Below are 57,086 nucleotides of genomic sequence, written 5' to 3' on the forward strand. Positions count from 1 at the left end.
CTTAAGCTGGTAACCCAGGAAGTTGAGTGTGAAATATACTCAATCAACAAGGCGATTGACGCGACGAGTCTGGAAACAATCGAAAACGCCGACAGCGTAAAAACAAATGATGTCGCAGAGGTCGTTATCCGGACAAAGAAGCAAATCTGTATAGATGAATTTAAAAATAATCAGCATACAGGACGATTCGTTATCATTGATGGTTATGATGTCTGCGGCGGCGGAATCGTTTCGGGATTGGCGAACGAAATACAAGTTCATACTACGCTCGTAAAAAATGACCGTTTAATGGTAGTAACCTGCTTTGATGAGTATTATTTTGTTCTATCTGAAGGCACTATCCAAAAGGTACTTGGCAGGCCGCATACGTTTGGCGTGGGTGACGCTGTTCCTACGGCTGGCAAGACCTATGAATATCCGGACAATATTGATGTCTTGGATCTTCCAACCCAGCTTGTCGCAACGATAAGGAAGTCAAGACTTGAGAATATCATTCGGCTTCGTGAATATGGCTATGACTCTGTTCCTCTTATTGATTCCAGAGGCTCCTTAATACGGCTTAACTCTAAGGAAGACCTCAGCAAGCTGGCAGACGATCTTGACAGAGTAAGTGCTGCTGAAAACACCTTAGCTGCTTTTGCGAATAAGTGGCTTGAATTTGCCAAGTTTAGGAGGATCAGATTTTTGCAGGACAACCAAAGTTCTGCTGTTGAGTATCAGATTTGATTTTTTGCGGGGATCTTAATAAAGCGGTTCTGTATAATTAATAAGTACAAGAGAGCTGATTGGAACGACCAAAGGCCAAAAGTATTTATACTTTTGGCCTCTTATTTTTCCTTAATGCCATACAAAAAACAAAAGGGGGAGAACATTGTGCAGGGCAACTTGGAACCGGTAACCATTCGTGGGCGGCTTTGCAACCTAATAAAGTTCATACGAAAGGAACTAAAGGACCTGTATAAATGCTACATTGAATATGTTAAATCGGTGGAGTGGTAGCTGGCGCATATCATACAAAACTTAGGACAGCTGAAAGATACAATGGCTAACCCTAAGAATATTTGAATAGACCAAGGAGAAGGAGATATGATTACTAGTTTTTTCTTGTTTGCAATAGGCTTTTCTGTTGGCGCCTTTGGTACCCTCGTAGGGGTTGGCGGTGGCATTATTCTTGTCCCCTTTTTCATACTTATACTTCATTGGTCGCCGCAACTTGCGGTTGGTACCTCCTTGGCAATTGTTCTTCTTAATGGTATATCAGGCTCAATTGCTTATATCAGGCAGAAAAAGGTTTATTACGACGCAGTGATTCGATTCAGTTTAGCCTCAATCCCAGGCGCGTTAGCCGGTGGTTATCTTGCACAATATTTTACCCATGCGAGTTTCCGTATTGCCTTTGGCATTCTCTTGATGATTATTGCTGCAGTGATGTTTTTTCGTCGGTCGCCAAAAGGTGCGGAGAAAGAGTTTGACAAAGAGAAGTTTACGTATAACCGAACGGCGGGGATTCTTCTAAGCGTGTTAGTGGGATTTGTGTCCAGTGTTTTTGGCGTTGGCGGCGGAATTATCCAGGTCCCGGCTATGGTTTACCTGCTCGGCTTTCCCACCTCAATTTCCACCGCAACCTCGCAGGTTGTTTTAGCTATTTCCAGCTTTTTTGGCGTGATTTCTCATTATGTGGCAGGGAATATTCTAATACAGCCTTCGCTTATCATTGGTACGGGAGCGGTGCTGGGAGCTCAGTTGGGAGCCCGGTTATCAGGGAAAGTAAAATCACGGGTGATTTTGCTTTTATTAGCTGTCGCCTTGTTTGGTTTAGGAATTCGACTGGTATTAACCGCTAACAGCTAGAATACCGGGGTTTTCCATTTTCACAGGGATTGCAGAAAAGATTTATATGGCATGAATATTGGATTTAGCAGGATGTTTAGTTTATTCCTAGAATATCTTATTGTCGTGGTTGATCAGAAATGCTGAAGACCAGGGAATGTATGAGTACATCCCTGGTCTTTTAATTATCTTGATCGTTACGCCTGCAAACATAGTGAGAGGAGTGGATCTAAATGGGTAATAAGGAAAATATTAGATTTCAAACTAAGTGTGTTCATTCAGGTAATGGCATTGATAAAGAAACAGGAGCCATAAGGCGTCCTATCACCATGGCCAATAGTTATCGGCTGCCTGAAGATGCATCAACTCTCGATTGGAGTGATCCTGATCAGTTAGTATACACTAGAAATACATCAGCAAATCAGATATATCTTCAGGAAAAATTAGCTGCTCTTGAAGGCGGGGAAGACTGCGTAGTGCTAGGCAGCGGTGTTTCCGCACTGGCAGGTGTGTTTTTTACTTTTTTGAATCAAGATGCGCACATAATCTGTTCTAATGTTTCATACATAGCAGTTTATCGGCTGTTAAATGAATACTTTCCAGACAAATACGGGATAAAAACTAGTCTTGTCGATACTTCAGACCTGGATCAGGTAAGGAAAGCAGTACGACCCAATACACGGATTATCCATATTGAAACACCGGGGAATCCGACTACCAGGATCAGTGATATTGCGGAGATCGCAAAAATCGCCAAATCTGTTGGCGCCTTACTATCAGTTGATAGCACATTTGCTTCTCCTTTCTTGCAGCACCCGCTTGAATTTGGGGCCGATCTTGTCATCCATAGCCTGACAAAGTATATAAATGGTCACGGCGATGCTATGGGAGGAGCGGTGATTGGACGAAGAGAGCTTATTGATAAGATAAAGCGCCAGGCCATGGTTAATTTAGGCGGCGTTATCAGCCCCTTTAATGCATGGCTGATTATGCGCGGTGCTGTAACACTGCCTTACGCATGAAACAGCATAGCGAAAGCGCCATGAAAGTTGCTCAATTTCTCGAATCATATCCCGCAGTAGACTTTGTTGCCTATCCTGGTCTTGCCAGTCATCCTCAGCATGAAGTGGCAAAAAAGCAGATGACAATGTTTTCGGGGGTTATTGCTTTTGGGTTGAAGGCAGATGTTGCGACTCACAATATGTTTGTTAATTCCCTTGAATTAGTTATTTCCGCTGTTTCCATTGGCCATGATGAGAGTCTGATCGTTTATGTCGGCCCGGATGATGAAAGAAATCATTTCTATCCGGATGAATTTAAAAATGGGCATCTCCGCTTCAGTATCGGTCTCGAAGCGGCTGATGATATTATTGCTGATCTAAAACAGGCATTTGAAAAATGCGTCTTATAAGCGGAACGGCAAAATGACCTGCAGCTATGAGCTTTTATATGTGGCTAATCAAAGAATTGAAGGTTAAAGAACATCTTGCGATGTTCCTTGGCCTTTTGTCTGTTGTGACAGGGACTGAAACAACAGATATAACAGGCAGTTCGGCGCAGGAGGGGAAGTAAAGCGTGAGTAGAGATATTTCCGGAAAACACTCAACCGATTGGCAGAGCGTAAAAAAAGAGGCATCTAGAGCTCACACTCTTATACCTGCAGAATGCGGAGCTGAGGCTTGTTTTTTACAAGAAGCTTGGATAAGAGAGAGATAGTTGACAGTTCAACTATCTCTCTCTTATAATTAAGTTGAAAGTTCAACAATGTGGAGGTGCTTTCTGAGCGTGTTGCAAAACGAAATCCTTCGGGAAGTAGGTGCGGTCGCCCGCTCAATTCACTCAATAAGTGATATCAAATTCAGAAAGCTGAACCTGCAAAAAGGACAGTTTATCTTCCTGACGCGCATATGTGAGAATCCTGGGATTAATCTCATTGATCTTTCCAACATGTTAAGGGTTGATAAGACAACGACAACTAAAACTATACAAAAATTAGTCGAAGAGGGGTATGTTCTAAGGGAAAGGAGTCTTGCCGATAAGCGAATGTGGCACTTGTTTCCGTCAGATACAGCCTTGAAAACGTATCGCTTTGTTATTGATGAAGAGAATCGTTGTATCGAGGTTTGTTTTTCCAATTTTAGTTCAGATGAAAGGGCTGAGGCGTATCGTCTATTGAAAAAAATGCGGGAAAACATTGAGGCGGAGTGGAAGATAGTAAAGAAGACTTGATTCAGACGGAGCCTTAACTCCATCTGAATCCTAGTCGCACTTATCCAGGGACTTAGCCGCTCTTTGCTCCACTTATAGAAGATGGGAGCCTTAGAGCGGCTTGCTCATTGGGTGAAAAATTTATAGAGGTGATTACTGTGATCAGGCAAGCAAAAATAGACGACCTTCCTTGCATTATGGATATTGTACAAAAGACGATCAAGGAAATGCGCAATTATAATAATACACAGTGGGATGAAACCTATCCTCAGGCAAGTAACTTTGCGACAGATATTGAGAAAGGAGAACTTTTCGCTGTGGATCGGGATAGCCGGCTCGCTGGATTCATCTGTATCAACCGCGTCGAGCCGCTGGAATATAACGAACTGCCTTGGTCACAGGACTGCTTAGCCTTGGTCATTCACAGAATGGCTGTTGACACTAATTGCCGGGGAAATGGTGTTGGTACAGAACTTCTTGCACATGCCGAATGCTTGGCAAGTCAAGCTCAGATAAATTACTTAAAGACTGACACCAATTCTCTGAACACGAATGCACAGAAGTTATTTGAGCGATGCGGCTATCGAAGAGTTGGCGCCATGAACTTTCTGGGAAAAGAGACCCCTTTTTATTGTTATGAGAAATCGATAAACATATAGGTGAATGATGGGAGAGTGAAACCAATAAAGAAATCGAGACAATCACCCTGGGTACTTATACTGAGCGCTGCAGCTATTTTAATGATTTCGATGGGAATCCGCCAATCAACTGGGCTATTTGTTTCACCGTTGGTGATGTCTACAGGGCAAAGTATTGTTTCCATTAGCTTTGCGTTTGCCATTGGTCAATTGGTTTGGGGTGCTGTACAACCTGTGTTCGGAGCTGTTGCTGATAAGTGGGGCTCAGCTCGGGTGGTTGTTTTTGGCGCGGTACTTCTTGCTGCTGGAATGGGGCTGACTCCTTATGTTAGCTCGGAGTGGGGATTGATCGCAACGGTGGGCGTGATCAGTCCTGCTGGCGCAGGTGCAGGAAGCTTTGCGCTGCTTTTTGGAGCAATTGCAAGGCACATTCCTGAGGAGCGGCGGGCATTTGCAGGCGGCTTCATCAACGCTGGCAGCTCTTTTGGACAATTCTTATTTGCACCCTTGACACAAGCACTCATCGGCACGTTCAACTGGACAACTGCGATGTTCTCTCTGGCCGCGGCCGCATTATTTACTATCCCGCTAGCGGCGCCGCTTCGCCAGGGCGAAGAGCCTCATGCTAGCGATCAAGCCCATGTATCAGGCGGATTATTCCAGCAGGTTACTGCGGCGCTGCGTGATCGGAGCTATCTGTGTTTGCATGCAGGCTTCTTCACCTGTGGGTTTCATGTTGCCTTTCTAGTCACCCATTTACCTGGCGAGGTTGCTCTCTCGGGTCATGCCGCGACTGTATCAGCCGCCTCTATTGGAATAATTGGTTTGTTTAACATTGCGGGGAGTCTTTGCGCTGGTGCATTAGGCTCACGATACCGGATGAAATACATACTGGCTGTGATGTATGGAAGCCGAGCAATTATGATCGGCTTGTATTTGCTTGCTCCCAAGACTGTACTTACCTTCTATGTGTTTGCGGCATCACTGGGATTTACTTGGCTCGCAACAGTACCGCCGACTGCTGGACTTGTTGGCAAGCTCTTTGGTGCTCGCTACCTGTCCACTCTATTCGGATTAACACTCCTAACTCATCAAATCGGCGGTTTTTTGGGTGCATGGCTAGGGGGAATTGCGATGGCTAATGACGGAAACTATATGTGGATGTGGTATGCAGACATTGTCTTGGCTGCGGCGGCCGCACTGGTTAATTTACCGATTCGCGAGGCAAAAGTCATCGCAAAATAAAGAAAATCCGGCCTTTTGGCCGGATTTTCTTGAGCTATTAGAAAGTATAACAGTAGAGGTCGTTAGCGCAAAGCCCGCGAAGAGCGCAAGCGTCGCAAAGCGAGTATTTATTATGAAAATCCCTTTGCGATCTTCGATTCTTTGCGTTACGTTCTCCGTTCCCCAAAGACCTCCGCAGCGGTTTTCTGAATTATTGTTATTTCAGTTCATCATTCATGCTGCCTGTTCGGTAACCGGTGAGATCAAGGGTCACATACGTAAAGCCTAACTGCTTGAGGTGGTGATTAATTTTATCAGCCACTTCCGGCTGTGCAAGCAACGCAATGTTTTCCGGCGCTACTTCAATACGCGCCAGATTGTTGTGATGGCGGACGCGAACCTGGCCGCTGCAGAAGGTTCGGATAAAGTCTTCCGCTTGCTCGATTTGTTTTAGCCGTTCTGCTGTGACCGGCAATCCGTAAGAAACACGCGATGAGAGGCAAGCCATGCTCGGTTTGTTCCAGGTCGGCAAGTTCCAAGCTTTTGATACTTCGCGAATCTCAGCTTTCGTCATACCAACCTCTAGCAATGGGCTTACCACGTGTTCAAGCTCGCCTACTGCCTTGAGCCCGGGCCGATAGTCAGATGTGTCATCTGCGTTTGAACCGTCGAGCATCCATTTGTAGCCTTCGTTCTTAGCCCAAGCCAACATGGCCGAAAAGCGCTCTTTTTTACAATAATAGCAGCGATCCTTGGTGTTGGCGACAAAATCTGCGCTCCGTAGCTCGCTAATATTCAGCAGTACATGCTTAATCCCGATCTGTTTTGCGATCGCCTGTGCTTCCTGTTTTTCACGCTCAGGCAGTGTTTCTGAATAGGCGGTAATCGCAATTGCTTTATCGCCAAGTGCCTTAAAGGCGGCTGCGGCCAGTAGCGAGCTGTCAACGCCTCCAGAGAAACCAACCGCTACGCTACCAAGTTCCCGTATATGATTAATCAGGTTGTCTCCTTTTTCCTGAACTGTTAAAGCATTATTTGTTGTCATGAATATATCTCCTCCTGCGTGTAAGGTAGAATCCTGCTCTTGATGGCCATTATACTCGATTTGGGATAAAATGAACATCCCGTTTTTTTGCTGTTGACACTTGTCGTGAAATATGAGATACTATTTACAAATATTACTGGCTGATCAGACATCTGAAGGCCGAGGTACTGCCACAATGAGGCGTTCCTCGGCCTATTTTGTTTGATAATAAAGATGAGAAAAAACCAAAATAAAATAAAAAAATGAAAGAGGTAGTTTGTATGAGTAAAGAACGCGTATTCCATAATCTTACTGAGTTAATTGGCAACACTCCATTGTTGGAGACACAAAAATTTAATCAAAAGCGTGCAGCTGGCGCCCGTATTCTGGCTAAACTCGAGTATTTTAATCCACTTGGCAGCGTCAAGGACCGTATTGGTTATGCGATGATCGCTGATGCTGAAGAAAAGGGAATTTTGAAACCCGGTTCGCTGATCGTCGAGCCGACAAGTGGTAATACCGGCGTTGCTCTGGCTTTTGTCGCCGCCGCCAAAGGTTATAAATTGATTCTTACCATGCCTGAGACGATGAGCATTGAACGCCGTCGGCTGTTGGCAGCGCTGGGGGCAGAACTGGTATTGACTCCTGGCCCGCAAGGGATGAAAGGGGCAATCGCAAAAGCGGAAGAAATTGTTGCCGCTAATCCTGGCGCATTCCTCCCGCAGCAGTTCCGCAATCCGGCCAATCCGGCGATTCATCGGAAGACAACAGCAGAAGAGATCTGGCGGGATACAGATGGAAAGGTCGATGTTTTTATCTCCGGCGTAGGTACGGGTGGTACCGTAACCGGCGTAGGCCAACGATTGAAGGAATATAATCCTAACGTTTATGTAGTTGCTGTAGAACCTGCAGATTCACCGGTACTTTCTGGTGGCAACCCGGGTCCGCATAAGATCCAAGGAATCGGCGCTGGCTTTGTTCCCGATGTGTTTGAACGCGGTGTTGTCAATGAGATTGTGACGGTGCAAACGGATGATGCCTTTGCAGCTGCTCGTGACTTGGCTGCGAGCGAAGGCCTGCTAGTCGGTATTTCTAGTGGCGCTGCAGCCCATGCCGCCACAGTCATAGCCAATCGCCCGGAATGGAAGGGTAAAACTATCGTTGTGCTCCTGCCTGATACGGGTGAGAGATACTTGTCGACACCGCTGTTTGGCGGCGAATAGTCGAATAGTTTCCGGTCACCATCAAAGACAGTCTGACAATCCCTGGCTATATGTGCCGGGGATTGTCTTTTTTGACGTTCAAAATTTGTAAGTTTTCTGAAGCGGTGAGGCCTTGAGCCGTAAGGATCGGCAGTTATTAGCGGCAGGTCCTCTATAAAAAATGTTAGTTGTCCATAGTGGCGCTAGTGCCTCTTGTGGCGTTTGTGCTATCATATCCCGTACTTTCTCAAAAGATTGCGCTCAGCGCTTTGTCGGTTCCATAAGAAATGAGAACGAACAGTCAGATTGGAGTGAAGACTCTAGTCTGACTATTCGTCTTATTCTAGGATAGGCCTAAATTGTGTTACATATTGCTCAAATAATTGAAGACTTTTCTCTGCTGAACGCCGCGGATATTGATGCGTTAGTTTGAAACAAGTCCTCACATACGTATCATCGAGAATATTAATCAGATAGTCGCCGGTCACATTGGCCGAACGTGCGAAGGACAGTGGCATAATCGACCATTGCCTGCGATCATACAGCATATTGAGTATAGAGAGACATGTATGGAATGATGCACGTGGACGGCGACGCAAGTCCCAGAAACGGTCATGCCATAACTGATAAACCGGTCCATGGTCATAATACAATTCGTACGCCGGATCGAGACTAAGGGGATCCACCACAGTTCCGTTTTTAAGTCCGGGTTGTGAGAGCCGTATTACGACCATAGGTTCTGAAAAATATGGTTCTACTTTTACATTTGGCCGATGGATTTGAAGGAAAGCGAAACCTACATCAATTTCTTTCATGTCAACCAGGTTATATAGTTCTATAGAACGCTGTATTCTCACTTGAAAGTGAATCGGCGGCGAAGCTTCATAAAGCGCTTTATAGGCTGGGATGAGAACATAGTTGCTAATGCTGTCAACAGCGCCGATCTGTAAAAAATCCGGCTCGCTTCCTGAACTTAATTGCTGTGTTTCTCTCCAAATGCGCATCCATTGTTCGGCGATTGGAATAAAGCCTTCACCCTTTTCCGTTAGTTCAATCTGAGATACTCCCTTGTTGCGAATAATTAGTTTAATACCCAACTGTTCTTCGAGTATACGCAGTCTTTTACTCACGGTGGACTGTGAAACATGCATTTGTACCGAGGCCTGAGTTAGTGTCCGGTTCTGAATAACCGACAGAAATGTTTCGATTCCAACAATGTCCATATTGAATAACCCTCACTAATATTCCAAATGGTACTATTTATTATCGAATAGAGTTGTTTTACAAAAAGTAAAAATGTTTGTACCCTAATAATAGCAGTATTTTGAAAATTAAGAAATAAAGGGAACAAAAATTTTTTGCAGCGTTTTAGCGGGTTTGAGAGGAGACGAGTGAGTTGAAGAAAGTGAACTTTACTCAATTGGCCTACACCGACCTCGATGAGTTTATTTACGGCTCGGCCCTACGTCCAGTGGCGTGCCGAAATGGGTTGGTGATTGGGGGCGGTAGAATCCTGCCAGAAATCAATTTCACGCTTCCTGACATGCTGATCACAGAAACTACTATGCCAGATGTATTGAGACAGTATAAGGAGATAGTCGAAGGCGCCTGCAAGCGTGCCAAAGAGCTAGAGACTCCTGGTTTGGTCGTGGAACTCGAACTGTTGCCGCCCGCTACCTACCACCCGGAATGGGGTGTTGAAATCACTAAAGTGGTCCGGAATATCATGAACGATTACGAGCAGAAACACGGACTACGCAGCGTACTGCGGATTACACCGGTAGACATTCGCGAAGACAAGAGATCACCTCACATGTGGCGGGGTTCGCATTGGGATGCGATTATGCAAACTTTTGCAGGCTGCGCCAAGGAAGGAGCGGAGCTGCTGTCTATCGAATCTATCGGCGGCAAGGATATCCATGATGATGCAGTCATGTACTGTGATATTGTTAAATCATTATTCGCGCTTAGTGTCTTAGGAACCCGGGATATGGCAAAACTGTGGGATTCGATCGTTAGAATTGCCGCAGAAACTGGTACTATTGCAGCTGGCGATACTGCCTGCGGTTTTGGCAACACCGCGATGGTACTTGCAGACAAACGCTATGTGCCTAAGACATTTGCAGCTGTGGTTAGAGTGATGACCGTTGTGCGCAGTCTCGTCGCCTTAGAGCGAGGAGCAGTAGGACCTCACAAGGATTGTGGCTACGAGGGAGTCTATATAAAAGCTATCACCGGCACTCCTATTGCTATGGAGGGAAAATCCAGTGCTTGCGCTCATCTCAGCCATGTGGGCAACATTGCCGCCGCTACTGCAGATCTTTGGAGCAATGAATCTGTGCAAAACATAAAGCTGTTAGGCGGTATGGCTCCGACTGTTTCTCTGGAACAGCTTATATATGACTGCAGACTGATGAACACTGCGGCGAAATCAGGCATCTCTCATGCTCGTCTGCTGCGGGATTGGCTGACTGATTCAGATAGCGTTCTTGATCCGCAGGCCTATGTATTAAGGCCTGATGTGGCGTTCCGCATTTCCCAAGCAATTGTTCAGGGAGGCAGTCATTTCGAGAGAACAAAAATCGCAGGTCTCACCGCAGTGAACGAACTGAAGCAAGCCGCCAATGCAGGAAATTTAATTATTGATCCTAAAGAAATTAGATGGCTGGATAAAATCCAGGCCCAGTTATCAAAGGTTACAAATGATGAAGAGGCATTTATTCGAGAAATGACTGAAAGTTGCAAGTCGGAAAAATATGACCCGGCGAAATATGATCTAAAGTAAAAATAGCAGGTATAAGAGGAGGAACTTTGATGAGTGAGATATTGAATGTCATTTCTGAGTCTCTGCAGGAGGGCGATGTTGACGCAGTGACTGAAAAGGTTGAAGAGGCCTTGAACGGCGGAGTTTCAGCGTCAACTATTTTGCATGAAGGATTGCTTCATGGTATGGACGTGATGGGGCAAAGGTGGAAAAACGAAGAAGTGTACATGCCGGAAGTAATGATTGCGGCTCGAGCGATGAATGCAGGTATGCGGGTTCTTAAGCCACATTTGCTGGCCGCTGGCGTCAAACCGATCGGCAAGGTCGTTTTGGGTACCGTCAAAGGCGATCTTCATGATATTGGCAAGAACCTAGTCAATATGATGTTTGTCGGATCAGGATTTGAGGTAGTCGACCTGGGAGTCGATGTGAATGAAAAGACCTTTGTTCAGGCGATTACTGAGCATCAGCCGCAAATTATCGCTATGGCCGCACTGTTGACAACGACAATGTCTGAAATGCGGGTCGTAATTGAGGCTGTGACGACAACTGGACTTCGCGATCAAGTTAAGATAATGGTTGGCGGCGCTCCGCTGACGCAGTCATTCGCAAACGCTATCGGCGCAGATGCATACGCGCCTGATGCCGCCGTTGCCGCTGACATCGCAAAGCAAATGATTGGGGCTTAATGATTCACAAAATGCGGCAACTTGATTCTTGCCATTTGTAATTGAAGCAGAAAAGGGATATTCAAGCCTCTCCGGCTTTGAATATCCCTTTCTTATTCAATAGTATTAATTCCCTTATTTCAGGGCTTCTTGCACTGTCGGCTTAATGCGCGGGTCGCGAACAATCTCTTGAACCGTTTGTTTCATCGCTGGATCGGCCAGTACATCTTTCATGGTTTGCCTCAGTTCAGGATCTGACATCATTTTGACCATTGAAGCTCGCGCTTCCGGCTTGTTCATCACTGCAATCATTCTTTTTTGCATTTCAGGGTCTTGTATTTTATCCAGTATCGGTGACTGTTGAAGTTGATCCGCAGTCTTAGGTTGATTTTGCGGTTTTTGCTGTGGCTGCATGCCGCAGGCTGTAATAAGGATCATTATTAGTCCTAACAGCAAAAACTTTGATAAACCGTTCATGGCCATTCCTCCCAATACCCATTTGCACCCTAGTATTCGCGTATTATTTGAGTCTATCCTTAGGATTCCATTTTGTGCCCTAAAAATGGTGGACACTGGGAAGCAAGTATTGCTAATATATATAGAAGGATACATATCTAAATAATTTTTATACTAATAAGGAGTGATCGCTAAACTAAGAATTGTTGTCAGCAGATTGTCATAAAGTCGACACATTTCTCTGCTATAATCAAAGGCATGTCATTTAACTGAAACGCCGAATCCAACAGGTACGGAGTAACATTTTACGGGGTGAAAAGCGTAAGCGCTAGGTTTAGCCTTAACCCTGTCCCGTTAGCTAACTCCGGAGGCGAGAAAGGCGGACAAGCTTTGCAGAGAAGAACGGCGATTTTGATAGTTTTGATTATTTTTATGTTGCCAGCCATTTGTTTTGCGGCTGAAAACCGCGCTGTGCCAGTTCAAGGTGCTAGGCAAACCGAGACAACTAGCGTAAAAAACGTATTAAAAGGAAAAACCATAGTTATAGATCCGGGTCATGGTGGCAGCGATCCTGGCGCTATCGGTAAAAGCGGTCTTGCGGAAAAAGATGTGACATTGGCAATCAGTACCGAATTGCGAAAACTGCTAGAGGACAAGAGCGCAGTTGTTATCCTGACCAGAACTACTGATCGCGATGTACATAGCAGACAAGCCTCTGATGCCCAGGAACTACAGTCTCGAGTAAATATTGCCAACAAAGCTAGCGCTGATGTGTTTGTCAGCGTTCATATTGACTCTTTCGTCGATTCAACGGCTAAAGGAACGACAACGTATTTCGCACCGCAGTTGGTTCGTGGGGAGCTGCTCGCGTCAAAGATCCAACAGTCACTTGTTGAGCAAATTAACTTACCGGATCGCGGTTTTCGTGAGAACAACTTTTATGTGTTGAAGCACGCAACCATGCCGGCTGTCCTTGCTGAAGTCGCTTTTATTTCTAACCCATCTGAGGAAGCTAAATTGCAACAACCCGATTTTATTAAAAAGGCGGCATATGGGCTTTTCACCGGTCTAACTAGGTTTTTCAGCATTGTTGGATAAGGAGGATATTGAAGAATTTATGGTTGACGAGAATATTGTGTTATTTTCCGGTTATGCAAAACTTCCCAGCGGAACGGTTTCCGCTGAGGTATATAAAGTGATGGCGTTAGTGGTGCTGATTGATATACGTACAGGTACAATCATCGAAGCTGATTGTACTCTTTCAACACGCCTTTCAGAACGATTCGTATTGGCAATGTTGGTAGGAAAAAACATCCAAAATGACAATATAGCCCTGATTGAACAAATTAACTTACAATACCAAGGAGCTGCTAAGAAAGCGATCATCAATGCTCTGCGCATTATTTCCGCTAAGTATTCGCTATATCTGCAAGAACGTCAAAAAATGAGTTGACAATGCGGAGCTTTTGATGCTATTATCTTTACAATTGAATAAGGAAACTCTTATCAAGAGAGGTCGAGGGACTGGCCCGATGACACCCAGCAACCGGCAGCAATGCAGTGGTGCTAATTCCAACAGAACGTTGTTCTGGGAGATGAGAGGAAAGCGGATTAGTTGCCCTCTTTCCTCGTGAAAGGGGGTTTTTCTATTAGCCGAACGGAGAGGGAGTGCTATCATTGAACCAACCGGTCATTTCGCCTCCGACGATGGCGATTGTTGTTGACTTAGTCAATTCGATCACCCATGGGACAATAACATTCACTGTTCAAGACGGTCGCCTGCTGCAGCTAGAGCGAAACGACAAGATTCGTTTGGATGCACCGGGGAAAGGCGGCATTGGAGGCCCCTCCCTTACCCCGAACCAAGTTGAGCGGCTTCAAAAGAGGCTGCAGGAGGAATTGAAGAACTTGCAGTTTGGCCAAGTCATTCTCCAGGTTAAGGGTGGCGTAATCGCCCAAATTGAGCGTACAGAAAAACAACGGTATTCCGGCCTAGAAGGAATTTATGGCGATGGAATATAGTAACTAGTCGACCCTGTGAATCTACAAAAAGTATTAGAGGAGTTGTTTTGTATGAAAAGTATTCGTGTTTTACTAGCTGCATTACTTATCATCTCACTCGCGGCTGCTGGTTGCTCCAGTGATAAGAAAAGTCCGCAGGCCCCTGAACAAGCCAAAAAGGCTGCCTTGAAGATTGGCGCTACGGCTGTGCCCCATGCGGAAATCCTACGTGCTATTAAGCCGACCCTAGAAAAAGAAGGCGTCCAAATCGAGATTATCGAGTTTAGCGATTATGTCCAGCCGAATGTCGCACTCGCTGACAAAGAACTAGATGCGAACTTCTTCCAGCATGTTCCCTATCTAACGAAGTTTGCTACCGAACGCAAGCTGCCGCTAATTTCCGCAGTTGCTGTTCACATCGAGCCCATGGGTGTATACTCGAAAAAGGTAAAAAATCTAAATGAGCTAACCCAAGGCGCTACAGTGGCTATCCCAAATGACCCGACTAACTCTGGCCGTGCTTTGGCGGTTTTGGAAAAGGCGGGCTTGCTTAAACTAAAAGCAGGAATCGGTGTGAATGGTACAATTCAAGATATCGCCGAGAATCCGAAGGGACTGAAGATTCGTGAGCTAGATGCGGCGCAACTGCCGCGGGCGCTTGATGATGTAGCAGCAGCAGTCATCAATACGAATTATGCCCTGGAAGCAAAACTGGTTCCTTCTAAAGACGCACTGGCAATAGAAGCTAAAGATTCACCCTATGCCAATGTGGTAGCTGTGCGCAAAGGTGACGAAACCAGACCAGAGATTCAAAAGCTAGTTAAAGTTCTAACTTCTGAAGAAGTGAAGAAGTTTATTGCCGAAAAATATAAAGGCGCCATTGTGCCTGCCTTCTAAGAAACTAAACAAAGCCCGTGAATGGTCGGTCAGACCCTTCACGGGCTTTTAAGATATCCTCTGTGGAGCCCTTAGCGTACTCCGTACTTAACGTTCCCGTTCTTGTCAATCAGTTGTCCCCTTTGGTGGTGTCGGCGGCTGGCCAGCAGACGGAATACCGAAATAGGCCTCTAAGACCTTACGAGCGATGGGAGCGGCGGCAACAGAACCTTCGCCGCCATCTTCGACAAATGCTACAACCGCGACTTCCGGCGCTTCGGCCGGAGCGTAACAGGCAAACCAGGCGTGAGTTGCTTTACGGCCGGTTTCAGCAGAACCGGTTTTACCTGCAACTGTGTGCGGGAAGCCTTTGAATACGGCAGAAGCAGTGCCGCTAGTGGTGACTTCAACCAAGCCCTTGCGAATGGTCTCCCAAGACTCAGGCTTCAGATATAGAGTGCGAGACACCTCGGGCAGGAATGTTTCTACAACAACTCCCTGCGGTGATAAAATTTTTTCTACGATCATAGGACGGTAGGCTATTCCACCGTTCGCTACTGCCTGCAAGAGCATTGCTTGCTGGAGCGGAGTCGCTAAATAGTACCCTTGGCCAATGGCGGCAATTAATGTTTCGCCGGGATACCATTGTTCTCCGTATGTATTGACTTTCCACTCTTCAGTTGGCACAAGTCCATGTTCTTCCGGCAATTCTATGCCGCTGGCTTTTCCATAGCCGAATGTCAAGGCATAAGAGGCTAGCGTATCGGCCCCCAAACGGTGGCCAAGCTCATAGAACACCGGATCACTAGACATGGCTAGTGCACCGGCAATATTTAACCGGCCTAGTCCTTTGGTGTTCCAACCGAAGAATTTCCAGCCGCTCAGCGAGTAAACTCCTTTATCATCAAAAATTTCCGTTTCTGTCGTCAGACCGGTATCTAACGCTGCGGCAGCTGTTACAATCTTAAACACCGAGGCAGGAGGATAGACTCCACTGGTAGCACGGTTGGTGAGTGGATTATTGGGGTTTTTTATGATAGAGTTCCATTCTTTATCATTTAGGCCGTCAGCAAAGAGATTAGGGTCATAAGCTGGGTTGCTAGCTAAGGCCAAGACGCCCCCGGTTCGGGTGCTAAGAACTACGACGGCACCACCTTTGGCAGGTTCGCCGATTCTGCGACTGGTATTAACCTGTAACTCCAGCGCGTCTTCGGCCGCTTTTTGCAGATTGGCATCGAGTGTTAAGAGCAGAGTATGACCAGGAGTTGTCGGACTTTCGCCAAGCCTGCGAACTTCGTTGCCCTCTGCGTTAATTTCAACCTGCCATCCGCCATTGATTCCCCGCAATCGATCCTCCCGTAAACGCTCGAGACCAGTCAGGCCGATTCTATCTTGCGGGGAGTAACCGGCGTTTTTCCGCTTGGCATATTCTTCTTCAGAAATGCCGCCAACATAGCCGAAGAGATGGGCAGCTAGTTGCCCATAAATATAATGACGCACGGCAATTGGCTCGATGATGACTCCTGGCAAATCGCGTTTGCGCTCTTCAATCTTTGCTAATACGGCAGAATCGAGATCGTGTTTTAATCGGATTGGTGTATAAGGAAATTTCTCGCCTTCTTTTAGTTTTGCGTTGATTATTTCTGACTGTATACCAGTCGCTGCTACAAGTATCTCGCTTGTAGCGGCGCGATTTGTGAACTCGGCAGGAATAATCGATACAGCAAAACTAGGCCGGCTCGCCACCAGCACGGCGCCGTGACGGTCCCTTATCTCACCGCGAGGCGCATACTCGGTACGTTGGCGTACACGGTTTTCATCAGCTTGTTTCTTGTATTGAGGGCCATGTAAAAGCTGCATCCAAGCTAAACGTAGTACCAGTAAGCCAATTACTGCAGCTATGATCCCGCCAAAAATAGTTAGGCGACGATTTGTCTCAAATTGCCACATAGGCAACGCTCCTCGAAATTAAGAAAAAGTAACCTATTCTTATGCGCAAGCATGCTAGGCCTCCTCTGTTAGATACAATCTTAGTGTTCCTGCATTTGCACGGATTATCCGAAACAATAAAGCAACTATGCACACTGTGCAATTCAATCCGCCTATCCTAAAACTTCAGATAGGTTTTCTCTTTACTGCAGGAAGTTACTGCAGCAATGAGGAAATAAATACAGCGTGTTAATCAAGAAATTCCAAAACGGATATGAACGATAGAATCGATAAATTATGGCAAAGGAAGTATATGATGCACAAAGTGAAATACAAATCTTTGGGTTGCAAGAGTATAGTACTTGCGTTTTTTTATTTGTTATTACTGCCAACTTTATCAGAGGCGGTTTACCTCATACCGCCGCCAATCGAAGCTGAAGCTGCAATTATAATGGATGCTGGAACGAAAACAGTTCTGTATGAAAAAGAACCAGATAAAAGGATGTTCCCGGCCAGTACGACCAAGATCATGACATTTATGCTGGCCCAAAAGTTGGGTTCACTTGATTCGACCGTTACGGTTAGTTCAAAGGCGGCTGGTTGCGAAGGCTCTAGTTTAGAGTTATCTAAAGGTGACCAGATTAATTTGCGGGGGTTGCTGTACGGCCTTATGCTAGTATCAGGAAATGATGCCGCCGAGGCCGTCGCCGAACATATCGGCGGTTCCATCCCTCAATTTGTCCGCCAGATGAATGATGAGGCTGCCTTGATTGGCGCTCGAAACACTCGCTTCGTTAATCCGCATGGTTTGCCTGACCCCGGACACTACACGACAGCTTATGACTTGGCATTAATAACTGCTCAGGCTCTGCGAAACCCTGAATTTTCGAAAGTGTCCAGTACCAAATCGACGACAATTACCTTTATTAATGGTAAAACTCGACGCCTAGATAACACCAACAAATTATTAGGAGCGTACCGGGGCATTAATGGTGGTAAAACTGGTTATACAGAGGCGGCTGGCGACTGTTTAGTGGTTACCGCGAAGCGGGGAGAAGTCCAACTGATTGTAGTCGTCCTGAATGATGATGAACGATGGGCTGATGCGAGGAGTTTGTTGGACTTTGGCTTCGCTCACAGAGGCATTCAGTGAGAGTTAAGCGCCTCGACAATCAAATAACGGAACAAAGCTTTCTGAGACTGCACCGCCTTCTTGAATGAAACCGTTTTCTACACCAAGTGCAAGCGCGTAGTCGACTAGATCGGCATACTCCTCAGCCGACAAGCAGTGGCATAGCGTTGGATGGTTTACGGCCTGGTGGAGCGGGGTATATTGATTCATTAGACTAAGATAGACCGAGTGGCCAAACGTTTCATATACATAACGGATGACTGCTCTTGAATCCTCAGCCATGCCGGGCAATGCCAGATGGCGGATAATGACGCCGCGAGTCATTATTCCGTCGCTGTCAAAGATGGGCTCACCAATTTGTTGAACCATGGCGCTGATTGCCGCCGAGGCATAGCGGAAATAGTCAGGAGCTTGCGAATAGGCAGTGGAGTATCTCTCATCAATATACTTAAGATCAGGTAAATAGATATCCACTAGTCCTCGCAATTGCTCAATTACAGCTTTTGAATCATAAGCATTGGTGTTATAAATAATAGGGAGGACTAATCCCATGCGTTTTGCCAGCGTAAGCGCTTCAGCGATTTGTGCCGCATAGTGACCGGGAGTGACTAAATTGATATTGTGCGCGCCGCGCTGTTGCTGCTCGAGAAAGATGTCAGCCAATCTCTCGACAGAGACTTCTTTGCCGGCAGTCCCCTGGCTGATCGCATGGTTCTGGCAGAACAGACACCGTAAGTTGCAGTGTGAAAAGAATACTGTACCAGACCCTCTGGTTCCGGAAAGGCACGGTTCTTCCCAATGATGTAAAGAAACAAGGCCGAGGCGAGGCAAGTTTCCCGCCTGGCAAAAGCCGACCTGACCGACCAAACGGTTGACACCGCATTGGCGGGGGCAGAGTTGGCAGGAAGCAAGTAGTTCTCTGTACATGTTATTCATCCTCTCCATATGCTGATTGTAATGGAATGTCAGAGCTGTCGCAAGTTAATTAACATAGATTAAGGGATCATTGCTTGCGAAAATATCCTGTGATCAAATATGGAAAGAAAACACTACTATCCGGAGAAAGGCATGACGATTTGATATGGATGCAAGTGAATGGAGAGTGTTGGCAACGGTTGCTTTTGGCGGAGGAGTGGGAAGTGTTTGTCGTTATGCGGCTACGCTTTGGACGACTAACCGCTTTGGAACAGTTATGCCCTATGGAACTCTATTGGTCAATGTGGTTGGCTGTTTTATTATTGGCTTATTCATGACAGTAACGACAGAGCGGATTATCATCAATCCGTATTGGCGACTGCTGCTTTCAGTGGGCTTTTTGGGAGGACTGACGACATTTTCATCGTTTAGTTATGAAACATGGCGGTTGCTGATGGATGGGGAAGTGCTATGGGCGGCGGGAAATATCACTTTAAATCTTATCGTCGGTTTAGTAGCTACCTGGTTAGGCATAGCATTAGGCAGATTATTGTAATATAAAAAGCAGGAGCATTTAGGTAAATCCTAGACGTTCCTGCTTTTTGCATGTTGTCAGCGAAAATTAACTTCGTTGTTTACACATGATGGTAACCGCTCTCCGCGCAATCCGGCCAGCAAATTATCGACAGCCATCATTGCCATGCGGGTTCTAGTTTCAGGGGTTGCGCTGCCGATATGGGGCGTTATGAGAATATTTGGCAGGCTTAACAGTGGATGGTCGCCCGGTATTGGTTCTGGATCGGTAACATCTAAAGCGGCGAAAGCAATCACGTTGTTAACAAGCGCATGATAAAGCGCTTCAGTATCGACAACCGCTCCTCTAGCAGCATTGATAAAATGTGCAGAGGGCTTCATTTTAGCAAAGGCATTTGTATTAAACAAATGGCGGGTCTCAGCTGTCAAGGGTGTAAGCACAACAATGCAGTCTGACTGACTAAGAAGTTGTTCAAACGGAACCCACTGTGTCCCTTGAAATTCTCCGACCGGTCGAGGCTTACGGTTGTGGTATATGATATTCATTCCGCAGGCTTGGGCCCTTCTAGCCACGCCCGAACCGATCGCGCCCATGCCAACAATACCCAGAGTTTTGCCATACAGATCAATGCCAAACGGGATATCCGAGGATTTTTGCCAGCGACCACTCCTCACCATATCCCAGCCTTGCGTGATTCGTCTGGCTGCCGTCAGCAGCAGAGTAAAGGCCAAATCGGCGGTGGTTTCTGTTAATGCACTTGCCGTATTACCTAACGGTATGCCGTGATCCGTACAAGCAGCTAAATCGACATTGTCATAACCGGCTGATGGTTGAGAGATGACTCTAAGTTGCGGGGTTTGTGCCAAAAGTGCATCATTAATATGAGCAAAGCCAGAATTGTAGAGACCTTCTGCATCTCGTAGCCATTCCTGCAGCGTCTCAGTTGGTATAGGCTTATTAGGATCATCCCATGCCTTGACTTCACAATGCTGTTTGATCGTTTCAAGAGCTAATGGAAGGATCTTGCCAGTTACGACTACTCTAAACTTCACCATCGTCTACCTCCTTATTCATCTAGTACAATATTCACCATCAAAAGCAGCTTTCCTTTGAAAAAGAGTGAAACAAAATTTTTCGACAAGAAGGATTCCATAATTTTCCATAGAACAATATAGAGGTGAACTGTGATACTGAAGGATGGGAACAGGTATGATAACCATAAGAGCTAATACTATAGAAGGATCTGTTACAGATACGGCGCCACTTTGGTTTGGAACAAACGTAGGCGACGCTGAAAAAAAGATATGTTTTCAGCAGATCTTCGAAGTTGCTCCAGTTGCCATGCTTATTTGTAATCTGGCTGGCGGATGTATTTGGGCTAATTCGGCCTTTTATGAGCTTGTGGGTTATGCGTTCAGTGATAATCTCGCGCTCTACAGTCGTGATTTTGTTCATCCCGATGATCTGGAAACCGAGTTGCAATTTATACAGGCACTTCAGAAACGAAGTTCTCCTCAGAGGGTGAACAAAGTCCGTTATATTAGAGGCGACGGCAGGGTCATCGACGTAGAGCAGCACGCTACTGTTCTACAGGATAGTAACAGCGGTTACATTATCATGCAAGTTATTGATACCACAAAACAAAAGCAGTTAGAAACAGATATGCGCTTCATGGCCTTTCATGATGCATTGACCGGCCTGGGCAATCGGCTGCAATTTCAGGAGAAATTAGCATTTGCTTTGCAGCAGGCTGAGCAGGAACACACTGGTATGGGGATCGTGTTTCTTGATCTCGATCGGTTTAAACTGATTAATGATACTATCGGACATCAGGCTGGCGATCAGGCACTGCGGGAAATAGGCCGCCGGCTAGCCGGATGTGTACGTAAAAGCGATACAGTGGCACGGGTTGGCGGTGATGAGTTTATCGTTCTTTTGCCAACAATCAGCAATCGCGCAGATGCGAGAAGAATTGCAGAAAAGATGATCATAGCGATTGAGAAGCCCTTGTGTCTGGCTGATTGCCAGTTTAGTCTGCAGGCGAGTTTTGGAGTAGCAGTTTTTCCTGATGACGGACAGGACGCAGACAGCTTGATCGCAGCAGCCGACTTGGCGATGTATCGCTGCAAAGGGCGTTGATAAAGGCCAATCTGCGTTGTTAGCCCCGGAAAGTCCATTGCTTGCGTACCCGCATCGTACGCGGCGCGGCTGGATTTCCGGGGCTGCCTAGCATCTCGCCCTTTCTGAACGCCCTTGAGTAATAGAAGTAAATAGCAGAAGATCGGGAAAGCGATTAAGCTATCCCGATCTTCTGCTATTTAAAGGACACGACAAGCAGCATTTTAAAGTTTTCAGTCGCGTCAAGCCCGTGTGGTACATTTGATGGCATGACGACCGTTTGACCGGCTTTAGCGTCAATGGTTTTATCACCAATGGAAATTCTGGCTTGGCCATCGATGATGTAGACTAAGGCGTCACCAGGAGCCGAGTGAGTGCTGATGCCTTCACCCTGAGCGAATGCGAACAGCGTCATGCTCATGGCGTCATTTTGCACTAGCGTAAGGCTGACCACGCGTCCTTCTTGGTATTCTACCAGTGATTCTAGTGTAAGCGCTTCACTGAAAGCGATATTTTTTATGAATTTCTTTTCCATATTGAATTCCTCCCTGTATTTCTATGATTTTATTGTAGCAATGATTAGTAGATCAAACGGTGATGCGAATCACAATTAGAATAATCTTTTGTATTCAAATGCGAAAAGACTGAATGCAATCATAGATGCATTCAGTCTGAGTGTCTAATGCTACTCATGAATCTCTATTGTATTCTGCTCACTAATCTCGATGTCATCACTATCCACTTTTTCTTGTTGTTCCCAAAGCATTGTGCGGGCAAGGTATTTTGCGGTGTGAAGATTGCGGGCTTTGAGTTGCTGGTCAGCAGCGTTGATGGTATGGTTGACGCCGGCTTCGTGGGCTAGAGGCTGATCAACGCGACCGGAATGATTCTCGTTAAAATCCTCCATAATTCCGCCTCCTATTCGAATTTCAATCTCTTAATAGGTTTGCCTTTGGCACGAGAAATATCAGAGGAAGTTTCTGCCGTTGAGACGGTGCTATTTCCCAGTGACTGCAATTTCGATTTTGTGTTATAGTAGACATAACGAATTGCTATTCGTTACATAGAAAGGATGGTGCAGGTGTTAAAAAAACGCTCGCTAGTGATTTTCTTGACTGCAATCGTAGTAATGGCTTTATTCGTCGGGGGATGTTCGGGAACAGTTGAACGCGTTCGCGGACTGGAGCCTGAGGCTGTTGTGAAAACCGCGTTTGAAGCGGCTAAATCGCAGAAAATAATGAAAGCCGCAGCCTATGTGGCGCCAAGTGCCTTGACCGATGTTGACGCTGATACTATGACTAAGTTATTGACCGGCTTTGGCGTTGACGATATAAAGACAGCCAATCTGCTTTCCGTTAAAAAGGTTTCAGCCAGAGGGGACTTCGCTGTAGTAGTGGCTACCATACATCAGGAAAACACCTTGAAAATTAGTGTTAAGACTATCGGTCTTGAAAAAATTGAAGATGAATGGTACATCATTCCAACAGATAGAATTGTTCAAGATACAAAGTACCGCCTGCTAGCCGAGCTGTTAGGTGGCATATAAGCGTTAACACAATTTACCCGACCGTCAACAAGTAGCCCTATTTGTTTGACGGTCCTTTACTATTTCAAAAACCTCTTTTCTAGTCTAATGCGCCAACTGTATCCTCACAGCATATGCTATTACATAGCTAGATGGAGGAGGTCTACTTATGTCTATGCAAGATGAGGAACTTCTGGAGACAAGAGAAGACAGACATGCGGTTCATGTCCATACGTACTCTACCCTGACTGATGTTGCCGATAGACACCAGCACGTGATTACAAGTGTTAGCGCGCCAGCTAGAGACGACGATGATTCCCACATTCACCGCCTTCGCGTTAGGACGTCATTTGTCGACGAGCATTGGCATTGGTTTGATATCTTAACAGATGTTCCTACCGACATGTCTGAAGAGATGCATACACACTATTTTGAAGGCGAGACCAGCGTGGATGACGGTCATTGTCATATGGTGATGGGAGTTACCGGTTTAGCGCCAGATGAGGATGACAACGATGACTGTTAGTTTCGGGCGTTGATCGCACAAGGAAGTCCCAAACGGGCTTCCTTTCTTTTTATTTTGCTTTTTTTCTGCACATCATAACCAATACCAACTAGAATGCATATCATATCTTGTAAAATCACGCGGTGTAGGCAATGATGCCGTAACGCTGACCACGGTCAGGCCGCGTGCTTTGCTTTGTGTTAGAGGAAAGGGAGGATGGCAATGTGCGGAATCACTGGATGGGTTGACTGGCAACAGGATGTCAGGGGAGAACGTGAAATACTGGATCGCATGACGGCAACTTTGGCTCAGCGGGGGCCTGATGCGTCTGGCGTCTATTTGAGCAAGCATGCGGCTATTGGTCACCGAAGATTGAGTGTAGTCGATTTAGAAGGCGGTAAACAGCCGATGCTAAGGCGTCAAGACGAGAGATCCTATGTAATCACTTACAATGGAGAACTCTACAATACTGATGAGTTGAGACAGGAATTAGTTTCACGAGGACATGTCTTTAGCAGCGCATCAGATACCGAAGTCTTATTGCGTTCCTATATGGAGTGGGGCCAGAAGTGTATGACCAAACTAAATGGGATATTTGCCTTTGGAGTTTGGGATGAGAAGAATGAGAGCTTGTTCCTGGCACGGGATCGTATCGGGGTTAAACCACTTTTTTATACACAAGTTAATGAAAAGCTTATTTTTGGTTCTGAGTTGAAGGCGCTGCTGGCCCATCCCTGTGTGAAGGCGATTATCAACCATGAAGGCTTAGCGGAACTGTTGATGGTCGGACCGGCCCGAACGCCAGGGCATGGCGTATTTAAGGGGATCAATGAATTAAAGCCGGGTCAGATGCTGGTCTTTGATCGCCAAGGAATCCATATTGCGGCCTATTGGAAGCTAGAAAGCCAACCGCATGAAGATAGCTTTGCGAAGACTGTAAGCACGGTGCGTTATCTGATTGAGGATGCTGTAAAACGTCAATTGGTTTCTGATGTTCCTTTATGCACCTTATTGTCAGGGGGACTTGACTCTAGTGCGATAACGGCGATTGCGGCGATAAATCAACAACAAAATGGTGACGGTAGTCTCGAGACGTTTTCAGTAGATTATATTGATAATGAAAAATATTTTACTTCTGACAGCTTTCAGCCTGATGCGGACGGTCCGTGGGCAAGAAAAGTCGCTGCATACTATACCACCAACCACCATGAAATTCGTCTTGAAACAGCAGAGTTAGCTTCTGCGCTGCCTGCAGCGTTAGTTGCACGAGACCTGCCTGGTATGACTGATGTTGATACCTCTTTGTATTTGTTTTCCCGGGAAATTCGGAAATTGGCAACAGTAGGTCTGTCAGGCGAATGCGCTGACGAAGTTTTTGGCGGCTATCCCTGGTTTTATCGGCAGGATATGATACAGGCTACGACCTTTCCTTGGGCAGCCCGCTCTGAGAATCGCCTAAGCTGGCTGAAACCAGAGGTGGTTAGAGCAATTCGCGCTGAAGAATATTTGGCCTCCCGTTATAGTGACGCCGTGGCCGAGACACCGCGATTGACAGGTGAGGATGTGGAAGCTGCGCGGATGCGTGAGATTTTTTACTTAAGCCTGACCCGGTTCATGCCGACCTTATTGGATCGTAAAGATCGTATGAGTATGGCGTTTGGACTTGAGCTTCGTGTGCCGTTTTGTGATCACCGTTTAGTGGAATATGTCTGGAATGTACCTTGGGCGATGAAAAACTATCAAAACCGGGAAAAAGGCCTGCTGCGTCATGCCCTCACCGGCCTTTTGCCTGATGATGTGCTTTGGCGCAAGAAGAGCCCTTATCCGAAAACGCATAATCCACAGTTTCTAGAAATCGTGCGTCAGTGGGCCTTAACCATACTTAATGATCAAACCTCGCCGGTTCTTCAACTCATTAATCCAAGCGCAATTCGCCAGATCGCAAAGGCTGATACGTCGACTGTTAGCCTTCCATGGTTTGGTCAATTGATGGGAATGCCACAACTCTTGGCATATGTTATACAGTTGGATAGTTGGCTTCAGGAGTATCAAGTCAGCATCGAGTAGCGAAAAAAGTTCCACTGATTAATTTACCCTTTGCGTTGCCGTAGGGGACTGGTTGGGATATAATAAAGAGGACTTGCAACTGAAGGGAAGATGTAAACTGTGGAACAATTGATTGCATGGCTGGAAAGCTACGGGCTGGTGGGCCTGTTCATTATATCCTTTGTTGAATCATTCTTTTCCCCAATACTGCCTGATGTTCTTCTCATTCCGATGGCTCTGGCTGATCCGAGTCAAGCAATCTATTACTCAATCGTCGCTACAGCAGCCTCTGTTCTTGGCGGCTATATTGGTTATGGAATTGGCTTCCGGTTAGGCCTTCCAATTATGAAAAAAGTTGTGCCGCCGCAACATGTTGACACAATTCATGGTTGGTTGGAAAAGTACGGAGGCTGGGCGATCTGGTTGGCGGCGATGGCGCCTATCCCTTATAAATTTACCAGTATAACTGCCGGCGTGTTTAAGGTAAATATATTTGTGTTCACGATCGCCTCGATTTTAGGAAGAGCTAAACGGTTTCTGCTAGAAGGCATTCTCATCTACTATTATGGTGATCAGGCAGTCGAGCTGATTGCACGCTATACGCAAGATTTTCTGCATGGTTTTTTGTTTTTAGTAGCAGTGGGGCTGATCTATTTCGCATGGCGTAAGTATAAGGCCAAGCAACGCCGAAGGGGCGAGGATGAAGCGTAATAGCGTACAGAACAAAGGACGTTATATTGCTAAAATCAGCTTGCTGTCGGCGATTGCGGCGGTGGTGATGTTTATTGAAACTCCTTTGCCGCTGTTACCGTCTTTTCTGAAATTGGATTTTAGTGAAATACCTGCATTAGTAGCAGCATTTTCTCTAGGGCCGGTAGCGGCAATTTATGTAGGCTTAGTTAAAAATCTACTGCATTTGCCGAGCACTCAAACAGCCGGAGTTGGCGAAATGGCCAATTTCCTGATCGGCTGTGCTTTCACAGTGCCAGCCGGATTGATCTATGACAAAGAAAAGACGCGACAAAGCGCTGCTGTCGCGTTGCTGGTAGGCGGATTGGTGATGACTTTGATTGCATCCATGCTGAATTATTGGGTTCTTATACCGCTTTATCTCTTGGTTTTGGGCATCCCGCATGAAGCAATCCTTGCTATGGGGCACGCCGCCAATCCGCGGATTGTTGATTTGCCGACCTTTGTCGCTTACGGCATTGTTCCGTTTAATCTGGTTAAGGCGACCGTATTATCGATCGCGACTATGGTTATCTATAAGCGAGTATCGCCGATTCTTAATAAGTGACAAATTCGTCCGTCTGCTCCTTTAGGCACCCTCAGAGGGTGCTTTTTATTTACTCTGTTCGTTCTGTGGTTCGGACAGCGTCTTTCTTATAGGCCGCATCAACGATTCTCTTATCCGTGATATGCTTTGATGTACAATTCCTTTAGTTCTGATACGAGCGGCATACGGGGATTGGCAGGAGTGCACTGGTCTTCAAATGCTTTGTCAGCCAAGTCGTCAACTGCTCGCATGAACTGGCTTTCGCTGATTTGGCAGTCTTTGATTGACAATGGAATATTAAGTGCTTTCATCAGATTAATGATAGCGTCGACCAAACTGTCGACTGCTTCTTCTGTTGTCCGGCAAGGCAGATTAAGTGCTTTGGCAATTTGGGCATATTTTTGATCAGCAATATAGTATTCGTATTTAGGGAATGGTGTGAACTTGGTTGGTTTAGTGGCATTATATCTGATGACATGCGGGAGCAAAATTGCATTTGAACGCCCATGCGGCAAGTGGAATTCGCCGCCTAACTTATGGGCCAGGCTATGGTTGACGCCTAGAAAGGCATTGGTGAATGCCATACCGGCGATGCAGGATGCGTTGTGCATTTTCTCGCGGGCCAGCTTGTCATTGCCGTTTGCATAGGCTTTCGGCAAGTATTCAAATACGAGTTGGATCGCTTTGATTGCCAGGGCATCAGTATAATCAGATGCCATGACTGACACATAAGCTTCAATCGCATGCGTCAGCACATCAATGCCTGTATCTGCGGTGACGCTTTGCGGGACGGACATGACAAAGTCCGGATCAATGATAGCGACATCGGGAGTCAGTTCATAATCGGCTAGCGGATATTTTGTTCCTTTATCCGGATCAGTGATGACTGTGAATGAGGTCACTTCTGAGCCGGTGCCTGAGGTGGTCGGGATGGCGACAAATTTCAGCTTATCGCCAAGCTGGGGAACCTTGAACACGCGCTTGCGAATATCAAGGAATTTTGCCCGCAGGTCATTGAAATCGGTTTCCGGGTGTTCGTAGAACAGCCACATCGCCTTCGCCGCATCAATTGCCGAGCCGCCGCCGAGGGCGATGATCACATCAGGCTTAAAGTTGCGCATGGCTGCGACGCCTTCCATGACGGCTTGAATCGTGGGGTCAGGTTTGACTTTATCATAAATTGCCGAATGGACATAGTTATTGCCTTGGCGGTTGCGCAGGTGGTAGAGCACTTTGGACACATAGCCAAGTTTGACCATCATTTCATCGGTGACAATGAACGCGCGGGAGATATCGCGCATTTTGCTCAAGTACTGCACTGAACCAGGCTGGAAGTATATTTTGCCCGGAATTTTAAACCACTGCATATTGGTTTTTCTCCTTACTACTCGCTTTTTGTTAATCAGGTTCACGGCGGTCACATTGGCGGTGGTGCTGTTTCTGCCGTATGAACCGCAGCCAAGTGTCAGGGAAGGCATGTTCGTGTTGTACATATCGCCGACAGCGCCTTGGCTTGACGGCTGGTTGACAATGAGACGACCGGTGCGGACGCGGGCGGAGAAGGTGTTGATCACTGCTTCATCATTGGAGTGAATGACAGAGGAATGACCGGCGCCGCCAAAATCAACCATGTCAACCGCAAGTTGAATCCCTTCAGCCGAGCCAGCGGCTTTCAAACAGGCCAGTACCGGGCTTAGCTTTTCGCGTGACAACGGATACTCCAGACCGACGCCGGAGATTTCGCCAACCAGGATTTTGGTGTCGGCTGGTACGTCGAATCCAGCCAATTGTGCGATCGTCACCGCCGATTGTCCGACAATATTGGGATTTACCGTTCCCTTGGCCAAGTCGATGATTGTGGATTCGAGTTTGCCTCGCTCTTCCGGATTGACAAAGTAACAGCCGTTGACCTTCATGTAGTCAGTTACTTCATCATAGATAGCGGCATCAATAATCACTGCTTGTTCCGAAGCGCAGATCATACCATTGTCAAATGTCTTTGATAAAATCAGGTCAGTTACTGCTCGTTTAATATTGGCGGTTTTTTCGATATAGCAGGGGACGTTTCCTGGGCCGACGCCGAGCGCCGCCTTGCCTGCGCTATAGGCGGATTTTACCATTCCTGCACCGCCAGTGGCAAGGATGAGTGAGATCGCCTCATGGTTCATCAGTGCTTGCGTTGCCTCGATTGAGGGTTCCTCTACCCATTGGATGCAATGCTCCGGCGCGCCGACGGCAATTGCGGCGTCGCGCATCACCTTGGCTGCTTCAGCGCTGCAGCCTTGAGCGCTGGGATGAAAGGAGAAGATAATCGGATTACGGGTTTTCATAGAGATAATGCTTTTGAACATCGTAGTGGAGGTGGGGTTAGTTACAGGAGTAATGCCAGCGATGATTCCGACCGGCTCAATGATTTCGGCATAATCTTCTTCATCATTTTCGTAGACGACGCCGACAGTTTTTTGGTTTTTGACACTGTGATACACATATTCAGTGGCAAAAATGTTCTTTATGCATTTGTCTTCGTACACGCCGCGTTTGGTTTCTTCAATTGCTAGTTTAGCTAGCCGCATATGATCATGAATGCCGGCTAGCGCCATTTCTTTGATAATCCGGTCAACTTGCTCCTGGGTTAAGCACATCATGCCGCTGAGTGCTTGTTGGGCATTGGTTATCAGGATATTCACCGCTTGTTTGTCTGTCATAATTGTGCCTCCTTGTTTTGTAAAACACAGTATGTGAAAAAAATCACAATACCGGGTAAAATAAAGTGCCCATAGGGCAAGCGAGAAAAGAATAAAACACATTGTGAAAATTTTAACAATTGGGCTATGCACAAAGTATAACAATGAATTTCGACAAATGTCAAGAGAATATTTTCCACTGCCAAAGGAGATTGTAGCGCCCGACGCTAATGATTTTTCGCACTACCACGCCACTAAGTCTCATATGTAACGACGGTCTTTCTTAAACGACTAGAAAGTATAGTGCTCGTGAACTAGAGAACGTTTTCCCCAGAGGAAACGGAGGCCACACAGAGGACACAGAGGAGGAGAATAACTATGTTTTGCAGTGGCTCACAAAGATCTACCCATTACATAACATTCTCTATGCCCTATTTATCATTATCTTATAGGGCAAGCGTAACCACTCTGTGGGTACCCTCTGTGTTACTCTGTGTACTCTGTGGTAAAGTAGTCCAATTCCCAAGGACTGCAGCCGTTATTCTTATTTCTCCCGGTAGTTTTTTAATCCTTCGCGAAAAGCGCCGATCACGCTATCGTTCTCATCCAAGCGATAAATCCGGGCAGCTCTGCCTTCGCTATCTCTGTCGATGCCGCTCCACCAGATAGCTACTTTAATTCGTTCAAATTTCTTTATCTCTTGAAACATTTGCTTCAGCCAGGCAGTTTTATCACCGCCAAATGAGTTAGCACCAAATTCGGTAATCATTAAAGGCTTGTTGAAAATGTTAGTGTATTCTAGGTAAAGTGGGGCATAAATTTCTTGAAATTCACGCCAGGTTTCTCCAGAAAAGTAGTTGCCCGTATTATAGCCTGTCATGCCAACAATATCAACCACGTCATCGCCAGGATAATAAACCAGATAATGATTCCAAGAAAAATTGGGGAATGAGCGATCATGCGGATTCCAAACCCATAAGACGTTATCGACTCCTTCTTGCTCGAACAGGAGATGAATATAGCGCCAGACTGCTTTATAGATTTCAGTATCCTTGGCAGTGTGAAAGGATGAATACCAACACCAGTCACCATTCATTTCGTTGTTTAAACGGAACAGTACGGGGTGAGAGAAGGCTCGAAGATCTTTAGCATATTGTCTGAAGTAATCGTCGTATTTCCCATCCAAAATGTCATACATCACGCTGGCGTTATCTTTATCATAGTAATACGTCTGCAGTGTTAATTCTACATATCTGCGATCAAGATAGGCTCTGCTCAGCGCTACGAACGGTACTTCGTCGCCTAGCGGCTGATACCGGACTACGAAAGGAAACTGGTAATCAAGCTTTTGCTCGATGGCTTCTAAGTGGTGCAGCGCATCAGGCGCATTAGGATGGAAAATACCCCAGCGAAGCGGACTGGATTCGGCGAAATATGTAGCAAAGAATTTTACTGTTTCCGGGTTGAAGGATGTTTTGGCCTGCTTGGATGGTAGATAAATACCAGCAGTGCCGGTTTGCTTGATAATACGGAAGCTATCGATAAGTTCCATCTCGTTGCTGATCGGTTCAGTGGATTTGATAAAAATCGTATAAACTTCGCGATTGTTTTTTACGATTTCTGCAGTCGCATAATAGCGTCTATCAATGGCCAGACTCGATAATGGCCGGCGGCTCCATTTGAGTAAATGCACCTCTAAGCCATTTCGTAAAAATGTCTTTTCAAGTAGGATATGGTGATCCCGTGTATTATTGAGAAATTGCCGCCCGTAATGGATATAATCATTAGCAGACGCATCTGAATGGGCAAGATTGTCGTAATAGACTTCAATCTGTGTCTTATCATCAGCGAATACTGTGCGAACGGCAGAAAGAGATACATCGACAATCATATGCTGAGGAAAAGAAATGCTGTAGCCATGGGGAAAGTCAGAATACGTTGTTTTCGAGCCTGTGGTCTCCAGGGTTTTTAAGTCTGCGCTAGTTGGCGTGCCGTCTGCGGCCTGAATTTTTCCGTTAATAATATGAACAGTAGCGTGAGAAGTTGGCTGGGATATCAGCACAAATAAGACGAAAAGCAACAGAATGCGTTGAATGAACACAATACGTCCTCCATCAGAGCGTTTTTTGCAATATTAAGATAAGAGTAACGTAAGCGACGAATACTGGCAAGAATTTCTTTTTCCAACAGAATTCTCGGGGAAGGTTTGGTGGTAATAAAGAGACAGAGTAGGCAAAGAGAATGAAATTTGGAAAATTCTTGATTGAAATACAGCTAGGTTTACTATACCATATAGGTGAGGTGCAGCACGACTGACGGTAAAGAAAGGATGTGGCTATTTATGCAAGACTATGTATTTAAGTACGGCAAAGAAAAGCTTAAGTTTTCGCTTGATCCTTCCCTGGTGGCTGGTGAACTCAAAATTAAAGACTGTCCCGTGTTATCAGACCCTGAAGCGGCAATCCGTCAAGCCCTTGCTCACCCTATCGGCTCTAAGCCTTTGCGAGAGATTGTCAAGCCAGGTGAAACCGTAGTCTTCATTGTCAACGACCCGACCCGGGTGGCCAATAGTCATGTTTTTATGCCCATTCTGCTTGACGAAATGAATGCGGCTGGTATCCCTGACAAAGATATGGCGATTATCTTTGCGTTGGGAACACATCGACTGATGACTGACGAAGAGATGGTGCAAGAGGTTGGCGAAGCGGTCGCAAAACGCGTGAAGATGCACAATAGTGATGCAAAAGACTCCAGTCAATTTACATACTTTGGCGAGACGTCTCGCGGCACGCCTGTCTGGTTCAATAACCTTGTTGTGCAGGCTGATCATATTATTTGTACCGGCAGCATTGTTCACCATTTCTTTGCTGGCTTCGGCGGTGGCCGCAAGGCAATGCTCCCTGGGGTGTCAGCATATGAAACAATTCGCAAAAATCACAGCATGATTTTTGATCCTAATGCACTTATCGGTAAGCTTGAAGGTAATCCGATTTACCATGATCAAGTTGAAGGCGTGGAGATGCATCGCCCCTCCTTCCTGCTGAACGTAGTTCTCAACGAGAAAAAAGAATTCCTGGCTGTGTTTGCTGGCGATTATATTCAGGCGCACCTTGAAGGCTGCAAGCTAGTTGATGAAGTGTACGGTGCTGAACTTGAGGAACCTGCTGACTTGGTCATTGCGACGTGCGGCGGCTTTCCTAAGGATATCAATGTTTATCAGATGCAAAAGACAATGGATAATGCCTGGGTTGCGGTTCGCGACGGTGGGGTTGTGATCCTCTTAGGTGAGTGTATTGAAGGTACTGGCTCTGCAACCTACGAAGATTGGATGCGCGAATATCAGACTCCTGACCGCATTGCGGAGATGGTCAAAGCCAATTTTCAAATTGGGGCTCATAAAGCATATGCGGTTACTCGGTTGATGAAAAAAGCGGAGTTTATTCTGGTATCTGCCATGGAGCCTGAGTTTGCAAAGATGCTATTGTTTACGCCAGCAAAAGATATGGAAGAGGCGCTTGCAATGGCGTTTGCTAAGCTTGGACCGAAACCGCGTATTGTGCTTATGCCGCAGGGCAGTTTAACCGTGCCGCGCATTCGCGTGAAGTGACATACTTGAATGTGGCGGCAGTAAGCCTCTGATTTTAGCAACAATATGATAAACTTACGGCGTTAGAGCTTGCTCTGACGCCGTAAGTTTATCGAGAAACCCTATTCTCAGACTGTTCAGAAATGTTAGGCCCGCCGCCCCAGCAGTGACGCGTACTAAAGGGTACGCTAGCAATGGGGCGGCGGGCCTAACAACAGATGGGCGTTTATCAACGGTCTGACGGCGTTTCATTTGGTATGGCATCTGCTACGAATGGGCAAATTGAAAATAGGGTAAAAAGTTTGTTGATTCTATCATTCTTCTCGTTACTTTTTCTTAGGTCGCTACGTTTATAAACAATGAAGGATGATGAGATACTCATGATGTCAAAACAGACCGATAGACAGTTGATAAGTGCGGCTCAAGCGGGAGACCGGGCTGCATTAAATGAATTGCTCAGCTTTCATTGGCAGCCGATTTATCAATTTGTTTTTTATAAAGTTGGCAATCAGTATGACGCGCAGGATATTGCCCAAGAAACTTTTATCCGAGCTTTTCGGGCATTGCCGCGCTATCAGGAACGAAACGCAACCTTCCGCACCTATTTGGGGAGGATTGCGTTGAATTTAATCGCCGACCACTGGCGGCGGTTGGGACGCGCGCCACAGATCGTTGACGTTGCGGATTATCGGGGACTACTTGAAGATACAGCCGATAAACCAGAAGATCAGATGATAAAAAGCGAACGGCAACGTGAAGTTGCGGCAGCCTTGGCTCAACTTCCAGAGGATCAAAGGCGGGCTGTAGAGATGCGTTTGATAGCAGGACTATCTGTGCAGGAAACAGCGCAAAAGATGAATAAGACCGAAGCTGCCGTCAAGATGCTGCAACAACGGGCTCTGGCTAATTTGCGAAAAATGTTTCAAGATAATAAACCGACAATGTTAGGAGGTGACGCACATGATGAAAGAACAATTTCAAATCGAGGAAATCTCAAAGGCTATTGATGCGATGAATAGTAAGAAACCATTTCATCCAACCGATGATGAAGTTAAGCAATTAATGAATACGGCGATGTTTATCAAGCAATATGGCTGTACTGCTGAAGAGACGGCGATTGTCAGCCAATTAGCAAAGCAAATCAGTTCTGATATTACCGCACGTCGTCGCCGCAAACGCCTACTGTCAGCAGTTGCTGGAGTAGCTGCTGCAGCACTCTTGTTCGCAGGCGTTTCGTTCCAAATGCCGACAGAGATTGCTCAAGAGCAAAGCAAAGAGAACATGCAAAGCCCGCAAGTGGCTGTGACGGAGAATCCGAATGCGACTGTAACGCGTGATAACAATAAAATTATTGAGTCGTTGCCTGCTAACTCAAGTCAGTCAACTCCCAATATAGCACGAAGTGTGAAACCGGACGAATTGCCGCACCGTGCCAAAGCATCGTCAACACCAGAGGTCAAAAAGGATCTGGAAGTGAAGGAACAACCGCAGGTCGTTGCCGAAGCGCCGAAATCCGGCAACACAGTACTGATGATTCTACCTGACCGTTCTGCTGATTCTGTCTCGACGGAGGCTAGCGGGACAGTGCGTCAGGTGTATGGAAAGAACACAGAAAAAGAGATTATCGTAACCCAGCGCTCCAAAAATAGGGCTACTGATAAAACCGCAGTGGCGCCTGATCTGCCTGCAGCCCCGTCAGTAGCTAACCAGACTAGAACAACTGCAGCATCGTTAAATAAGGCTACACGAAATGTTGACGGTATGGAAGTTGTGGTCGAAGGAAAACAAACTCAGGCAGAACTTGAAAAGGTGGCCGACTCGCTGGTTCCCGCGGCCCAGGCTGACAGCAAGAGAAAAAAGGATAATCCGTAAAAATAACCAGTCATCAGACCCCGGCAACCAAACAGTGCAGGCGCCCGGAAAGAGGGCGCCTGCACTGTTTTAAAAGGGTATATAGGTATGTTTTAGCAGCTAGGATCATAAGGTTATACAGCTTGACAATGTACTTGCCGATATACTTTCATGATAGGCGAGGTGAAAAGATGAGGAATCCTAAAGTCTTGGCGATTGGTACTGCCGTGCCCGGTCATTCCCTATCTCAGGCAGAAATTAAAGAGTTTGCGGCATCTCTATTTCGTTCGCAACTTATGCAAATTGACCGCCTATTGCCAGTCTTTGATAACGGCTGTATTAAAAAACGCCATATTGCTAAGCCGCTGGCCTGGTATGGCGAAAAACACAGCTTCACCCAAGCCAATGAACAATATGTAGCAGAAGCGCTTAAGTTAGCAAAAGCAGCTGCCCAAGAGGCAATCGAATGGGCAGGTATTTCGCCTGAGAAAATCGGCATGGTCGTGTTTGTGTCTTCAACTGGAATAGCGACTCCTACTCTTGATGCTCGATTGATTCAAGACTTAGGGCTATCTCCCTATACCAGCAGGGTACCGATCTGGGGCCTAGGCTGCGCTGGTGGCGTATCCGGTTTGGCGCGGGCTGCCGAACTATATGGTGGTGGGAACTATGAGGCTGTTCTTATGATCTCTGTTGAATTGTGCAGTTTGACCTTTCAGCGTGATGATTTCTCGAAGTCAAACTTGGTCGGAACCAGCATTTTTGCGGATGGTGCAGCCGCAGTGGTGTTGTCATCTGATGGTGAAGGACCGGAAATCATCGGATCATGTAGCATGCTGTTCCCTGATACAGAGGATATGATGGGGTGGGATCTAATAGACAGTGGGTTTAAAGTACGCTTTTCCGGTGATATTCCCAGCATCATTCGTAATAACTTACCAGATTTATTGAAACAGGCCTGTCAACACTGGGGAGTGGACCCTAACGAGATTGTTCATTATGTCGTCCATCCAGGCGGCGCTAAAGTACTAGCAGCCTATGCGGACAGTCTGGGTATTCCGGATCACTGTTTGCAACAAGGCTATGAAGTTTTATCCGCTAATGGAAATATGTCGAGTTGTTCGGTTTTGTTCGTTCTGAACGAATTCCTTCATGACGTCCCGCCAAGCGGCGACTATGGCGTTATGCTAGCCCTTGGCCCGGGGTTTAGTTCTGAACAGGTATTATTCCGATGGTAATAGCGAGCTTGGCAGGCCTAGCCGTCTGTATTGCACTACAACGTTTGGCTGAATTGCGCATCGCTGCTGCTAATCGCGAATGGATTCTGGCAGCAGGTGGCCGCGAATACGGAAAAGGGCACTACCCGTGCTTCTTCATCTTACATGGTATCTGGTTGGTTGGTTGGGTATGTGAAGGATACTGGCGACAAGAGTGGAGTTATCTTTGGCCGATTTGGCTGACAATGTTTACCCTGGCGCAAGGTCTGCGCTACTGGTGTATCAACAGCTTGGGGCTGTTTTGGAACACTCGAATTCTCGTCATTCCCGGAAAGCAGCCTATTTGCCAAGGACCATACCGCTATCTTCGCCATCCAAACTATCTTGCTGTAGCGATTGAACTAGCTAGCGTTCCACTGTTTTTCAACGCATGGATCACTGCAGTGACTATCAGCATCATTAATGCACTGTTGCTGTTTGCGATTCGAATTCCTGCTGAAGAGGCTGCCTTGATTGAAGCAAAATCAGGTCGCTGAAAAAGCAAAAACCCTTCTGTATGAAGCAGAGGGGTTTTTGGTATGTTATACTAGTGGACGGGGGGGAACTATGAAAAGATTACTTGACTATATTGATGATGTTCGGCAAAGGCCCTATTTGACCGTTATAATCGGCTTGGCAGTCAGTGCACTGTTTTTGGCATTATTCAGTAAAATTGCATCAGAAACGCTATATGAAAATGAGATGCATGGCTTCGACTCGGCGGTAACATCATTCATTCGCTATCCAGCCGGACAAGCTCTCGACTTGTTCATGCTTTCCGTTACCGAGTTGGGATCGGGTATAGTCATGCTGACCGTGACAATTATCATGCTGGCGGTCTTTATGTTGCGCGGCTGGCGGCGCGAAGCAATTGCGCTGCTTATCTGTCTGGCAGGAGCCGGTGTCCTTAATCAAGTGTTAAAAGTTTTGTTTGCGCGCTCTCGCCCTGACCTGTTCGGTTTAGTCGAAGAAGCCGGATATAGCTTTCCCAGTGGCCACTCCATGGTATCATTCTGCGTATATGGCTTTTTGGCATATACCTTTAGCCGGAATTTTTCCTCTTTTCGCCAACGTGGACTTGTCTTTTTGGCTGCGGGAATCGTGGTGGCTCTTATTGGGATCAGCCGCATCTATCTCGGTGTTCATTATCCGACAGATGTACTGGCTGGCTACGTCGCAGGCGGGACTTGGCTGGGGTTTTGTACATCTTGGTTGCACTGGCGTGAGTATCGTGCAGAACGGCGATCAGGACGCTAATTTGGAGAACTCGTAATGGCTGTGATGCGTTCGATTGCTGACGGATGGGTGCTGAACAAACGGAGGTAAGGAGCGGGATCGACGTCAGAGTGATTTTTAACCGCCAGACTAACCTGCAGTCGTATTGCCGCCTCTTGATTGCCGGTTAGCATGACGGCAACCGCATCCGCTTCCCGTTCCATTTGCCGGGAAATCAGATTTTGAACCGGCAGTGTAACGAAAGATCCCAGATAGAAAAATAACAAGATGAACAGCCAGACATGAGGCGGGGGGCTTGCTGAACTCGGCAAAGAAGCCCGTAAAACGAGAAACAGTATTCCCCATGCGATGAGATTTCCGATCATACCCCACAGCATGCCTTTAGTAATATGGCCTTGCCGCCAGTGCGCCAATTCATGGGCGACGACAGATTCCACTTCATCAGCTGGATATTTAGCCAATAAATTGTCGTAAAGCACAACTTGTCTCGTTTCGCCAACACCAGCGAAGTAGGCGTTGGCCCGTGTCGTTCTGCGACTGGCATCCATGATTAAAACTTCATTGACTGGCAGGCCGGCTTTGTCTGCCAGTCGCTTTACCATTGAGGTCACTGCCGGATCGCTGGCTGGAGTAAATCGGTTGAACAGAGGGGACACGACAACCGGCCATAAATAGGACGAGGCTACGATCCAAATAGAAATAAACGCCGCTGCCGCTAACCACCAGAATTTGGGTAGACGGTGCATCGCCTGGATAAGCAGTGTTGCCCCCACACCGGCCAACAGTAGCTCGAGTCCAGCGCTTTTTAGATAATCGATAAACCATGAACCAGCGGTTTCAGTAGAGAATCCCCATTGCTGCTGCCAGATGAAACTGCTGAAAAATGTAAACGGCAAACTGAGAACCTGCAGAGAAAGCCAGAGTACTATAAATAATAACAAGGAACTGATCAATGCTCTTCCGGAAACAGCTTTAACAATCATTTGCGATATCGCTAGACCGCGCCCGCTAGATATCAGCCAGGTCAAGTAGCCGCATTGTATCGTAAAGCTTATAATAAAGGCAATTCGCAGAGGCCGGCTGTAAGTGCGCCCATCTTCTACTTGCTGCAGACTGAAATATGTAAGCAAATCAGGCCTGGGATTGGCCGGGATTGTAGCAAACCAAAAATACAACAGTCCCATTGCTATGGCTGTTCCTAATAATCCTAACCAAAAGATCATACCGGCGCGCTGCATATCTTTCGCCTCCTGGAAAATTCAAAAGTATAACGACAGCATTGAAGACAAAGAGAGAAGGCCCAGCCTTCTCTCTTATTATAAGCACCCATCCTACTTCTCGAGGTTTTCGTTTTCCGTAGTACCGATAAAGTTACTGATCAAAGTGGAATCGAAACCAGCCTTTGCTATGGAGTTATTCAGAAGGGATACACATGATCTTTCTGGGGTTCAGGAATAGGTTACTAATTAACTTTTGACTTGACTAACTCGGGATATTGGGACCAACTGGGGGAAAAAAAACACACTACCCAAAGTTCCAGGTTGAAGGGAAGCTAACCAATCGAAAAACCTTCCGATGAGTCGATGCCCGCGAAAACCTGAGTAAGTAGGATTGTGCTTGATTAAATAATAGCATACTTCTATTGACTTTACAAGAGGAAAATTCAGTGAATTATTAGAAATTTTACAACAACTATAATGAAGGCTTCCACTGAAGCTAAAAATATATTGAACGCACTTCAGTAACCACATCAAGCAATCGGTTAGGTAACTGAGGAATAGCATAGCCGATGAACAGGGGAGAAGTGACAAAACGCGGAGTTAATTTGATTGCTACACTATCGTTGACGCGATAAAAAAACAGATTATAACTTTTGCAGCGTCGGTGAAAGTGGTTGAGGATGTAATGCGCGATTGTCTGAATGTAGTCTGCGGTCTGCTCTAACTGATCGAGGGTTTTGCCGACAATATTAAACTCAAAAAAGCCAATTCGCGGTAAGGTTGAGAGATTCAAAGTGACACCGCGCTTTTCATCGATAAGCTCACCGACGAAATACTCTGGCTTGATATTTTTCCGATAATCAATTTTACGCAATCCGACAATTTGCATGTGAGGATGCCGGATTGTTCCGCCAGAATAAGGACCATGATTTTTATAAAAAATTACAGAGGCAAAAGCGGGGTCTTTTTCCATCGCAAGCCAATGCTGGATGCCAAAACGAATAACACGATACAAATGCTGTTTCGGGTAAAGCGATAATTCTGAGCCGCAGTTTGCTGTCTCAATTAGCACTGTCTGCACGGCATCTTCAAGAACAGGGTACTTGTTCTTCAAGAGGATAATGTCACCATCTTGATCAAGAATGTCAACAAGTGTGTTCCGGTCACAGAAGGGGCAAGCGGTATCCTGATTAGTGATGTTTTCCGGCTTTTGGCTGCCGATGAATGAGTTGAAGTATAGATGTGTGGCTTTCATGGGATCTCCTTTTTGGGCTCCTGCTTCTATAGTATGTTCGCAATTCTTGGTGCAAACTCCTCCGAACGTGCATGAAATTCTAAGAAAGATCTCATTTTGAATGAGTACCCTTGTGATTTTATTCACATTTATTTCCAAAAAATGCCCGTGAACTTTTAATTAATGTGTGTCATAATGAAATTAAAAGCCGAACTTAAAAGGATCGGCGAAAAAAGAGGGGGGTAAACTATGACACCAAAGAAGTGGCTCCAAGTTATCGCGGCATTTGCTTGTCTCGCAGCCATTAATTGGCTGACTCCTGAAGTTGCCGGTCTAAAAGCAGCGGGAAAGGCGTCTTTGGCAGTGGCGGTATTCGCCATCGTCGTTTGGGTGACTCAAGCGATCGATGATGCGCTCAGTGGATTGCTGATTGTGTTCCTCTTGGCGGCGCTAAATGCAACCACGGTGGCCGGCGCTTTCAGCGGCTATGCGAACACCTCACTATGGCTGATTGTCATCGGCTTTATCATGGCCGGTTGCATGGAGAAATCCGGACTATCCAAGCGAATTGCACTAGTGCTTGTCAACTTAGCTGGTGGATCGGCTAACAAAGTGTACTGGGCGGTTGCTGGAGTAATGGCTGTACTCAGCTTCCTGGTTCCTTCCATTACGGCGCGAACCCTGTTAATGTTGCCAATTATTCTTGGTATCGGTCAAGCATTTGATGCGAAGCAAGGACAGTCCAATATCGTAAAAGCCCTTATCTTTATTGTTGCGATGAGTGGAACGATGATGAGTATCGGCGTGCTAACCGCTCATGTGGGCAATCCGATAACGGCTGGTCTCATTGAAGCTGCCACTAAGAAAACGATTTCCTGGTCGGAATGGTTCCGGATCGGCGGACCGCCTGCGTTTATTATGGCGTTTATATCTGTCTATTTACTGCGCCTAATGTGGCCGCCAGAAATCAAAAATTTGGGTGAAGGTCAGTCCTACATCCAGCGGGAACTGGCTGCGCTGGGTAACCTAAGCCGTCATGAGATTTATACGATGATCGTGTTTCTTCTGACACTACTGTTGTGGGCGACAGATGCCATACATAAGATTAATGTCGTCATTGTCGGAATGCTCTCCATTATTCTTCTGCTGTGGCCTGCTCAAGGTATCATGAACTGGAAGGAAGCTTCAACGAAAGTTCCCTGGAATGTATTTATTCTCTATGGAGCAGGTCTGTCCATGGGCGCCGCACTGGTGAGTTCCGGGGCTGCTAAATGGATTGCGGGAACAATGCTTGGTCCTATTGCTGCCATGTCGCATTCGATGCAGATGATTCTTCTGATCTGGATCGCTACTGCTTTACAAATCTTTTTTACCGGCGGTGGTCCGAAGACGACTGCGCTTACCCCGATTATTATTGCCCACGCAGTCGCAATCAACGCTGATCCAATGGTTTTCGCTTTAATCTTAGGTATGAATATGCAACATCAATATCTATTGCCGGTTAGCAATATGCCGAATGCTGTTGCCATGGGCACCGGACATATCACTGCCAATGAACTGATGAAAACTGGCGCAGTGATGAGTATTTTCGCGGCTGTTTTCATGAGCATAGTAGTATTGACATATTGGAATTGGCTCGGCTTAGTTAAATAAATTAGTGTTGGAGGCTAAAAATGAAGCAATATAATTCAGTTACACAAACTATTCTTGATCAACTTAAGCTAATTGTCGGCGATAGGTATGTATTCACAGATGCTGAAAAAATGGAGCCATATGCGCATGACGAAGTAACAGACAGCCGTTATCACCATATGCCGGAGGTAGTTGTACTGCCTGACGCGGCCGAACAAGTGGCAGAGATATTGAAATTGGCTAACCGTGAACTGATCCCGATAGTGCCGAGGGGAGCGGGTACTGGCCTTGCCTGCGGCGCTGTGCCGATCGACGGCGGCATCGTATTGAGCCTTGAACGGATGAACCGTGTTCTTGAAATTAATGATGAGTGTTTATACATGATTGTTGAGCCTGGCGTTCGGACTGATGATGTGCAGAAAGCCGCTAAAACGCACGAATTATTTTACGCCGGAGACCCCTGTAGCGGCGATAGTTGCTTCATTGGCGGCAACGTGGCAACAAATGCAGGCGGCAATAAAGCGGTCAAGTATGGAACAACGCGACATCAAGTATATGGCATGCAAGTTGTGACTCCGACCGGCGACATCGTAGAGCTCGGTGGACGGCTAGCGAAAAATACGACCGGTTATAGTCTGGAGCAGCTCCTGATCGGCTCAGAAGGAACTCTGGGCGTCATTACCCGTATTACTCTTAAGCTGATGCCGCTGCCGCAGCATGTTGTCGATCTGTTGGCAATCTTCCCGGATATCGATTCTGCTGTTGGTATTGTGTCAAAAGTAATTAAAGCAGGTGTGACGCCAACCTGTGTTGAGTTTATGGATAATGTGACCATTAAAAGTGTGGAGCACTTCTTAAATGAAAAGCTGCCGCACAGTGAGAATGGACACTATATTATTCTCCAGGTTGAAGCAGATACAGAGGATATGCTTGATGATAAAAGTGTTCTGCTTGATGAGCTTTGCACGGAAAATGGGGCGCTCAGCGTTCTTGTTGCTGATCCGCAGAAAATATGGCGGGCGCGTAAGGCATTTGCCGAGGCAGTTCGTCATGAGAGCTTGGTGATGGGTAAAGAAGACATAGTCGTTCCGGTTGATCAAATTCCGCAACTTATGCGAGAAATCGCCGTACTTAGCGAAAAGTACCAGTTGGTAACTCGTACAGCTAGTCATGCTGGTGATGGTAATGTTCATTTGAATATTCTTAAAGGAAATATGCCTGATGACGAATGGGATCAAAAGATCGAAGCGATGCAGACTGAACTGTACGCTGCGGTCTACCGGATAGGCGGCAAGTTGTCAGGTGAGCACGGCATTGGCTACAAACGCAAACAACTGATGCAAGAATTTACTCCTGTTGGTGAACTCAATATGATGCGCGCCATTAAAAACGCGCTTGATCCGAATCTTATCCTAAACCCCGGCAAAATTTTCGACGTAGAATAATCCTTGGGAAGATCGCCGCGCTTCGCTCGCGATGACACGCATAGTAAGATGGCGTCATCGCGAGCGAAGCGCGGCGATCTTCTTCGTTTGAGAGGTTTAATGGGTATTATTTGAAAAACTTCATTTGACAAATAAAAAAGCCCTCTGTCAAATGACAGAGGGCTTAATCAGCTAATTAGTAACGACGGCTACCGCTGTTTTGACGGAAGCAATCGCTGCAGTATACAGGGCGGTCACCGCTCGGACGGAACGGTACTTGAGTTTGTACGCCACAAGCTGCACAAGTAGCTTCATGCATTTCGCGTTGTTGACGACCGCCACCGAAACCGCCACCATTGTTGGCTTGTTTACGGGCGCGACGGCAATCCGGGCAACGACCTGGTTCGTTGGTGAAGCCTTTTTCCGCGTAGAAGTCTTGTTCTGCAGCAGTGAATACGAATTCAGCGCCACAATCACGGCAGGATAGGTTTTTGTCTTGAGACATGTTTGAGTCCTCCTCAGAAATCATCGATTACCCTAATAGTCTTGGAATTCACTCATCAAGGTCCCTTCGAGTATGAGAAGGACAGATGACTAGTTTACCGACATACGGGCAATTACTAATATACACTTGTTTAAGCAAATAGTAAAGGCTTTTTTCAAAATTTTATCGAAAATCTTTGAAATTGTTGGTCAAATTGGCTAATGGGCTGTTATTTGCATATTTGTTGCTATAGATAGGTAGCTGGATTTACAAATTCATAGCCGGGGAGACAATAACTTAAGCAACTTTACACTTTGCCTATTGACAAAAGCTGAAGGGACTGGGATAATTGTAAAAAATACAAAATACAGAGTAATACTGAAATCAGTAATGACTGGGACTAAAGTAGCAAGCGAAGCGCTACAGAGAGCCGGCGGGTGGTGCGAGCCGGAGCGTGATTGTTGCTGAACTCACCCAGAAACTCTTTTGTTGATGTTCGCGTTAACGTGAAAGTAGGCAAAAGCGGCACCGTCCGTTATGCGGTAATCTGGCATAGCCGGATGAATTTGAGTACAACGTAGGGTGGTACCGCGATCGTCGCCCCTATCAGCGCAATTATGCGCTGATAGGGGCGATGTTATTTTTAAGGAGGTGATGATTCGCGCATGGATCAGCCGGCGCTAGCTTTAAGGTTAAATCAGCCATTATTACAAAACGAAAGGTGGATAACTATGAAATCGAATATGAAAAAAATGTATAGAGGTTGGGCAATCTTCACGCTACTGACAATGTTCGCTGTTGCGGGGTGCGGCGGCAGTCCAAAAGCCGCGCCTGGATCATCGCCAACAGGAAGCCAAGCAAAAATTGGTGTAGTTTCCTATCTCACTGGAGGCGGCGCTGCCTATGGGGAAGCAATCCGACAGGGAATCGAGCTGGCAAGAGATGAGATTAATGCAGCTGGCAAAGTGAAAATCGAGTTGATCTTTGAAGATTCTAAAGGCGAAAAAAATGAAGCAATCAATGCGGTCAACAAATTGATTCACAAAGATAATGTTGTTGGCATTATCGGGCCGACGCTGAGCGGCGAAATGTTTGCCGTGGGACCGATTACCGCCCAAGCCGGCGTTCCTATCATGGGCACTTCCATAACGGCGGAAGGGATTACCGAAATCGGTGACACGATTTTCCGTAATTCGCTACCTGAATCACTGGCTATTCCCCATGCGGTGAAGAAAGCCAAAGAAAAGTTCGGTTTGAAAAAAGTTGCGATCATGTACTCGAATAACAATGACTTTGCAGTATCCGGGTTCAAGACGTTTGAACAATCGGTCAAAGCAAACGGGATGGAAATACTCACAATAGAAACGTTTGCTGATAAAGACACCGACTATTCTGCTCAACTGACCAAGATCGCTTCACTGAAGCCTGATGCGGTCATGGTTGCAGGCTTATACCAAGAAGCGGCGCTGATTTTGAAAAAAGCGCGTGAGATTGGCATCGCCGTTCCTTTCGTCGGTAATAATGGCTTTAATTCGCCGCAACTGATTAAATCTGCCGGCAAAGCTGCGGATGGTTCTATTGTCGCCAGCCCATGGTTTCCTGGCAAGGATGACCCCAAGGTAAAACAGTTTATTGCAGCATATAAAGCTAAATATAATAAAGAACCGGATCAATTCGCAGCCCAGTCCTATGATGCTATGCACATCATAGCTTTAGCTCTTGAAAAAGCCGGAACAACCAATGACCGGAAAAAACTGAAAGAAAATCTGGCCACGATTAAAGATTTCCACGGTGTAACCGGTAATTTCGCGTTTGACGCTAAACGCAACCCGGCAATGGACGCCACTGTACTGGTGGTTAAGGATGGTCAGTTCACTGAATTGAAGTAACAAGACAATATGGTAAGCGAGGGGGGGGGGGTAAGCATGTTCTGGCAGCAAGTGGTTAATGGCCTTACACTCGGTAGCGCCTATTCGTTAATCGCGATCGGCTACACATTAATATTTGGTGTTCTTAATATTGTTAACATGGCTCATGGTGAAATCTTCATGCTCGGGGCCTTTGCCGGCTTGATGCTGGTCACTGTAGGCAAAGTGAACATTTTTGCGGCTATGCTGGGGGCAATGATGACCGGAGCTTGTCTGGGGTATTTGCTGGAGCGAATTGCCTTGCGTCCTTTGCGGAAACGCGCGGTGTCGCATATGGCTCCCCTCATCAGCACAATCGGGGTATCTATTTTTCTTGAGAGTTTGGCACTGAAGTTATTTGGCCCTCAGGCTCAGTCCTTTCCGCCGATTTATGGAGGATCACTAATCGATACGGGATTCATCCGAATCTCAATGGTTCAGGTGATTATCCTAATCGTTTCCTTTGGTATGATGGCCTCGCTGCGATTTTGGCTGGCGAAAACAAAAGTCGGTAAATCGATTCGCGCTACTGCGGAAAACATCGAGACTGCCGGATTACTGGGCGTTGATACCAAAAAAGTGATTACCATGACTGTTATGCTGGCATCTGGGCTAGGAGCGGTGGCAGGAGTGCTCATTGGACTTGCATTCAATGCGGTTGAACCGACGATGGGGATTCCGATGGGCTTTAAGGGCTTAGCCGTACTGATTCTGGGCGGCTTAGGCAACATCACTGGCGCGATGTTCGGGGGCCTGATATTAGGGCTGGCAGAAGTCTTTAGCGTGGCTTATGGCGCTTCCTCATACCGTGAGGCTGTGGCATTTGGTTTAATCATCGTTTTGTTGTTCGTTCGTCCGCAGGGATTATTTGGCGAAACACAGGAAGGGAGGTAGGATGATGGATGCTTTGCTCAACCCTTATTATTTGCAAATCATAACCTTTATGCTGATTAATGCCATGCTAGGCATCAGTATCTATCTTACCCTTTCGACTGGACAGCTTTCGCTCGGCAATGCCGGATTTATGAGTGTGGGTGCCTACACGTCAGCATTGCTCACTCTGAAAGCCGGCTGGCCAGTTTATCTTGCTATTCCCACAGGCGGCTTGGCCGCTTGTCTCGCGGCTGGCGTGATTGGCATCCCAACGACTAGGTTGCAAGGGCTTTACCTTGCTATTGCCACCTTGGGGTTTGGCGAAGTGGTACGGGTAATCTTTCTTAATCTTAAGATTACCAATGGTGCTTTAGGCCTTTCCGGTATTCCTTCATTAGGTTCTATGATCAGCGCGAAACTATCTCAGAGTGGGTTGGCAGATGGGCTTGGCAGTTTGACTGTGCAGCAGTTGGGAAGTATTACAGTTATTATCCTGTTGGCGGCCCTGCTGGCGTTTTTACTATTCTTTGCTATACGGCTAAACTCATCCCGCGTTGGGCGAGCTTTTGCCGCTATCAAAGGTGATGAGCATGCCGCAGAGGTATCAGGAGTCAATACAGCCAGATACAAATTGTTGGCATTTTTCCTGGGCGCGTTTGTCGCTGGTATTGCTGGCGGTCTGGCAGCTCATGTGACTTTCTATATTGGTCCCAAGGACTTTTCCTACCATCGTGCGGTAGAAATTCTCCTTTTTGCTGTGCTTGGTGGCAGCGATGTCGTCTGGGGTCCAGTGCTGGGATCCGTGATTTTGACTCTATTGCCTGAACTGCTTCGGTCTGTAGCCGAATTCCGCGAAATGATATATGGGGCTATTTTGGTTATGATGATGGTATTCCGTCCGCAGGGGCTGCTGAGCGAAGAACTATTCGCGTCTATACGGGAAAAGTGGCTAAAACGCTCAAAAGCAGATGCTGTGGCAAGGGAGGAGGCTGTCGATGATGCTCGAGCTTAAGCAAGTAAGTAAGAATTTTGGCGGCCTTGCAGCCTTGAATGATGTAAACTTTTCAGTCAATCCTGGTCAAATACTCGGCATCATCGGTCCTAACGGCGCAGGTAAAACCACCTTGTTTAATTTAATTACCGGCGTTTTTTCACCTACTCTCGGTACAATCTCCTACAAAAAAACATCGCTCGTTGGCATGAAGCCGCATTCCATCACCGGCCTGGGCATCGCCCGCACGTTTCAGAACATCCGATTATTCGGGCATATAAGCGCACTGGAAAACGTTATGGTAGGAGCGCATTGCCGGACAAAGTCGGGGATCTGGCAGGGATTATGGCGCACAAAACAGCAATGCAGTGAGGAACTCCACACACATGATAAGGCGAATACGCTGCTGCGTTTAGTTGGTTTAGACAGTTCAGCAGGTGTATTGGCTGGATCGTTGCCTTATGGCAAGCAACGCCGCTTAGAGATTGCCCGGGCTTTAGCTGCTGAGCCAGACATTGTGCTGCTGGATGAACCGACGGCAGGTATGAATGAGAGTGAAACAGAGGATATTCGAGTTCTGATTGCGAAAATAAAAGAACTTGGAAAATCTGTTGTAATTATTGAACACGACATGCATTTGATGATGAATGTGTGTGACCGTTTAGTGGTCCTCAATTTTGGACGAAAGATTGCCGAAGGATCGCCGGCAGAGATACAGCAGAACCCGGCAGTGATCGAAGCCTATCTAGGGAAGGAGGATGCATGATATGCTGCAGATCAAGCAAGTTGCTGCAGGTTATGGTAGCATACGAGCCTTAAAAGACCTCAGTCTATCAGTGCCGGAAGGGTCTATTGTTTCCTTGATTGGGGCAAACGGTGCCGGGAAAAGCACAGCGATGAAGACCATCATGGGCTTGCTTCGCCCTCAATTCGGTGAGCTAACTTTCCAGGGGCGGAGCCTGATTGGCGTGCCAGTCCACCAGGTTGTTGGCATGGGCATTTCATTGGTTCCCGAAGGTCGTAGTATTCTCACTCGTATGACAGTATTAGAAAACTTGGAAATGGGTGCTCATCAACGAACTGATAGCACAATCCAACAAGATATTCAGTCTGTATTTAAGCGCTTTCCTATCTTGGAAGAACGCCAACAGCAACTTGGCGGCACTCTTTCTGGCGGACAACAGCAGATGCTAGCCATCGGCCGCGCGCTAATGGCCAGACCAAAGCTGTTGCTGCTTGATGAGCCGTCTATGGGACTGGCACCACTGGTTGTTGCTGATATTTTCCGGGTTATTCAAGAGATCAACCAGGAGGGCACTACCATACTACTGGTCGAGCAAAACGTCCGGCAAGCGTTAAAAATCGCGCATTACGCATATGTGCTGGAAACTGGTAAAACAATTCTACACGGCAAAGCAGAGGATATCGCTAATGATCCCCGGGTGATGGCCGCCTATCTTGGCGGATCTAAAGCTGGCTAACGGAGAGGCTATATGCTATATATCTATGCCAATCTATTCTCGGAATTTCAGTGCCAGATGTGTGGAACGTGCTGCCAAAATAATTGGATGGTAACTGTTGATCAGACTTGCTACCAGCGAAATGCAGACCTATTTCGCGTGACTGGTCGAGTTGACGAATTTAATGAGGCTTTTCTGGCTATCGAAAGCCCTAGCTTGGGAGAATACGCGATGATCGCTAAGCAACCGCAGGGACAGTGTTGGTTTCTCCAGCCCAATAATCTCTGTCGGCTGCACAAGGAAGCAGGGCATGAGCATTTAGACGTTGTCTGCAAAACGTTTCCGCGTTATCCGATGAACACAGCGCGGGGCATTGAACTGACATTGAGCTTCAGTTGTCCAGCCGTGCTCAAGTTGGTCAGCGAATCTTATCTGGAGATTATTCGCTCTGAGGTCAGACCTGTTCACATCTATTCAGAAAATTTTGTTACCCAGGCGTATCCGCAGCAATATTCGTTAGATCATCCACTTCACTATTATTTTGAACTAGAACAACATTTTATTGACATTCTACAGTGGCGAAGCTTGCCAATGGAAGATCGGATCAATAGAGTCTGTGATACAATAGATATTCTCTGCTCCAATAAGCCTGATGATATGGGACGCGAGATTACTCGCTTGATTTATCGAAACTATGAACAGTTGGAGACAGCCGATCCCTGCAATCCAAGTCAGGATGCGGGCAGTATTCTAGTGGAGAACTTTTTTGTAAATACCGTCTTTAAAAAACTACTGTATGATCATGGACTGAAACGCGGCGCAGCTATTTTGCAGCTTTTTTGGAGTCATATCCGACAAAAGTCTGAACAAGAAATAGAAGAAGCTGCAAGATGGGAGAAAATCCGCAGAGCGATTTTCGAAATGGAATTTGAGTATAGCCATCATCGTCGTCAGTTTAGCAACAGAAAATAAAAGATTTAAACTGATTAACGGGCGCCAAAAGGCGCCCGTTAATCAGTTTAAAGTCTAATTCCGAAAGCTTTTTAATACTCGCTTGCTTGAGTGCTAGAAGTCTGGTTAACAGGGCTAGCAGTGCTGGTATGATAGAAGTGTTTCGTCAATTCAACAACTAGGAAGGGGATCGGCGCCAACAGTGCGAGTACGCCCCAATGCTGCATCGTAGGCTCAATAGTCCGGAACAATGCGTGCAGTGGTCCGTAGAGAGCGGCGAGGAGCAATGCAAACGCTAGGGCGTTTCCGGCGTTGAGATATTTATTGCTGAACAAGCCAAGCTTAAATACGGAGAAATGTTCGGACCTCGCACTGTATGCACAGATCAACTGGTTAGCGATCAAGGTAACAAACGCGAATGTCCGGGCAGTTGCAAGGTCTCCGCCCGAGGACTGCATCCCATAGTAGAAACCGCCTAAAACCGTAATTGTCATAGCTACGCTTTGTACGCCAATAAACATTTTCATCGTGCGATTGAGGAGCGGTTCTTCAGGATTGCGCGGCGGCACCTCCATCACATCTGGTTCTTTTTTCTCCATGCCTAAAGCCAGCGCTGGGAAGGCGTCAGTAGCCAGATTAACCCATAACAGTTGGATAGGAAGCAGGGGAACAGGCCACCCGATCAGCATGGCACAGAACACGACCAAGATTTCCGCCGTGTTGCAAGACAATAGAAAATACACGAATTTGCGGATATTGGAGTAGATTACCCGTCCTTCTTCAACAGCGGCGACAATGCTGGCAAAATTATCGTCAGTTACGACCATGTCGGCAGTTTCCTTGGTAACGTCAGTACCGGTAATGCCCATGGCGACGCCGATATCTGCTTTTTTCAACGCCGGAGCGTCATTGACACCATCACCGGTCATAGCGGCAATCTGACCATTAGCTTTTAGATTCTCAACAATTGCCACCTTGTGTTCAGGCGAAACACGGGCAAATACGTTGGCCGCCATAACAGTTTGACGCATTTGGTCCGGGGTTAATTCATTCAACTGCTGTCCGGTACGGACTTGATCCTTATGCTGGGCAATGCCGAGATCTTTAGCGATGGCGAATGCGGTATCCGGATGGTCGCCTGTGATCATTACCGCTCTGATGCCTGCGGCTTTGCATAACTTTACTGCTTCTTTGGCTTCACTGCGAGGCGGATCAATCATACCCATGAGACCGACGAATGTCAGGTTTTTCTCTATCTCATCAGAAGTCAGTGTAGCAGGCATTTGGTCAAATTCACGGTACGATACAGCCAGAACCCGCAGCGCCTGAGACGCCATTTCGCTGTTTGCTGCGTTAATCGCCTGTCTATGATCTTCGGAAAGCGGCTCTATCCCGCTTTCTGTTAACAGATTTAGGGAGCGGCTAATCAGAATGTCTGGCGCGCCTTTTACGTAACACCGTATTTTGCCATTTTCATTATGGAAGGTTGTCATCATTTTTCGATCAGAATCAAAGGGAATTTCCTGAACCCGTAGACATGAATCCCCCAGCGTATCGGTTCCATAGCCACCTTTAGCGGCGGCTACCAGTAGTGCTGCTTCAGTGGGATCGCCGACGATGCCCCAGGCGTTTGTTTCTTCATTCTGTTTGATTTTCGCATCATTACAGAGTGTTGAGCCAGTAAGCAAGGTAGCCAGTCCCTGTTCTGAACCCTGCTTGATCGTTTGCCCATTACAAAGCACTTCACCTTCTGGAGCGTAGCCCTCACCGGTGAAAGAAAACATTTTACCTGAGGCAAACGCTTTGGTTACCGTCATTTGATTTTGTGTCAGAGTGCCGGTTTTATCCGAACAGATAACTGTGACACTGCCTAGAGTTTCGACAGCATGCAACCGTTTGGCGATGACGTTCCGCTTAACCATACGCTGCATTCCTAAGGCCAGTACAATGGTCACGACTGCAGGCAATCCTTCGGGAATCGCGGCTACGGCCAGGCTGACAGCTGTCATTAACATCTCGGTTGCTTCATGCATGTCAAGTTTTCCATCAAGATACGCTTCATATATACCAAGGGCAAATACGAGTGCGCAAACAGCCAGACACAACAAACCTAAGCCTTTGCCGAATTTCTCCAATTTTTTCTGGAGAGGGGTGGCCTCTTCCTCATAGGATTGGAGCATGCCGGCAATTTTGCCGATCTCGGTGCGTATAGCTGTTTCAACAACAACCCCCTTACCACGGCCATATGTCACAATGGTACTCATAAAGCCCATATTGTGGCGATCGGCCAAGGGAACCTGCCCTGTCAATAGCTCTGCCGTTTTCTCTACAGGTACTGATTCGCCGGTCAAAGAGGCTTCTTCGACCTTTAGATTCATCGACTCAACGATGCGAATATCAGCGGGAATATAGTCGCCCGCTTCCAACAAGACCACGTCACCAGTGACCAGTTCCCGGGAAGGAATGATCATAATCTCGCCGTCACGTAAAACCTTGGCGTGAGGCGCTGCCATCTTTTTCAATGCATCCAAGGCCTTCTCGGCCTTAAACTCCTGAAAAACCCCAAGAAAGGCATTTAATAGTACGATTGCCAGGATAACGATAGAGTCTGTAACCTCGCCAATTGCGACAGAAATCAAACTCGCGCCAATAAGAATTAGTACCAAAAAATCCTTAAATTGATTGATGAACTTTTGTAACAGAGTCTCATGCTCCTGCTCGGGAAGTTCATTGTAGCCTGCTTTTAGGCGCTCTATAGCGTCTGTTCTTGATAATCCATTCTCCGGATGTGTTTTGAGATTTTCGGCGATGTCTGATACAGACGATTGATACCATTCTTTCATTTTTCCCTCTCCTTTTTCCGTCAAAACCAGTTGCGATTTGGCATTCCTGTTTTGGAGGCCCTCGCCATTGGAAACGGGCAACGAAGGATGTCCGCGGATCAAAAAGGCAGGTTGCCTGGTTTCTGATCCAGCTTCGCATACGCCCAGAACGAATACGCGATTCCTACGCCATATCCCCATTCTGCTCGTAGTGAAAGACACAACAACGCTGTAGCGAGTCCAAATACTACATGAATCGGTCTTTCTAAAGTTTTGCTTAGATACACTGCCATCGTAAAGATCGCGTAAGCCCAGAGAAAACTGGACCATCGCAGCATATCATAAATTTGGTTATGATAGCCTTGCTCTGGGACAATAGTGGAGGCAACTTGAGAAACGATGGAAATAACGCTGGAAGTTACGCCTACATAGCCTGTGATTTTTGGCCAGTTCATTATCAGCCCCCCTTAATTACTACGCAGGCGCCGAAATTCATGATGACACAATACTTCATCATCGCTTCACCTCCTCTCCTAAAAGAAGCGAGACCTTGCCGATAGCGGCAAGGTCTCGCCTGCAACTTCTGTTGCCAACAAAGCCGGGCGACTAGCGCCGTCCTGACGACTTTGCTGTAAGGGCTACTCCCCTTGAACGGTAAAACTATAAATAGTCTATATATTTATTATAGTCAAATAACAATGGATTTCAAGTGATTTCCATGTAAATACTTTGTATTCATAATCAACTTGTAGTTTGACCAAAAAAATAATTAGATAGGCAACTTTTTTCCTTATTCTGCATATAGTACAGTGAAGCACTTAGTGGGCATTGTCTAACATGCCCTAAATTATGACATATAGTCATAATTTATTCATAGTGTAAAGAGGTGTGCTTGTGATGGGGGAATTTCGCATCATTAGCGGTAGACAGTGCGTAATTGTCATGATGGCTTCGGGCATTGCTGTCAGTATAGTTGTTACACTGGTTGGTTTTGGGCAGCACGTCTTTGCTATTCTCTATGGCACACTTACCGGAATTAGTTACTATATGTTATTGAATTTTCAATATCAGAAAGGTCTGCGGACCAGTATACAGCAGGCGGCCATGAACATAAACAACGGCTTAATCAGCCGAGTGTGTGTCGTGGTCGCATTTGTTTTATTTGGCGAATACTGTTTGAATATCCATATCATCGCTGTCTTAGCTGGGCTATTTATTACTTTGCGGATAGTAATCATTTGGCAGGTCATCAGTATTGCCTGTGATAACGATCAAATCGAAAATATGGGAAAGGAGAGTGACCTATGGAAAGAGTAACCATAATCGTCTGTTCGATCATTGCGTCTGTCTTTATTCTTATCAGCACAATGCTGAGCGCTACGAACGGCGACACAAGAGTCGCAGATACAACTCTTGACGCTATTGGTAAGAAACCGGAATTAAAGTCATCTTTGCTGCCGACTATGTTGATTTCTATTGGGTTAATTGAGTCAATTCCGATTATCGCCACAGTTATTGCCATCGTATTAATCATTGCAAATCCATATTTGGGGAAATGACTTGTTATCTTTCGAAAGTGGCTATATAATTTGAGCAAGAGAAAATCAGACAAAGTGGGGGAAGATGTTGAAAAGCAGCTCACTATATCGTTCGATTGCACTTGATATAGCTCAACGTATCATTAACGGCGACTTTGCGAAAGGGGCTAAGCTATCAGGCCGAACGTTGCTCGCCAGTCAGTATAATGTCTCGCCAGAGACGATTCGCAAGGCGATTGGTTTGCTCAATACCGAAGGCGTGGTTTCAGTTTCTCAGGGAAAAGAGATCACAGTAGTGAGCGTGGAAAAAGCCTATGCATTTATTGAACACTATAAGAGTTCAGAGTCTGTATATTCGTTGCGCCAGGAGATCGAGCTCTTGTTGAAACAAAAACAGGAGCTCGATGCTCGCTTTGAGGCGATGCTTACAGACATCATTAACTATTCAGACCGTCTTCGCAATTTGACTCCGTATAATCCAATTGAAATTGAAGTCGAAACAACGGCGCATGTTGTGGGCAAAACCATCAGTGAGTTGCAAATGTGGCAGCGGACAGGAGCCACAGTAGTAGCAATTCGACGCGGTACTGAAGTTATGATTTCGCCTGGACCGCTGGCCCGACTGGCAATCGGCGACCGGATTGTACTGGTCGGAGACAGTGAAGTTCTGCAGCGAATGGAGAAGTATTTGAAGATGCCGAAAGAAACGCCTGAATAGGGCGTTTCTTTATTAATCATTACTAACAACTTGAATTATTGAGTGAAATTTTTATTTGAGGTTGCGCAACTAACAACTTTAGAATATAATAGAGTTGTTGGACGCAGAAGGAGAGGTTATATGATTAAATTTGAACAAGTCTCAAAAAGGTATGATAAAATCACGGTTTTGAATGAAATCAATCTACAGGTTCAAGCCGGTGAAATCTTTGTACTCATTGGACCGAGCGGCTGCGGCAAGACTACAACGATGAAGATGATTAATCGCTTGATTGAGCCGTCCTCAGGAAAAATTACTATAAATGGCACAGACATCAGTGAACTTGATCCAGTCGAATTACGGCGTAATATTGGCTATGTCATTCAAAGTATTGGTTTGCTGCCACACATGACCATAGCGGAAAATGTAGCGCTTGTACCGCGGCTAAAGAAATGGGATGAAGATGCATATATTGACCGCGTTAATGATCTGTTGAAAATGGTAAAACTAGATCCGCAAATTTATGGAAACCGTTATCCGGCTGAACTGAGTGGAGGTCAACAACAGCGTGTAGGCGTAATTCGCGCCATGGCGGCTGACCCGCCGATTATTCTGATGGATGAACCGTTTAGCGCTTTAGATCCCATTAGCCGTGAACAACTGCAGGAAGAACTGGTTCGTCTGCAGGAAGTTATGAAGAAAACTATTGTCTTTGTAACTCATGATATGGACGAAGCACTGAAGATTGGCAATCGTATTTGTTTACTGCATAATGGCAAGGTTGTTCAATTGGATACACCAGAGCAAATATTGCGTCATCCTGCCAATGAGTTTGTTCGCGGCTTCATTGGCGAGAGTCGTTTGAGAAATAACGCAACGTTGCCAGCTATTTCAGATGTTATGGTACGTCCGATAACGTCCAGACCGAATAAAGGGCTGGCAGAAGCCATTATGCAAATGCGCAAGCAAAAGGTTGACACCTTGCTGATTGTGGACTCTGATAACAAATTGTTGGGGAGGACTAGTGTCTGGGATATCCAAAGTCGTTTCGATGATGAGAATCTAGCGCTGCGAGATGTGTTAGACCCATTTGCTCCTTGCATCGCGGTCAACTGCGAGCTGACAGACGCGATACAAATGATCAGTCAAGAACAGGTTTCTTATCTGGCTGTAGTTAATTCAGATCACAAATTACTTGGTGTATTAACCAGAGCCAGTTTAGTGGATGTTATGGCTGAGCAATTTTCGAATGGCACAAATAATAAAGACGCCATGACGGCGAGTGAACAGAAAGGGGTGGTCGCATGATCATGGATTTGTTGGCGATCATGCAAAATCGCTGGGAAGATATCCTGTTAGCCTCCTGGCAACACCTTGAACTTACTTTGATTTCTCTGGCAATAGCCAATTTAATCGCCATTCCGCTGGGAATTCTCCTGACTCGATTCAAACGATGGGCTGAACCGGTGATTGGAGTAGCTGCGGTCATTCAGACGATTCCCAGTCTGGCCTTATTAGGATTTATGATTCCCTTGCTGGGAATTGGTAAAGGTCCGGCGATTGTTGCGCTAACGCTTTATGGGTTATTGCCGATTCTGCGTAATACCTATACGGGAATTGTTGGTGTTACGCCAGCGGTTGTCGAGGCTGGAATTGGCATGGGAATGACCTCGAGGCAGGTTTTGCTGATGGTGGAACTACCAATGGCTTTGCCGATTATTATGGCCGGGGTTCGCACAGCCACCGTCTTATTGGTTGGAGTTGCTACTCTAGCAGGTCTTATTGGCGCTGGAGGTCTGGGCGATTTGATCTTCCGGGGGATATCGATGGCCAACCCACAACTGATACTGGCAGGTGCGCTGCCAGCCGCAGTAATGGCAATAGCTTTTGATTATGTATTAAAACAAACTGAATTTAAGGTGCAACCCAAAGGACTAAACAGATGAGATTGGAGATCGATGTATGAAAAAAAAACTACTAGTATGTATTCTGATTATGACAATGGCGCTAGTCTTTGCAGGCTGTTCCTCGTCTGACAAGAATAGCGGCAAGGTTGTCATTGGCGGGAAAAACTTTACCGAGCAAGACATACTCGTGTATTTGATGAAATACACGATTGAGGAGAAAACCGAGTTAACGGCAGAAGTTAAGCCATTCCTTGGCGGAACCAACATTGTTGCTCAAGCTCTAGACCGGGGTGATGTAGATATCTATGCAGAGTATACCGGGACAGGATTAATGAATATCTTGGGTCAGCCGTTGGTTTCCGACCCGCAAGCAGCCTATGATAAAGTAAAAGCAATGTATAAAGAGCAAAAGAAAATCATTTGGCTTGAGCCTTTTGGTTTCAACAATACTTATACGATTA

56 protein-coding genes, 1 pseudogene, 2 riboswitches and 1 other annotated feature (2 of these 60 cut by a window edge) are annotated in these 57,086 nt (G+C 46.3%); of the genes and pseudogenes, 42 read left to right on the forward strand and 15 right to left on the reverse strand.

Annotation, left to right across the window (positions count from 1 at the left end):
- The 7 genes and pseudogenes from AXX12_RS17375 to AXX12_RS17400 all read left to right on the forward strand — a co-directional run.
- Positions 1 to 726, forward strand: partial view of a sulfate adenylyltransferase subunit 1 gene (locus tag AXX12_RS17375; protein ID WP_066245477.1) — the end only. 999 nt of this gene lie to the left of the window's left edge; only the last 726 of its 1,725 coding nucleotides appear in the window; its start codon lies off the left edge, out of view; its stop codon occupies positions 724 to 726.
- A 360-nt stretch (positions 727 to 1,086) separates the two neighbouring features.
- Entirely contained in the window at positions 1,087 to 1,851 is a 765-nt protein-coding gene (locus AXX12_RS17380) for a sulfite exporter TauE/SafE family protein (protein WP_066245478.1), read from the forward strand.
- A 212-nt stretch (positions 1,852 to 2,063) separates the two neighbouring features.
- Positions 2,064 to 3,241 (forward strand): annotated as a pseudogene (locus AXX12_RS17385) (trans-sulfuration enzyme family protein).
- Positions 3,242 to 3,279: 38 nt separating this feature from the next.
- Entirely contained in the window at positions 3,280 to 3,402 is a 123-nt protein-coding gene (locus AXX12_RS20065) for a hypothetical protein (RefSeq protein ID WP_269448415.1), read from the forward strand.
- Between the two features lie 192 nt (positions 3,403 to 3,594).
- The gene (locus AXX12_RS17390; protein ID WP_066245482.1) at positions 3,595 to 4,059 is read left to right on the forward strand and encodes a MarR family winged helix-turn-helix transcriptional regulator; all 465 of its coding nucleotides are present in this window, start codon (positions 3,595 to 3,597) and stop codon (positions 4,057 to 4,059) included.
- A 137-nt stretch (positions 4,060 to 4,196) separates the two neighbouring features.
- Positions 4,197 to 4,697 carry a GNAT family N-acetyltransferase gene (locus AXX12_RS17395; RefSeq protein ID WP_066245716.1) on the forward strand — a complete coding sequence of 167 codons (501 nt, stop codon included), beginning with the start codon at positions 4,197 to 4,199 and terminating at the stop codon, positions 4,695 to 4,697.
- A gap of 81 nt (positions 4,698 to 4,778) precedes the next feature.
- The gene (locus tag AXX12_RS17400) at positions 4,779 to 5,921 is read left to right on the forward strand and encodes an MFS transporter (protein WP_082816973.1); all 1,143 of its coding nucleotides are present in this window, start codon (positions 4,779 to 4,781) and stop codon (positions 5,919 to 5,921) included.
- A 196-nt stretch (positions 5,922 to 6,117) separates the two neighbouring features.
- Here AXX12_RS17400 and larE read toward each other — a convergent pair whose 3' ends face one another.
- Positions 6,118 to 6,945, reverse strand: a complete 828-nt coding sequence (gene larE / locus AXX12_RS17405; RefSeq protein ID WP_066245486.1) for an ATP-dependent sacrificial sulfur transferase LarE — start codon at positions 6,943 to 6,945, stop codon at positions 6,118 to 6,120.
- A 260-nt stretch (positions 6,946 to 7,205) separates the two neighbouring features.
- Here larE and cysK point away from each other — a divergent pair, with 260 nt between their 5' ends.
- Positions 7,206 to 8,147, forward strand: a complete 942-nt coding sequence (gene cysK / locus AXX12_RS17415; RefSeq protein WP_066245490.1) for a cysteine synthase A — start codon at positions 7,206 to 7,208, stop codon at positions 8,145 to 8,147.
- A 317-nt stretch (positions 8,148 to 8,464) separates the two neighbouring features.
- Here cysK and AXX12_RS17420 read toward each other — a convergent pair whose 3' ends face one another.
- Positions 8,465 to 9,349: a LysR family transcriptional regulator gene (locus tag AXX12_RS17420; protein ID WP_066245492.1), complete on the reverse strand. Its 885-nt coding sequence runs from the start codon at positions 9,347 to 9,349 to the stop codon at positions 8,465 to 8,467.
- Between the two features lie 182 nt (positions 9,350 to 9,531).
- Here AXX12_RS17420 and AXX12_RS17425 point away from each other — a divergent pair, with 182 nt between their 5' ends.
- Complete coding sequence (locus tag AXX12_RS17425) at positions 9,532 to 10,911, forward strand: methyltransferase MtaB domain-containing protein (RefSeq protein ID WP_082816974.1); 1,380 nt, start codon at positions 9,532 to 9,534, stop codon at positions 10,909 to 10,911.
- A 29-nt stretch (positions 10,912 to 10,940) separates the two neighbouring features.
- Positions 10,941 to 11,579 carry a cobalamin B12-binding domain-containing protein gene (locus AXX12_RS17430; RefSeq protein WP_066245496.1) on the forward strand — a complete coding sequence of 213 codons (639 nt, stop codon included), beginning with the start codon at positions 10,941 to 10,943 and terminating at the stop codon, positions 11,577 to 11,579.
- A 114-nt stretch (positions 11,580 to 11,693) separates the two neighbouring features.
- Here AXX12_RS17430 and AXX12_RS17435 read toward each other — a convergent pair whose 3' ends face one another.
- The gene (locus tag AXX12_RS17435) at positions 11,694 to 12,035 is read right to left on the reverse strand and encodes a hypothetical protein (protein ID WP_066245498.1); all 342 of its coding nucleotides are present in this window, start codon (positions 12,033 to 12,035) and stop codon (positions 11,694 to 11,696) included.
- 244 nt (positions 12,036 to 12,279) lie between these two features.
- Positions 12,280 to 12,401, forward strand: a riboswitch (cyclic di-AMP (ydaO/yuaA leader).
- A gap of 3 nt (positions 12,402 to 12,404) precedes the next feature.
- On the opposite strand from AXX12_RS17435, the gene AXX12_RS17440 reads away from it, so the two are divergent.
- From AXX12_RS17440 to AXX12_RS17455, 4 genes are all read left to right on the forward strand, one after another.
- Positions 12,405 to 13,112 (forward strand): N-acetylmuramoyl-L-alanine amidase family protein, encoded by a 708-nt coding sequence (locus AXX12_RS17440; RefSeq protein WP_066245499.1) that lies wholly within the window; start codon positions 12,405 to 12,407, stop codon positions 13,110 to 13,112.
- A 19-nt stretch (positions 13,113 to 13,131) separates the two neighbouring features.
- Entirely contained in the window at positions 13,132 to 13,467 is a 336-nt protein-coding gene (locus AXX12_RS17445; RefSeq protein ID WP_066245501.1) for a DUF3870 domain-containing protein, read from the forward strand.
- Positions 13,468 to 13,514: 47 nt separating this feature from the next.
- Positions 13,515 to 13,616, forward strand: a riboswitch (SAM riboswitch).
- Between the two features lie 75 nt (positions 13,617 to 13,691).
- Positions 13,692 to 14,036, forward strand: a complete 345-nt coding sequence (locus AXX12_RS17450; RefSeq protein ID WP_066245503.1) for a YezD family protein — start codon at positions 13,692 to 13,694, stop codon at positions 14,034 to 14,036.
- Between the two features lie 51 nt (positions 14,037 to 14,087).
- A complete protein-coding gene (locus tag AXX12_RS17455) occupies positions 14,088 to 14,912 on the forward strand; it encodes a MetQ/NlpA family ABC transporter substrate-binding protein (protein WP_066245505.1) in 825 nt (274 codons plus the stop codon).
- 105 nt (positions 14,913 to 15,017) lie between these two features.
- Here AXX12_RS17455 and mrdA read toward each other — a convergent pair whose 3' ends face one another.
- Positions 15,018 to 16,841, reverse strand: a complete 1,824-nt coding sequence (gene mrdA, locus AXX12_RS17460; RefSeq protein ID WP_066245507.1) for a penicillin-binding protein 2 — start codon at positions 16,839 to 16,841, stop codon at positions 15,018 to 15,020.
- 292 nt (positions 16,842 to 17,133) lie between these two features.
- Here mrdA and AXX12_RS17465 point away from each other — a divergent pair, with 292 nt between their 5' ends.
- Complete coding sequence (locus AXX12_RS17465; RefSeq protein ID WP_231881944.1) at positions 17,134 to 17,973, forward strand: D-alanyl-D-alanine carboxypeptidase family protein; 840 nt, start codon at positions 17,134 to 17,136, stop codon at positions 17,971 to 17,973.
- A 3-nt stretch (positions 17,974 to 17,976) separates the two neighbouring features.
- Here the strand turns inward: AXX12_RS17465 and AXX12_RS17470 are convergent, their stop codons facing one another.
- Positions 17,977 to 18,879 carry a radical SAM protein gene (locus tag AXX12_RS17470; RefSeq protein ID WP_066245511.1) on the reverse strand — a complete coding sequence of 301 codons (903 nt, stop codon included), beginning with the start codon at positions 18,877 to 18,879 and terminating at the stop codon, positions 17,977 to 17,979.
- A gap of 154 nt (positions 18,880 to 19,033) precedes the next feature.
- On the opposite strand from AXX12_RS17470, the gene crcB reads away from it, so the two are divergent.
- Positions 19,034 to 19,423 (forward strand): fluoride efflux transporter CrcB, encoded by a 390-nt coding sequence (crcB, locus tag AXX12_RS17475; protein WP_066245513.1) that lies wholly within the window; start codon positions 19,034 to 19,036, stop codon positions 19,421 to 19,423.
- Positions 19,424 to 19,479: 56 nt separating this feature from the next.
- Here the strand turns inward: crcB and AXX12_RS17480 are convergent, their stop codons facing one another.
- On the reverse strand, positions 19,480 to 20,457 hold the full coding sequence (locus AXX12_RS17480) for a 2-hydroxyacid dehydrogenase (protein WP_066245515.1): 978 nt from the start codon (positions 20,455 to 20,457) through the stop codon (positions 19,480 to 19,482).
- Positions 20,458 to 20,611: 154 nt separating this feature from the next.
- Between AXX12_RS17480 and AXX12_RS17485 the strand changes: the two genes are divergently transcribed.
- The gene (locus tag AXX12_RS17485; RefSeq protein WP_066245517.1) at positions 20,612 to 21,541 is read left to right on the forward strand and encodes a sensor domain-containing diguanylate cyclase; all 930 of its coding nucleotides are present in this window, start codon (positions 20,612 to 20,614) and stop codon (positions 21,539 to 21,541) included.
- Between the two features lie 175 nt (positions 21,542 to 21,716).
- Here AXX12_RS17485 and AXX12_RS17490 read toward each other — a convergent pair whose 3' ends face one another.
- Together AXX12_RS17490 and AXX12_RS17495 are read right to left on the reverse strand one after the other, a co-directional pair.
- Entirely contained in the window at positions 21,717 to 22,055 is a 339-nt protein-coding gene (locus AXX12_RS17490) for a cupin domain-containing protein (RefSeq protein WP_066245521.1), read from the reverse strand.
- 150 nt (positions 22,056 to 22,205) lie between these two features.
- Positions 22,206 to 22,427 (reverse strand): hypothetical protein, encoded by a 222-nt coding sequence (locus AXX12_RS17495; RefSeq protein WP_066245523.1) that lies wholly within the window; start codon positions 22,425 to 22,427, stop codon positions 22,206 to 22,208.
- A 174-nt stretch (positions 22,428 to 22,601) separates the two neighbouring features.
- Here AXX12_RS17495 and AXX12_RS17500 point away from each other — a divergent pair, with 174 nt between their 5' ends.
- The 5 genes from AXX12_RS17500 (at position 22,602) to AXX12_RS17520 (ending at position 26,893) form a co-directional block, all read left to right on the forward strand.
- Entirely contained in the window at positions 22,602 to 23,066 is a 465-nt protein-coding gene (locus tag AXX12_RS17500; RefSeq protein ID WP_066245525.1) for a hypothetical protein, read from the forward strand.
- Between the two features lie 148 nt (positions 23,067 to 23,214).
- Positions 23,215 to 23,571, forward strand: coding sequence for a YmaF family protein (locus AXX12_RS17505; protein ID WP_066245527.1), 357 nt, complete (start codon positions 23,215 to 23,217; stop codon positions 23,569 to 23,571).
- Between the two features lie 201 nt (positions 23,572 to 23,772).
- Complete coding sequence (gene asnB, locus AXX12_RS17510; protein ID WP_066245529.1) at positions 23,773 to 25,617, forward strand: asparagine synthase (glutamine-hydrolyzing); 1,845 nt, start codon at positions 23,773 to 23,775, stop codon at positions 25,615 to 25,617.
- A gap of 99 nt (positions 25,618 to 25,716) precedes the next feature.
- A complete protein-coding gene (locus AXX12_RS17515) occupies positions 25,717 to 26,307 on the forward strand; it encodes a YqaA family protein (protein ID WP_066245531.1) in 591 nt (196 codons plus the stop codon).
- Positions 26,297 to 26,893: an ECF transporter S component gene (locus tag AXX12_RS17520; protein WP_066245533.1), complete on the forward strand. Its 597-nt coding sequence runs from the start codon at positions 26,297 to 26,299 to the stop codon at positions 26,891 to 26,893. Before AXX12_RS17515 ends, AXX12_RS17520 begins: the two co-directional genes overlap by 11 nt.
- Positions 26,894 to 27,003: 110 nt before the next feature.
- On the opposite strand, the gene adhE is transcribed toward AXX12_RS17520, so the two are convergent.
- Complete coding sequence (gene adhE, locus AXX12_RS17525; RefSeq protein ID WP_066245535.1) at positions 27,004 to 29,577, reverse strand: bifunctional acetaldehyde-CoA/alcohol dehydrogenase; 2,574 nt, start codon at positions 29,575 to 29,577, stop codon at positions 27,004 to 27,006.
- Between the two features lie 523 nt (positions 29,578 to 30,100).
- A complete protein-coding gene (locus AXX12_RS17530; protein WP_066245537.1) occupies positions 30,101 to 31,657 on the reverse strand; it encodes a glycoside hydrolase family 26 protein in 1,557 nt (518 codons plus the stop codon).
- Between the two features lie 240 nt (positions 31,658 to 31,897).
- Between AXX12_RS17530 and AXX12_RS17535 the strand changes: the two genes are divergently transcribed.
- The 6 genes from AXX12_RS17535 (at position 31,898) to AXX12_RS17560 (ending at position 37,506) form a co-directional block, all read left to right on the forward strand.
- Positions 31,898 to 33,163 carry a nickel-dependent lactate racemase family protein gene (locus tag AXX12_RS17535; RefSeq protein ID WP_066245539.1) on the forward strand — a complete coding sequence of 422 codons (1,266 nt, stop codon included), beginning with the start codon at positions 31,898 to 31,900 and terminating at the stop codon, positions 33,161 to 33,163.
- Between the two features lie 359 nt (positions 33,164 to 33,522).
- Positions 33,523 to 34,149: an RNA polymerase sigma factor gene (locus AXX12_RS17540; RefSeq protein WP_197470781.1), complete on the forward strand. Its 627-nt coding sequence runs from the start codon at positions 33,523 to 33,525 to the stop codon at positions 34,147 to 34,149.
- The gene (locus tag AXX12_RS17545) at positions 34,103 to 35,014 is read left to right on the forward strand and encodes a hypothetical protein (protein WP_066245543.1); all 912 of its coding nucleotides are present in this window, start codon (positions 34,103 to 34,105) and stop codon (positions 35,012 to 35,014) included. Before AXX12_RS17540 ends, AXX12_RS17545 begins: the two co-directional genes overlap by 47 nt.
- 170 nt (positions 35,015 to 35,184) lie before the next feature.
- Positions 35,185 to 36,231 (forward strand): type III polyketide synthase, encoded by a 1,047-nt coding sequence (locus AXX12_RS17550; protein ID WP_066245546.1) that lies wholly within the window; start codon positions 35,185 to 35,187, stop codon positions 36,229 to 36,231.
- On the forward strand, positions 36,225 to 36,746 hold the full coding sequence (locus AXX12_RS17555) for an isoprenylcysteine carboxyl methyltransferase family protein (protein ID WP_066245549.1): 522 nt from the start codon (positions 36,225 to 36,227) through the stop codon (positions 36,744 to 36,746). The genes AXX12_RS17550 and AXX12_RS17555 overlap by 7 nt, the downstream gene beginning before the upstream one ends.
- A gap of 70 nt (positions 36,747 to 36,816) precedes the next feature.
- Positions 36,817 to 37,506 (forward strand): phosphatase PAP2 family protein, encoded by a 690-nt coding sequence (locus AXX12_RS17560; protein ID WP_066245717.1) that lies wholly within the window; start codon positions 36,817 to 36,819, stop codon positions 37,504 to 37,506.
- Here AXX12_RS17560 and AXX12_RS17565 read toward each other — a convergent pair.
- On the reverse strand, positions 37,503 to 38,723 hold the full coding sequence (locus tag AXX12_RS17565) for a M48 family metallopeptidase (protein WP_066245552.1): 1,221 nt from the start codon (positions 38,721 to 38,723) through the stop codon (positions 37,503 to 37,505). The genes AXX12_RS17560 and AXX12_RS17565 overlap by 4 nt on opposite strands.
- A 478-nt stretch (positions 38,724 to 39,201) precedes the next feature.
- A complete protein-coding gene (locus tag AXX12_RS17570; RefSeq protein ID WP_066245555.1) occupies positions 39,202 to 39,960 on the reverse strand; it encodes a DUF4931 domain-containing protein in 759 nt (252 codons plus the stop codon).
- Between the two features lie 228 nt (positions 39,961 to 40,188).
- Between AXX12_RS17570 and AXX12_RS17575 the strand changes: the two genes are divergently transcribed.
- Both AXX12_RS17575 and AXX12_RS17580 read left to right on the forward strand, forming a co-directional pair.
- Entirely contained in the window at positions 40,189 to 41,592 is a 1,404-nt protein-coding gene (locus AXX12_RS17575) for an SLC13 family permease (protein ID WP_066245557.1), read from the forward strand.
- Between the two features lie 20 nt (positions 41,593 to 41,612).
- Positions 41,613 to 43,016 (forward strand): FAD-binding oxidoreductase, encoded by a 1,404-nt coding sequence (locus AXX12_RS17580; RefSeq protein WP_066245559.1) that lies wholly within the window; start codon positions 41,613 to 41,615, stop codon positions 43,014 to 43,016.
- A gap of 175 nt (positions 43,017 to 43,191) precedes the next feature.
- Here the strand turns inward: AXX12_RS17580 and AXX12_RS17585 are convergent, their stop codons facing one another.
- Positions 43,192 to 43,500: a zinc-ribbon domain containing protein gene (locus tag AXX12_RS17585; protein ID WP_066245561.1), complete on the reverse strand. Its 309-nt coding sequence runs from the start codon at positions 43,498 to 43,500 to the stop codon at positions 43,192 to 43,194.
- Positions 43,501 to 43,860: 360 nt separating this feature from the next.
- Positions 43,861 to 44,087 (forward strand) — a binding site (T-box leader).
- 180 nt (positions 44,088 to 44,267) lie between these two features.
- On the opposite strand from AXX12_RS17585, the gene AXX12_RS17590 reads away from it, so the two are divergent.
- From AXX12_RS17590 to fliB, 6 genes are read left to right on the forward strand one after another with little or no spacing between them, the layout of a single operon-like run.
- Positions 44,268 to 45,368: an ABC transporter substrate-binding protein gene (locus tag AXX12_RS17590; RefSeq protein ID WP_461781738.1), complete on the forward strand. Its 1,101-nt coding sequence runs from the start codon at positions 44,268 to 44,270 to the stop codon at positions 45,366 to 45,368.
- A gap of 36 nt (positions 45,369 to 45,404) precedes the next feature.
- On the forward strand, positions 45,405 to 46,280 hold the full coding sequence (locus AXX12_RS17595; protein WP_066245563.1) for a branched-chain amino acid ABC transporter permease: 876 nt from the start codon (positions 45,405 to 45,407) through the stop codon (positions 46,278 to 46,280).
- 4 nt (positions 46,281 to 46,284) lie between these two features.
- On the forward strand, positions 46,285 to 47,271 hold the full coding sequence (locus AXX12_RS17600) for a branched-chain amino acid ABC transporter permease (protein WP_066245566.1): 987 nt from the start codon (positions 46,285 to 46,287) through the stop codon (positions 47,269 to 47,271).
- Positions 47,255 to 48,016, forward strand: coding sequence for an ABC transporter ATP-binding protein (locus AXX12_RS17605; RefSeq protein ID WP_066245568.1), 762 nt, complete (start codon positions 47,255 to 47,257; stop codon positions 48,014 to 48,016). The genes AXX12_RS17600 and AXX12_RS17605 overlap by 17 nt, the downstream gene beginning before the upstream one ends.
- Before the next feature lies 1 nt (position 48,017).
- A complete protein-coding gene (locus tag AXX12_RS17610) occupies positions 48,018 to 48,731 on the forward strand; it encodes an ABC transporter ATP-binding protein (protein ID WP_066245570.1) in 714 nt (237 codons plus the stop codon).
- 12 nt (positions 48,732 to 48,743) lie between these two features.
- Positions 48,744 to 49,682: a flagellin lysine-N-methylase gene (fliB, locus tag AXX12_RS17615; RefSeq protein WP_066245572.1), complete on the forward strand. Its 939-nt coding sequence runs from the start codon at positions 48,744 to 48,746 to the stop codon at positions 49,680 to 49,682.
- A 71-nt stretch (positions 49,683 to 49,753) separates the two neighbouring features.
- On the opposite strand, the gene AXX12_RS17620 is transcribed toward fliB, so the two are convergent.
- Together AXX12_RS17620 and AXX12_RS17625 are read right to left on the reverse strand one after the other, a co-directional pair.
- Positions 49,754 to 52,504 (reverse strand): cation-translocating P-type ATPase, encoded by a 2,751-nt coding sequence (locus tag AXX12_RS17620; protein ID WP_066245574.1) that lies wholly within the window; start codon positions 52,502 to 52,504, stop codon positions 49,754 to 49,756.
- A 98-nt stretch (positions 52,505 to 52,602) separates the two neighbouring features.
- Positions 52,603 to 52,938 (reverse strand): hypothetical protein, encoded by a 336-nt coding sequence (locus tag AXX12_RS17625; RefSeq protein WP_066245576.1) that lies wholly within the window; start codon positions 52,936 to 52,938, stop codon positions 52,603 to 52,605.
- 439 nt (positions 52,939 to 53,377) lie between these two features.
- Here AXX12_RS17625 and AXX12_RS17630 point away from each other — a divergent pair, with 439 nt between their 5' ends.
- The 6 genes from AXX12_RS17630 to AXX12_RS17655 all read left to right on the forward strand — a co-directional run.
- Positions 53,378 to 53,800 carry a hypothetical protein gene (locus tag AXX12_RS17630; protein WP_156478714.1) on the forward strand — a complete coding sequence of 141 codons (423 nt, stop codon included), beginning with the start codon at positions 53,378 to 53,380 and terminating at the stop codon, positions 53,798 to 53,800.
- Positions 53,788 to 54,042, forward strand: a complete 255-nt coding sequence (locus AXX12_RS17635) for a F0F1 ATP synthase subunit C (RefSeq protein ID WP_066245580.1) — start codon at positions 53,788 to 53,790, stop codon at positions 54,040 to 54,042. Before AXX12_RS17630 ends, AXX12_RS17635 begins: the two co-directional genes overlap by 13 nt.
- A gap of 64 nt (positions 54,043 to 54,106) precedes the next feature.
- Positions 54,107 to 54,739, forward strand: coding sequence for a TrkA C-terminal domain-containing protein (locus tag AXX12_RS17640; RefSeq protein ID WP_066245581.1), 633 nt, complete (start codon positions 54,107 to 54,109; stop codon positions 54,737 to 54,739).
- Positions 54,740 to 54,859: 120 nt separating this feature from the next.
- Positions 54,860 to 56,026 (forward strand): ABC transporter ATP-binding protein, encoded by a 1,167-nt coding sequence (locus AXX12_RS17645; protein ID WP_066245582.1) that lies wholly within the window; start codon positions 54,860 to 54,862, stop codon positions 56,024 to 56,026.
- Positions 56,023 to 56,664: an ABC transporter permease gene (locus tag AXX12_RS17650; RefSeq protein ID WP_066245584.1), complete on the forward strand. Its 642-nt coding sequence runs from the start codon at positions 56,023 to 56,025 to the stop codon at positions 56,662 to 56,664. Before AXX12_RS17645 ends, AXX12_RS17650 begins: the two co-directional genes overlap by 4 nt.
- Before the next feature lie 16 nt (positions 56,665 to 56,680).
- Positions 56,681 to 57,086: the start of a glycine betaine ABC transporter substrate-binding protein gene (locus tag AXX12_RS17655; RefSeq protein WP_066245586.1), read on the forward strand. The gene runs 491 nt beyond the window's last position; only the first 406 of its 897 coding nucleotides appear in the window; the start codon lies at positions 56,681 to 56,683; its stop codon lies off the right edge, out of view.

It is taken from the genome of Anaerosporomusa subterranea (assembly GCF_001611555.1).
GTDB lineage: Bacteria > Bacillota > Negativicutes > Sporomusales > Acetonemataceae > Anaerosporomusa > Anaerosporomusa subterranea.

Excerpts from the sequence above, each read along its gene's own strand:
- AXX12_RS17380 (WP_066245478.1), top strand. The coding sequence starts at position 1,087 with ATGATTACTAGTTTTTTCTTGTTTGCAATAGGCTTTTCTGTTGGCGCC.
- AXX12_RS20065 (WP_269448415.1), top strand. The coding sequence starts at position 3,280 with ATGTGGCTAATCAAAGAATTGAAGGTTAAAGAACATCTTGCGATGTTC.
- AXX12_RS17390 (WP_066245482.1), top strand. The coding sequence starts at position 3,595 with ATGTGGAGGTGCTTTCTGAGCGTGTTGCAAAACGAAATCCTTCGGGAA.
- AXX12_RS17400 (WP_082816973.1), top strand. The coding sequence starts at position 4,779 with ATGATTTCGATGGGAATCCGCCAATCAACTGGGCTATTTGTTTCACCG.
- larE (WP_066245486.1), bottom strand. The coding sequence starts at position 6,945 with ATGACAACAAATAATGCTTTAACAGTTCAGGAAAAAGGAGACAACCTG.
- cysK (WP_066245490.1), top strand. The coding sequence starts at position 7,206 with ATGAGTAAAGAACGCGTATTCCATAATCTTACTGAGTTAATTGGCAAC.
- AXX12_RS17420 (WP_066245492.1), bottom strand. The coding sequence starts at position 9,349 with ATGGACATTGTTGGAATCGAAACATTTCTGTCGGTTATTCAGAACCGG.
- AXX12_RS17430 (WP_066245496.1), top strand. The coding sequence starts at position 10,941 with ATGAGTGAGATATTGAATGTCATTTCTGAGTCTCTGCAGGAGGGCGAT.
- AXX12_RS17435 (WP_066245498.1), bottom strand. The coding sequence starts at position 12,035 with ATGAACGGTTTATCAAAGTTTTTGCTGTTAGGACTAATAATGATCCTT.
- AXX12_RS17445 (WP_066245501.1), top strand. The coding sequence starts at position 13,132 with ATGGTTGACGAGAATATTGTGTTATTTTCCGGTTATGCAAAACTTCCC.
- AXX12_RS17455 (WP_066245505.1), top strand. The coding sequence starts at position 14,088 with ATGAAAAGTATTCGTGTTTTACTAGCTGCATTACTTATCATCTCACTC.
- mrdA (WP_066245507.1), bottom strand. The coding sequence starts at position 16,841 with ATGTGGCAATTTGAGACAAATCGTCGCCTAACTATTTTTGGCGGGATC.
- AXX12_RS17465 (WP_231881944.1), top strand. The coding sequence starts at position 17,134 with ATGATGCACAAAGTGAAATACAAATCTTTGGGTTGCAAGAGTATAGTA.
- AXX12_RS17470 (WP_066245511.1), bottom strand. The coding sequence starts at position 18,879 with ATGTACAGAGAACTACTTGCTTCCTGCCAACTCTGCCCCCGCCAATGC.
- crcB (WP_066245513.1), top strand. The coding sequence starts at position 19,034 with ATGGATGCAAGTGAATGGAGAGTGTTGGCAACGGTTGCTTTTGGCGGA.
- AXX12_RS17480 (WP_066245515.1), bottom strand. The coding sequence starts at position 20,457 with ATGGTGAAGTTTAGAGTAGTCGTAACTGGCAAGATCCTTCCATTAGCT.
- AXX12_RS17485 (WP_066245517.1), top strand. The coding sequence starts at position 20,612 with ATGATAACCATAAGAGCTAATACTATAGAAGGATCTGTTACAGATACG.
- AXX12_RS17490 (WP_066245521.1), bottom strand. The coding sequence starts at position 22,055 with ATGGAAAAGAAATTCATAAAAAATATCGCTTTCAGTGAAGCGCTTACA.
- AXX12_RS17495 (WP_066245523.1), bottom strand. The coding sequence starts at position 22,427 with ATGGAGGATTTTAACGAGAATCATTCCGGTCGCGTTGATCAGCCTCTA.
- AXX12_RS17505 (WP_066245527.1), top strand. The coding sequence starts at position 23,215 with ATGTCTATGCAAGATGAGGAACTTCTGGAGACAAGAGAAGACAGACAT.
- asnB (WP_066245529.1), top strand. The coding sequence starts at position 23,773 with ATGTGCGGAATCACTGGATGGGTTGACTGGCAACAGGATGTCAGGGGA.
- AXX12_RS17520 (WP_066245533.1), top strand. The coding sequence starts at position 26,297 with ATGAAGCGTAATAGCGTACAGAACAAAGGACGTTATATTGCTAAAATC.
- adhE (WP_066245535.1), bottom strand. The coding sequence starts at position 29,577 with ATGACAGACAAACAAGCGGTGAATATCCTGATAACCAATGCCCAACAA.
- AXX12_RS17535 (WP_066245539.1), top strand. The coding sequence starts at position 31,898 with ATGCAAGACTATGTATTTAAGTACGGCAAAGAAAAGCTTAAGTTTTCG.
- AXX12_RS17540 (WP_197470781.1), top strand. The coding sequence starts at position 33,523 with ATGATGTCAAAACAGACCGATAGACAGTTGATAAGTGCGGCTCAAGCG.
- AXX12_RS17545 (WP_066245543.1), top strand. The coding sequence starts at position 34,103 with ATGATGAAAGAACAATTTCAAATCGAGGAAATCTCAAAGGCTATTGAT.
- AXX12_RS17550 (WP_066245546.1), top strand. The coding sequence starts at position 35,185 with ATGAGGAATCCTAAAGTCTTGGCGATTGGTACTGCCGTGCCCGGTCAT.
- AXX12_RS17555 (WP_066245549.1), top strand. The coding sequence starts at position 36,225 with ATGGTAATAGCGAGCTTGGCAGGCCTAGCCGTCTGTATTGCACTACAA.
- AXX12_RS17560 (WP_066245717.1), top strand. The coding sequence starts at position 36,817 with ATGAAAAGATTACTTGACTATATTGATGATGTTCGGCAAAGGCCCTAT.
- AXX12_RS17565 (WP_066245552.1), bottom strand. The coding sequence starts at position 38,723 with ATGCAGCGCGCCGGTATGATCTTTTGGTTAGGATTATTAGGAACAGCC.
- AXX12_RS17570 (WP_066245555.1), bottom strand. The coding sequence starts at position 39,960 with ATGAAAGCCACACATCTATACTTCAACTCATTCATCGGCAGCCAAAAG.
- AXX12_RS17575 (WP_066245557.1), top strand. The coding sequence starts at position 40,189 with ATGACACCAAAGAAGTGGCTCCAAGTTATCGCGGCATTTGCTTGTCTC.
- AXX12_RS17580 (WP_066245559.1), top strand. The coding sequence starts at position 41,613 with ATGAAGCAATATAATTCAGTTACACAAACTATTCTTGATCAACTTAAG.
- AXX12_RS17585 (WP_066245561.1), bottom strand. The coding sequence starts at position 43,500 with ATGTCTCAAGACAAAAACCTATCCTGCCGTGATTGTGGCGCTGAATTC.
- AXX12_RS17590 (WP_461781738.1), top strand. The coding sequence starts at position 44,268 with ATGTTCGCTGTTGCGGGGTGCGGCGGCAGTCCAAAAGCCGCGCCTGGA.
- AXX12_RS17595 (WP_066245563.1), top strand. The coding sequence starts at position 45,405 with ATGTTCTGGCAGCAAGTGGTTAATGGCCTTACACTCGGTAGCGCCTAT.
- AXX12_RS17600 (WP_066245566.1), top strand. The coding sequence starts at position 46,285 with ATGGATGCTTTGCTCAACCCTTATTATTTGCAAATCATAACCTTTATG.
- AXX12_RS17605 (WP_066245568.1), top strand. The coding sequence starts at position 47,255 with ATGATGCTCGAGCTTAAGCAAGTAAGTAAGAATTTTGGCGGCCTTGCA.
- AXX12_RS17610 (WP_066245570.1), top strand. The coding sequence starts at position 48,018 with ATGCTGCAGATCAAGCAAGTTGCTGCAGGTTATGGTAGCATACGAGCC.
- fliB (WP_066245572.1), top strand. The coding sequence starts at position 48,744 with ATGCTATATATCTATGCCAATCTATTCTCGGAATTTCAGTGCCAGATG.
- AXX12_RS17620 (WP_066245574.1), bottom strand. The coding sequence starts at position 52,504 with ATGAAAGAATGGTATCAATCGTCTGTATCAGACATCGCCGAAAATCTC.
- AXX12_RS17625 (WP_066245576.1), bottom strand. The coding sequence starts at position 52,938 with ATGAACTGGCCAAAAATCACAGGCTATGTAGGCGTAACTTCCAGCGTT.
- AXX12_RS17635 (WP_066245580.1), top strand. The coding sequence starts at position 53,788 with ATGGAAAGAGTAACCATAATCGTCTGTTCGATCATTGCGTCTGTCTTT.
- AXX12_RS17640 (WP_066245581.1), top strand. The coding sequence starts at position 54,107 with ATGTTGAAAAGCAGCTCACTATATCGTTCGATTGCACTTGATATAGCT.
- AXX12_RS17645 (WP_066245582.1), top strand. The coding sequence starts at position 54,860 with ATGATTAAATTTGAACAAGTCTCAAAAAGGTATGATAAAATCACGGTT.
- AXX12_RS17650 (WP_066245584.1), top strand. The coding sequence starts at position 56,023 with ATGATCATGGATTTGTTGGCGATCATGCAAAATCGCTGGGAAGATATC.